General features: G+C 63.9%; 54 protein-coding genes and 2 tRNA genes (2 of these 56 running past the window's edge). 36 read left to right on the top strand and 20 right to left on the bottom strand.

All coding sequences use genetic code 11. The features are described from left to right. The 5 genes from dnaK to pyrF all read left to right on the top strand — a co-directional run. Window positions 1-607 carry the 3' portion of a molecular chaperone DnaK gene (gene dnaK / locus HT051_RS01050; RefSeq protein ID WP_174540316.1) on the top strand. It extends 1,313 nt beyond the left edge of the window, so only the last 607 of its 1,920 coding nucleotides appear in the window; its start codon lies beyond the left edge, outside the window; its stop codon occupies window positions 605-607. A 119-nt stretch (window positions 608-726) separates the two neighbouring features. Then, window positions 727-1,878 (top strand): molecular chaperone DnaJ, encoded by a 1,152-nt coding sequence (dnaJ, locus tag HT051_RS01055; RefSeq protein ID WP_174540317.1) that lies wholly within the window; start codon window positions 727-729, stop codon window positions 1,876-1,878. A gap of 84 nt (window positions 1,879-1,962) precedes the next feature. Beyond that, a complete protein-coding gene (locus HT051_RS01060; RefSeq protein WP_174540318.1) occupies window positions 1,963-3,045 on the top strand; it encodes an AI-2E family transporter in 1,083 nt (360 codons plus the stop codon). A 94-nt stretch (window positions 3,046-3,139) separates the two neighbouring features. Beyond that, window positions 3,140-3,709, top strand: coding sequence for an NADPH-dependent FMN reductase (locus HT051_RS01065; protein WP_174540319.1), 570 nt, complete (start codon window positions 3,140-3,142; stop codon window positions 3,707-3,709). Next, complete coding sequence (gene pyrF / locus HT051_RS01070) at window positions 3,709-4,425, top strand: orotidine-5'-phosphate decarboxylase (protein WP_174540320.1); 717 nt, start codon at window positions 3,709-3,711, stop codon at window positions 4,423-4,425. Before HT051_RS01065 ends, pyrF begins: the two co-directional genes overlap by 1 nt. Window positions 4,426-4,740: 315 nt before the next feature. Here the strand turns inward: pyrF and HT051_RS01075 are convergent, their stop codons facing one another. Continuing rightward, on the bottom strand, window positions 4,741-5,016 hold the full coding sequence (locus tag HT051_RS01075; RefSeq protein WP_174542801.1) for a DUF167 family protein: 276 nt from the start codon (window positions 5,014-5,016) through the stop codon (window positions 4,741-4,743). Between the two features lie 61 nt (window positions 5,017-5,077). Next, complete coding sequence (locus HT051_RS01080; protein WP_174540321.1) at window positions 5,078-5,374, bottom strand: YggT family protein; 297 nt, start codon at window positions 5,372-5,374, stop codon at window positions 5,078-5,080. A 196-nt stretch (window positions 5,375-5,570) separates the two neighbouring features. Here HT051_RS01080 and HT051_RS01085 point away from each other — a divergent pair. Beyond that, window positions 5,571-5,646 (top strand) — tRNA-Ala (locus HT051_RS01085). 371 nt (window positions 5,647-6,017) lie between these two features. Continuing rightward, window positions 6,018-6,620, top strand: coding sequence for an HAD-IA family hydrolase (locus HT051_RS01090; protein WP_174540322.1), 603 nt, complete (start codon window positions 6,018-6,020; stop codon window positions 6,618-6,620). A 6-nt stretch (window positions 6,621-6,626) separates the two neighbouring features. Here the strand turns inward: HT051_RS01090 and HT051_RS01095 are convergent, their stop codons facing one another. Then, on the bottom strand, window positions 6,627-6,971 hold the full coding sequence (locus HT051_RS01095) for a multidrug efflux SMR transporter (RefSeq protein WP_174540323.1): 345 nt from the start codon (window positions 6,969-6,971) through the stop codon (window positions 6,627-6,629). A gap of 71 nt (window positions 6,972-7,042) precedes the next feature. Then, a complete protein-coding gene (locus tag HT051_RS01100) occupies window positions 7,043-7,933 on the bottom strand; it encodes an SDR family oxidoreductase (protein WP_174540324.1) in 891 nt (296 codons plus the stop codon). 224 nt (window positions 7,934-8,157) lie between these two features. Here HT051_RS01100 and HT051_RS01105 point away from each other — a divergent pair, with 224 nt between their 5' ends. The 7 genes from HT051_RS01105 (at window position 8,158) to HT051_RS01135 (ending at window position 17,289) form a co-directional block, all read left to right on the top strand. Then, window positions 8,158-9,063: a hypothetical protein gene (locus tag HT051_RS01105; RefSeq protein ID WP_174540325.1), complete on the top strand. Its 906-nt coding sequence runs from the start codon at window positions 8,158-8,160 to the stop codon at window positions 9,061-9,063. 120 nt (window positions 9,064-9,183) lie between these two features. Further along, entirely contained in the window at window positions 9,184-10,077 is an 894-nt protein-coding gene (locus HT051_RS01110) for a Ku protein (RefSeq protein ID WP_174540326.1), read from the top strand. 3 nt (window positions 10,078-10,080) lie between these two features. Further along, on the top strand, window positions 10,081-12,639 hold the full coding sequence (gene ligD, locus HT051_RS01115) for a DNA ligase D (protein ID WP_174540327.1): 2,559 nt from the start codon (window positions 10,081-10,083) through the stop codon (window positions 12,637-12,639). A 106-nt stretch (window positions 12,640-12,745) separates the two neighbouring features. Next, window positions 12,746-13,486, top strand: coding sequence for an extensin family protein (locus HT051_RS01120; protein ID WP_174540328.1), 741 nt, complete (start codon window positions 12,746-12,748; stop codon window positions 13,484-13,486). A 168-nt stretch (window positions 13,487-13,654) separates the two neighbouring features. After that, a complete protein-coding gene (locus HT051_RS01125; protein WP_174540329.1) occupies window positions 13,655-14,992 on the top strand; it encodes an ImmA/IrrE family metallo-endopeptidase in 1,338 nt (445 codons plus the stop codon). An 81-nt stretch (window positions 14,993-15,073) separates the two neighbouring features. Continuing rightward, entirely contained in the window at window positions 15,074-16,624 is a 1,551-nt protein-coding gene (locus HT051_RS01130) for an adenylosuccinate synthetase (RefSeq protein WP_246810129.1), read from the top strand. Next, the gene (locus tag HT051_RS01135; RefSeq protein ID WP_174540330.1) at window positions 16,621-17,289 is read left to right on the top strand and encodes a hypothetical protein; all 669 of its coding nucleotides are present in this window, start codon (window positions 16,621-16,623) and stop codon (window positions 17,287-17,289) included. The genes HT051_RS01130 and HT051_RS01135 overlap by 4 nt, the downstream gene beginning before the upstream one ends. A gap of 96 nt (window positions 17,290-17,385) precedes the next feature. On the opposite strand, the gene HT051_RS01140 is transcribed toward HT051_RS01135, so the two are convergent. Next, window positions 17,386-17,461, bottom strand: a tRNA-Thr gene (locus HT051_RS01140). A 130-nt stretch (window positions 17,462-17,591) separates the two neighbouring features. Between HT051_RS01140 and HT051_RS01145 the strand changes: the two genes are divergently transcribed. After that, complete coding sequence (locus HT051_RS01145) at window positions 17,592-18,332, top strand: DUF4336 domain-containing protein (protein WP_174540331.1); 741 nt, start codon at window positions 17,592-17,594, stop codon at window positions 18,330-18,332. A 27-nt stretch (window positions 18,333-18,359) separates the two neighbouring features. On the opposite strand, the gene HT051_RS01150 is transcribed toward HT051_RS01145, so the two are convergent. The 4 genes from HT051_RS01150 to hemC are packed head-to-tail and all read right to left on the bottom strand — an operon-like array spanning window position 18,360 to window position 23,345. Next, window positions 18,360-20,225 carry a heme biosynthesis protein HemY gene (locus tag HT051_RS01150; RefSeq protein ID WP_174540332.1) on the bottom strand — a complete coding sequence of 622 codons (1,866 nt, stop codon included), beginning with the start codon at window positions 20,223-20,225 and terminating at the stop codon, window positions 18,360-18,362. A gap of 4 nt (window positions 20,226-20,229) precedes the next feature. Continuing rightward, window positions 20,230-21,666 carry a mitofilin family membrane protein gene (locus tag HT051_RS01155; protein WP_174540333.1) on the bottom strand — a complete coding sequence of 479 codons (1,437 nt, stop codon included), beginning with the start codon at window positions 21,664-21,666 and terminating at the stop codon, window positions 20,230-20,232. Between the two features lie 39 nt (window positions 21,667-21,705). Then, window positions 21,706-22,410 (bottom strand): uroporphyrinogen-III synthase, encoded by a 705-nt coding sequence (locus HT051_RS01160; protein ID WP_174540334.1) that lies wholly within the window; start codon window positions 22,408-22,410, stop codon window positions 21,706-21,708. Window positions 22,411-22,421: 11 nt separating this feature from the next. Next, window positions 22,422-23,345 carry a hydroxymethylbilane synthase gene (gene hemC / locus HT051_RS01165; RefSeq protein ID WP_174540335.1) on the bottom strand — a complete coding sequence of 308 codons (924 nt, stop codon included), beginning with the start codon at window positions 23,343-23,345 and terminating at the stop codon, window positions 22,422-22,424. Window positions 23,346-23,473: 128 nt separating this feature from the next. On the opposite strand from hemC, the gene tsaD reads away from it, so the two are divergent. From tsaD to acs, 6 genes are all read left to right on the top strand, one after another. Further along, window positions 23,474-24,556, top strand: a complete 1,083-nt coding sequence (gene tsaD, locus HT051_RS01170) for a tRNA (adenosine(37)-N6)-threonylcarbamoyltransferase complex transferase subunit TsaD (RefSeq protein ID WP_174542803.1) — start codon at window positions 23,474-23,476, stop codon at window positions 24,554-24,556. Between the two features lie 192 nt (window positions 24,557-24,748). Further along, window positions 24,749-25,750 carry an NAD(P)H-dependent glycerol-3-phosphate dehydrogenase gene (locus HT051_RS01175; RefSeq protein ID WP_174540336.1) on the top strand — a complete coding sequence of 334 codons (1,002 nt, stop codon included), beginning with the start codon at window positions 24,749-24,751 and terminating at the stop codon, window positions 25,748-25,750. A gap of 11 nt (window positions 25,751-25,761) precedes the next feature. Beyond that, the gene (locus HT051_RS01180; RefSeq protein ID WP_174540337.1) at window positions 25,762-26,052 is read left to right on the top strand and encodes a YciI family protein; all 291 of its coding nucleotides are present in this window, start codon (window positions 25,762-25,764) and stop codon (window positions 26,050-26,052) included. Between the two features lie 3 nt (window positions 26,053-26,055). Beyond that, window positions 26,056-26,487, top strand: coding sequence for an EVE domain-containing protein (locus HT051_RS01185; RefSeq protein WP_174540338.1), 432 nt, complete (start codon window positions 26,056-26,058; stop codon window positions 26,485-26,487). A 59-nt stretch (window positions 26,488-26,546) separates the two neighbouring features. Beyond that, window positions 26,547-26,939, top strand: a complete 393-nt coding sequence (locus tag HT051_RS01190; protein WP_174540339.1) for a DUF1761 domain-containing protein — start codon at window positions 26,547-26,549, stop codon at window positions 26,937-26,939. Window positions 26,940-27,018: 79 nt separating this feature from the next. Next, window positions 27,019-28,977: an acetate--CoA ligase gene (acs, locus tag HT051_RS01195; protein WP_174540340.1), complete on the top strand. Its 1,959-nt coding sequence runs from the start codon at window positions 27,019-27,021 to the stop codon at window positions 28,975-28,977. Window positions 28,978-28,998: 21 nt separating this feature from the next. On the opposite strand, the gene HT051_RS01200 is transcribed toward acs, so the two are convergent. Together HT051_RS01200 and HT051_RS01205 are read right to left on the bottom strand one after the other, a co-directional pair. Further along, window positions 28,999-29,406 (bottom strand): hypothetical protein, encoded by a 408-nt coding sequence (locus HT051_RS01200; RefSeq protein WP_174540341.1) that lies wholly within the window; start codon window positions 29,404-29,406, stop codon window positions 28,999-29,001. Window positions 29,407-29,408: 2 nt separating this feature from the next. Further along, the gene (locus tag HT051_RS01205) at window positions 29,409-31,052 is read right to left on the bottom strand and encodes a GMC oxidoreductase (RefSeq protein WP_174540342.1); all 1,644 of its coding nucleotides are present in this window, start codon (window positions 31,050-31,052) and stop codon (window positions 29,409-29,411) included. A gap of 251 nt (window positions 31,053-31,303) precedes the next feature. Here HT051_RS01205 and HT051_RS01210 point away from each other — a divergent pair, with 251 nt between their 5' ends. After that, entirely contained in the window at window positions 31,304-32,398 is a 1,095-nt protein-coding gene (locus tag HT051_RS01210; RefSeq protein WP_174540343.1) for an acyltransferase, read from the top strand. A 40-nt stretch (window positions 32,399-32,438) separates the two neighbouring features. Here HT051_RS01210 and HT051_RS01215 read toward each other — a convergent pair whose 3' ends face one another. After that, window positions 32,439-32,897 carry a globin domain-containing protein gene (locus HT051_RS01215; protein ID WP_174540344.1) on the bottom strand — a complete coding sequence of 153 codons (459 nt, stop codon included), beginning with the start codon at window positions 32,895-32,897 and terminating at the stop codon, window positions 32,439-32,441. A 228-nt stretch (window positions 32,898-33,125) separates the two neighbouring features. Between HT051_RS01215 and htpX the strand changes: the two genes are divergently transcribed. The 4 genes from htpX (at window position 33,126) to purH (ending at window position 39,225) form a co-directional block, all read left to right on the top strand. Continuing rightward, complete coding sequence (gene htpX, locus HT051_RS01220; protein WP_174540345.1) at window positions 33,126-34,100, top strand: zinc metalloprotease HtpX; 975 nt, start codon at window positions 33,126-33,128, stop codon at window positions 34,098-34,100. Between the two features lie 131 nt (window positions 34,101-34,231). Next, window positions 34,232-35,578, top strand: coding sequence for an RsmB/NOP family class I SAM-dependent RNA methyltransferase (locus tag HT051_RS01225; RefSeq protein WP_174540346.1), 1,347 nt, complete (start codon window positions 34,232-34,234; stop codon window positions 35,576-35,578). 249 nt (window positions 35,579-35,827) lie between these two features. After that, a complete protein-coding gene (locus HT051_RS01230; protein WP_174540347.1) occupies window positions 35,828-37,549 on the top strand; it encodes a heparinase II/III family protein in 1,722 nt (573 codons plus the stop codon). Window positions 37,550-37,632: 83 nt separating this feature from the next. After that, a complete protein-coding gene (gene purH, locus HT051_RS01235; RefSeq protein ID WP_371740618.1) occupies window positions 37,633-39,225 on the top strand; it encodes a bifunctional phosphoribosylaminoimidazolecarboxamide formyltransferase/IMP cyclohydrolase in 1,593 nt (530 codons plus the stop codon). 3 nt (window positions 39,226-39,228) lie between these two features. Here purH and HT051_RS01240 read toward each other — a convergent pair whose 3' ends face one another. From HT051_RS01240 to HT051_RS01260, 5 genes are all read right to left on the bottom strand, one after another. Next, a complete protein-coding gene (locus HT051_RS01240) occupies window positions 39,229-40,647 on the bottom strand; it encodes an MFS transporter (RefSeq protein ID WP_246810130.1) in 1,419 nt (472 codons plus the stop codon). After that, window positions 40,644-41,291, bottom strand: coding sequence for a TPM domain-containing protein (locus HT051_RS01245; RefSeq protein WP_174540349.1), 648 nt, complete (start codon window positions 41,289-41,291; stop codon window positions 40,644-40,646). The genes HT051_RS01240 and HT051_RS01245 overlap by 4 nt, the downstream gene beginning before the upstream one ends. Next, window positions 41,291-42,022, bottom strand: a complete 732-nt coding sequence (locus tag HT051_RS01250) for a YgcG family protein (protein WP_246810273.1) — start codon at window positions 42,020-42,022, stop codon at window positions 41,291-41,293. Before HT051_RS01250 ends, HT051_RS01245 begins: the two co-directional genes overlap by 1 nt. A 75-nt stretch (window positions 42,023-42,097) precedes the next feature. Further along, entirely contained in the window at window positions 42,098-42,739 is a 642-nt protein-coding gene (locus tag HT051_RS01255) for a LemA family protein (protein WP_174540351.1), read from the bottom strand. Between the two features lie 177 nt (window positions 42,740-42,916). Further along, a complete protein-coding gene (locus tag HT051_RS01260) occupies window positions 42,917-44,032 on the bottom strand; it encodes a mechanosensitive ion channel family protein (protein WP_174540352.1) in 1,116 nt (371 codons plus the stop codon). 158 nt (window positions 44,033-44,190) lie between these two features. Between HT051_RS01260 and HT051_RS01265 the strand changes: the two genes are divergently transcribed. Both HT051_RS01265 and HT051_RS01270 read left to right on the top strand, forming a co-directional pair. Beyond that, on the top strand, window positions 44,191-44,409 hold the full coding sequence (locus HT051_RS01265; RefSeq protein WP_174540353.1) for a hypothetical protein: 219 nt from the start codon (window positions 44,191-44,193) through the stop codon (window positions 44,407-44,409). 50 nt (window positions 44,410-44,459) lie between these two features. Continuing rightward, on the top strand, window positions 44,460-46,130 hold the full coding sequence (locus HT051_RS01270; RefSeq protein ID WP_174540354.1) for a L,D-transpeptidase family protein: 1,671 nt from the start codon (window positions 44,460-44,462) through the stop codon (window positions 46,128-46,130). Between the two features lie 56 nt (window positions 46,131-46,186). Here the strand turns inward: HT051_RS01270 and HT051_RS15065 are convergent, their stop codons facing one another. Further along, window positions 46,187-46,699: a TetR/AcrR family transcriptional regulator gene (locus tag HT051_RS15065; protein WP_246810131.1), complete on the bottom strand. Its 513-nt coding sequence runs from the start codon at window positions 46,697-46,699 to the stop codon at window positions 46,187-46,189. On the opposite strand from HT051_RS15065, the gene HT051_RS15070 reads away from it, so the two are divergent. From HT051_RS15070 to glnT (HT051_RS01285), 3 genes are all read left to right on the top strand, one after another. Then, the gene (locus HT051_RS15070; protein WP_246810132.1) at window positions 46,689-46,988 is read left to right on the top strand and encodes a hypothetical protein; all 300 of its coding nucleotides are present in this window, start codon (window positions 46,689-46,691) and stop codon (window positions 46,986-46,988) included. The genes HT051_RS15065 and HT051_RS15070 overlap by 11 nt on opposite strands. A gap of 328 nt (window positions 46,989-47,316) precedes the next feature. After that, a complete protein-coding gene (gene glnT, locus HT051_RS01280; protein ID WP_246810133.1) occupies window positions 47,317-48,669 on the top strand; it encodes a type III glutamate--ammonia ligase in 1,353 nt (450 codons plus the stop codon). Window positions 48,670-48,705: 36 nt separating this feature from the next. Beyond that, window positions 48,706-50,055 (top strand): type III glutamate--ammonia ligase, encoded by a 1,350-nt coding sequence (gene glnT / locus HT051_RS01285; protein WP_174540356.1) that lies wholly within the window; start codon window positions 48,706-48,708, stop codon window positions 50,053-50,055. Here glnT (HT051_RS01285) and HT051_RS01290 read toward each other — a convergent pair. Next, entirely contained in the window at window positions 50,052-51,287 is a 1,236-nt protein-coding gene (locus HT051_RS01290) for an MFS transporter (RefSeq protein ID WP_208454354.1), read from the bottom strand. The two genes, glnT (HT051_RS01285) and HT051_RS01290, sit on opposite strands and share 4 nt — an antisense overlap. A gap of 187 nt (window positions 51,288-51,474) precedes the next feature. Between HT051_RS01290 and HT051_RS01295 the strand changes: the two genes are divergently transcribed. The 5 genes from HT051_RS01295 (at window position 51,475) to HT051_RS01315 (ending at window position 56,393) form a co-directional block, all read left to right on the top strand. Then, complete coding sequence (locus HT051_RS01295; RefSeq protein WP_174540357.1) at window positions 51,475-52,083, top strand: sulfite oxidase-like oxidoreductase; 609 nt, start codon at window positions 51,475-51,477, stop codon at window positions 52,081-52,083. Beyond that, a complete protein-coding gene (locus HT051_RS01300) occupies window positions 52,080-52,832 on the top strand; it encodes an FAD-binding oxidoreductase (RefSeq protein ID WP_174540358.1) in 753 nt (250 codons plus the stop codon). The genes HT051_RS01295 and HT051_RS01300 overlap by 4 nt, the downstream gene beginning before the upstream one ends. A gap of 139 nt (window positions 52,833-52,971) precedes the next feature. Beyond that, window positions 52,972-53,847 (top strand): aldo/keto reductase, encoded by an 876-nt coding sequence (locus HT051_RS01305; RefSeq protein WP_174540359.1) that lies wholly within the window; start codon window positions 52,972-52,974, stop codon window positions 53,845-53,847. A 101-nt stretch (window positions 53,848-53,948) separates the two neighbouring features. Then, window positions 53,949-55,835, top strand: a complete 1,887-nt coding sequence (nhaA, locus tag HT051_RS01310; RefSeq protein ID WP_174540360.1) for a Na+/H+ antiporter NhaA — start codon at window positions 53,949-53,951, stop codon at window positions 55,833-55,835. 249 nt (window positions 55,836-56,084) lie between these two features. Next, window positions 56,085-56,393, top strand: coding sequence for a PGPGW domain-containing protein (locus tag HT051_RS01315; protein ID WP_174540361.1), 309 nt, complete (start codon window positions 56,085-56,087; stop codon window positions 56,391-56,393). 57 nt (window positions 56,394-56,450) lie between these two features. Here HT051_RS01315 and arsH read toward each other — a convergent pair whose 3' ends face one another. After that, window positions 56,451-56,463 carry the 3' portion of an arsenical resistance protein ArsH gene (gene arsH, locus HT051_RS01320; protein ID WP_174540362.1) on the bottom strand. Its footprint extends 731 nt past the window's final position, so only the last 13 of its 744 coding nucleotides appear in the window; its start codon lies off the right edge, out of view; it ends in the stop codon at window positions 56,451-56,453.

Raw genomic sequence — 56,463 nt, forward strand, 5'->3', positions numbered from 1 at the left:
CGAACGCGAGATGGCTGCGGACAACAAGATGCTGGGCCAGTTCGACCTGGTCGGTATTCCGCCCGCACCGCGCGGCGTGCCGCAGATCGAGGTTACCTTCGATATCGACGCCAACGGCATTGTCAACGTGTCGGCCGCCGACAAGGCCACCGGCAAGGAGCAGTCGATCCGCATCCAGGCCTCTGGGGGCTTGAGCGAGACCGACATCGAGAAGATGGTGCAGGAGGCCGAGAGCCACGCCGAGGAAGACAAGAAGCGGCGTGAGCTGGTCGAGATCAAGAACCAGGCCGAGGCTCTGGTCCATTCCACCGAGAAGACGCTCGCCGAGCATGGCGACAAGATCTCGGCCGAGGACAAGACCGCCGTCGAAACGGCGGTTGCAGAGCTGAAGACCGCGCTGGAAGGCGAAGATTCGGAGGCCATTTCGGCCAAGGTCGACGCCGTGGCGCAGGCTTCCATGAAGCTCGGCGAGGCGATGTACCAGGCCAATCAGGCCGCCGCCGGCGAAGAGGGGCAGGCCTCCTCCGAGCAGAACGGCAATGAGGACGTCGTCGATGTCGACTTCGAAGAGGTCAAGGACGACGACGACGACAAGAAGTCGGCGTAAGTCCAAAACCGAGATCACCGGCCGGGGGGTATCGCTTCCCGGCCGGAATCCAATAGAAGAGACTGCGCCAGGCAATCCAGCCTGAGGCTAAGCAGCATGGCGCAAAGTCCGGAGGGGCAATGGCAAAGCGTTGCTATTATGAAACTTTAGGCATTACCCGAAGTGCCGCCGACGGCGAAATCAAGAGCGCCTTCCGGCGCCTCGCCAAGGAATATCATCCCGACCGCAATAACGGCGATCCCGAATCGGAGCATCGCTTCAAGGAGGTCAACGAGGCCTATGAGGCGCTGAAAGATCCGCAGCGCCGGGCGGCCTATGACCGTTTCGGCCATGCGGCGTTCGAAAATGGCGGCATGGGCGGCGCGCGCGGCTTCAGCTCCGATTTCTCCGCCTCGATGTCTTCCATCTTCGAAGAGATGTTCGGCGACTTCATGGGCTCGCCCCGCGGGCGCACCCGGCCGGCGCGCGAGCGCGGCGCCGATCTCCGCTACAACATGGAGATCACGCTGGAAGAGGCCTATGAGGGCAAGACGGCGCAGATCCGGGTGCCGACCTCGGTTGTCTGCGAGACCTGCGAGGGAAGCGGCGCACGCGAGGGCTCATCCCCCGTCACCTGCTCCACCTGCGGCGGTATCGGCAAGGTGCGGGCCTCACAGGGCTTCTTCACCGTGGAACGGCTCTGCCCTGCCTGCGAAGGGCGCGGCGAGGTGATCGAGGATCCCTGCCCCGACTGCAACGGCGCGGGCCGGGTGATGCGCGAGCGCACCTTGTCGGTCGATATCCCGATCGGCGTCGAGGACGGCACGCGGATTCGCCTTGGCGGCGAGGGCGAGGCCGGGCTTCGCGGCGGACCGCCCGGCGATCTCTATATCTTCCTGTCCATCAAGCCGCATGAGTTCTTCCAGCGCGACGGGGCGGATCTGTTCTGCCGCGTGCCGATCGCCATGACGACGGCAGCGCTCGGCGGCGAGGTGGAGGTGCCGACCATCGACGGCGCCACCATGCGGGTGAAGGTGCCGGACGGCTCCCAGAGCGGCCGGCAGTTCCGCCTGAAGAACAAAGGCATGCCGATCTTGCGCTCGCGGCAGCAGGGCGACCTTTACATTCAGGTCGAGGTGGAAACGCCGAAAAACCTGTCGCGCAAGCAGAAGGATCTGCTGAAAGCCTTCCAAGAGGCGTCAAACGAGAAGACCAGCCCCGAATCCGCTGGCTTTTTTGCGCGGATGAAGGAATTCTTCGATAGCATCGGCGAGGGCTCGAAGGAGAGCTAGGCTTCTCGCCACTCATCTTCGGCGTCCTTGTGCTATCCGGCGCATCGCCGTAAGGGTTTTCGCGCTGGAATATCGAAGGGCTCGATGGCGACTTCCGCTTCGAAAGACAATACGCAGCTCGAGGAGGAACTCCGCGAGCGGCCGGTGATGCGCAGTGCCATGCTGGCGACGCTCGGCGTGTGCATCGTGCTAGCGCTGGCTTCCGTCGCCTGGTTCGCGCGGATTCCGATCCTGCTCGCCTTCGCCGGCATTCTGCTGGCCATCGTGCTGCATGGCGGCAGCCGGGCGATCTACGACCTGACCGGCGTCCCGCAGCTGGTTGCGCTGGCGGGGCTGATCATCGTGCTGTTCTTGTTTCTCGTCGCGGTGATCGTCGGTGCCGGGCCGACGCTGGTCACCCAGGCGACGGAGCTGGTGCGCGGGCTTGGATCCGGCCTCACCAATCTCTCCAGCCAGGTGTTCGACCTGCAAGAGGGTGAGACGCTCTTCAAGAACTTCAATCTGGTCGACTTCCTGTCCAACATGCAGCCTTGGGGCATCGCCTCGGGCGCCACCGTCTTCGCCAGCAACGTGATCGGCGTGCTGGCCAGCGGGATGATCGTGCTGTTCTTCGGCATCTATATCGCCGCCGATCCGGACACCCATATCAAGCTTGCCGTCAAGCTGGCGCCGCCCAAGGACCAGCCGGCGATGAAGAAGCTTCTGAAGGAGACCGGCAGCGTGCTGCGGCGCTGGCTGATCGGCCAGGGCATCTCGATGACGGTGATCGGCGTGCTCACCTATATCGGGCTGATGATCCTCGGCGTGCCGATCGCCTTCACCTTGGCGCTGTTCGCAGCGCTGGCCGGGTTCCTGCCGTATCTGGGTCCGATCATCGGCGCGGTGCCGATGGTTCTGGTGGCCGGCGGCACCAGCCTGGAACTCGCCTCCTACGTGCTCATCCTCTACGTGGTGGTGCAGAGCATCGAGAGCTATCTGCTGACGCCGCTGATCCAATCCAAGGCGGTCTACCTGCCGCCGGCGGTGGTGATCCTCAGCCAGCTGGTGATGGGCGCTGTGTTCGGCATTCTCGGCATTGCGCTGGCAACGCCGCTCGCCGCGGCGGTCTCGATCCCCTTGCGCCACTGGTTCGGGGGAGACGAGCCGGAAACGATTTCCGACAAATAGACTCCGCGTTGCGGCGCTCTGCTCCGCTTGCTACCACTCTGCCGCAAGGTTTTCGGCTCACCTTGCATCGCTCTCCAGGCAAAGGATTTATGGCATGCGGCTACTGTTTTTCGCCGGCTCGACCCGCGAGGGATCGTTCAACAAGAGAATGGCGCGGCTGGCTCAGCACATCGCCACGGCGAACGGGATCGAAGGGGTGTTCGTCGATCTCGCCGAGTACGAGATGCCGCTCTATAATGGCGATTTGGAGAAGCACGAGGGGCCGCCCAAGGCGGCGCTCGAATTCCGGGCGCTGATGGCGGAGTATGACGGTGTCTTTATCGCCTCCCCGGAATACAACTCCTCGATTACGCCGCTTCTGAAGAACACGCTGGACTGGGTCTCGCGGGTGCCGAAGGAACACGGCCCCGATGTCTACAAGACCCGGGTCTTCGCCATCGGCGCCGCCTCGCCCGGCTATTTCGGCGGCATGCGCAGCCTCCTCGCCTTGCGCCAAGTGCTGGAGGTTGGGCTCGGGGCCAATATGATCCCGCAGCAGGCCATCGTGCCGGGCGCAGCTTCCGCGTTCGAGGAGGATGGCAGCCTGAAGGACGAGATGCGGCAGAAATTCGTGGCCGATACGGTCGAGGCTCTGGCAGTCGCCGCACGGCGGTTCAAAGCCTGATGGGCGCCGCTCCGCAAATCCCGCAGGACCGGCTGATGGTCGCCCTCGACGTGCCGGATGTGGCCGCGGCCGAGGCGCTGATTTCCAAGATCGGCGATGCGGCCGGGGTGTATAAGATCGGGCTGGAGCTTCTGTTCTCCGGCGGCTTTGCCTTGGTGGAGCGGCTCGCCGGAGACGGCACCAAGATTTTCGTCGACGCCAAGCTCTTGGATATCGGCGCGACGGTGGAACGGGCGACGGCAGCGATTGCGCGGAGCGGAGCGGCCTTCCTCACCGTGCATGCCATCGACCGCAAGACCTTGGATGCGGCGGTGCGCGGCAAGGGGAAAAGCGAATTGCAGCTGCTCGGTGTCACTGTGCTGACCAATCTCGATCACACCGATCTGCAGGAGCAGGGAATCGACGCGCCGCCGCGCTCTGTCGTGCAGCAGCGCGCCGATATGGCGCTGGCCGCCGGGTTCGACGGGGTGGTCGCCTCGGGGCTGGAGGCCGCTGCGCTGCGCGAGCGCCTGCGCGAGCCATTCAAGATCGTTACGCCGGGGATCCGGCCGGCAGGAGCTAGCGCCGACGATCAGAGCCGTATCGTGACGCCGACGCGGGCTATCGAGGCGGGGGCGGATTATCTGGTGGTCGGCCGGCCGATCACCAGGGCCGAAGACCCGCGTGCCGCGGCGGAGGCAATCTGCGCCGAGATCGCCGAGGCGCTCGGGGCTTAAGCCGCTCGTTCCAGTTTCGCCGTTTGACCCCCACCCCAACCCTCCCCCTTGCAGGGGGAGGGAGCCAGGCATGTCGTATCTCCCCCCCTAAAAGGGGGGAGATTGAGGGGGGCTCTTAGCGGCGTTGCCGAACTTGAGATTTGGCCTTGCGAAGAACACTGCCGTCATGGCCGGGCTTGACCCGGCCATCCAGGGCAGCTCGCGCCTTGCCTTGCCGCCCTGGATCACCGGGTCTCGCGGCGTCAGCCGGCGCGCAACGCCGGGACGCCACGGCCCGGTGATGACGCATGTTTTATGATCAGCTTCAGTGAATCATTACGATGCGAGCAAGGCTTCGATCTTCGACGCGAGCTCTTCCGGATCGCCGTCGATCTTCACCTGTTTCAGGCGCGACTTGCCGCCTTGCGCGACGGAGACGCTGGAGCCGGGCACGCGCAGCCATTTGGCGATCAGCTTCTCCAGTGCCTTGTTGGCGGCACCCTCGGAGGGAAGCGCGCGGACCCGCGCCTTCAGATAGGTCTCCTCGCCATGCAACTCCGCCCCGTCGACGCCGTCACGCGAGGATTTCGGCGTGAGGCGGACGGCAAGCATCAGCCCATCGGATAGGACGCGATAGGGAGGCTTGGCTTCGGCAGGCAAAGCGCCGAACCGGCTACATCAGCAGCGCCGGCACGATCCAACCCAAGATCACCACATCGCGGATGAACAGAAGCAGCAGGATCAGGATCACCGGCGAGATATCGATGCCGCCGAGATTGGGAAGAATGGAGCGTATCGGCCTCAATGCCGGCTCTGTGAGCCGGTAGAGCGTCTCGGCAATGGCGAGAACGATCCGGTTGGACGTATTCACCACATTGAAGGCGATCAGCCAGCTCAAAATCGCGCTGGCGATAATGACCCAAATGTAGAGATCGATCAGAAGAACAATAAAATTGATCAATGGAACCATAGAGGCCTCCTCATGGCCGTTCATGTAACGGAGAGGAAAGGCCGAGGGCAAGAGCCTCTATGGGGTTCGCGCCATTAAGCCTCGGCAGCGTTGCTTCTCGGCTCGCTTGACATCGCGCCGGGCCGCTCCCTATATGGCCTCGATCTCGACAACGGATCGGCCCCGCGAATCGTGGGGCCATGCCGGATGTTCCTGTGGGGCCGTAGCTCAGTTGGGAGAGCGCAGCAATCGCACTGCTGAGGTCAGGGGTTCGACTCCCCTCGGCTCCACCATTTTTCTCTCTATTTGTCTCACGCCAATGCGCTTCGCGCATGGCTCCGACGGGCGCGCTGACCGCGCGACGGGCCGTCGCCCTTGCGAGCGCCAAAAGCGCTCGGATAGTCTTCCCGCTCGTGCCTCCGATGGGGCGGCCTTTCGGCCGGCGCCCGGTCGGGCGCTGAGACGCTCGATTTTTTGTCTCACGCCAGCGCGCTACGCGCGGGCGGGCGGTCGCCCTTGCGAGCGCCAAGAGGACGCTCGGATGGCCTTCCCGCTCGCGCCTCCGATGGGCGCTGCAAGCGCCAAGGCGCTCGACTCATTTCCCTCTCTTCGCCCGATGCCTTAGGTTCGGCCCAGGTTTTGGTGCTTTCTGGAACAACACTTCATGCAGCGCTGTCTGATGCTGGATGTCGACGGGGTCGTGGTCAACGGGCGCCCGGAGGACGGCAAGTCTTGGGCCACCGATATCGAGCGTGATCTCGGCATCGCGCCGGATCGGCTGCGTGAGATCTTCTTCGAGCCCCATTGGCCGGACATCGTGATCGGCCGGACGCCGCTGCTCGAGGCGCTTGAGGCCTGCCTGCCGGCGCTTTCCGCTTCGGTCACCGCGCAAGATTTCATCGCCTATTGGTTTGCGAAGGATTCCGCTCTGGATGACGCCGTTCTGGCGGACTGCGCCGAACTGCGAGCGCGCGGCATGCGCATCTTCCTCGCCACCAACCAGGAGCATCTGCGAGCGCGCCATCTTATGGAGCAGCTCGGCCTCCGCGATCATGTCGACGGCATGATCTATTCGGCGGCGGTCGCGGCGCGGAAGCCTAGCCGCGCGTTTTTCGACGCCGCCGCAGCACATAGCGGCGCGGCGCCGGAAAACATTGTTCTCATCGACGATACCAAGGCCAATGTCGATGCCGCCCGCGAAACGGGCTGGCAGGCGGCACATTGGTCGCCAGGCGCCAGCCTGCTGGCGCTTCTTGAGACGCGCTAACGCCGCTTAGTGCACCGAGGATTTGGAGAAGGCGTGGACCAGGATCACGCCGGCGATGATCAGGGTGATGCCGAGGATCGCCGGCAGGTCCAGCTTCTGGCCGAAGACCACGAAGCCGATGAGCGAGATCAGGATGATGCCGGCGCCGCCCCAAGTGGCATAGGCGATGCCGACGGGAATGGCGCTCAGGGCGATGGAGAGGAAATACAGGCCGGTGATATAGCTCGCGACCATCAGCACGGTCGGATAGAGGCGGGTGAATTGCTCTGAAGCCTGCAGGGCGGAGGTGCCGACGACCTCCAGGATGATGGCAAGAGCGAGCGAGCCATAGATGACCAGGTTGGAAGACATTGATAATTCTTTCGGGCGGGTGCCTGGGGTGAAATAGGTTTCGGGCGGGTTTCGTTCTTAGACCCTGGTTCCTATTTTGGCTTGGAAACCGTTTCTTTCTCAAGCTCTTCGCGCGTCGGCAGGGGCCCGGGGGGCAGCGCAGCGCCGCTCTCGTCGAGAATCCGAAACAGCAGCCCCATCACCGGCAGCAGCAGCACGGTGGGGGTGAGCTTGGAAAGAAGGATCAGGATCCGGTTGACCAGGCCGGGGATGATCACGCTGGAACGCTTCATAAAGCGGCGATATCCGATCGCAGCCACCTGCTCCGGCGTCATCGACGGTATCACGTAAAGATAGCGCGAAGTGGTGGCGCCGGCCTTCTCGTGAATATCGGTGGTGACGACGCCCGGCGCCAGCAGCGACACATTGACCCCGGTCCACATGGTCTCGTAGTTCAGCGCGCGGCTGAACTGGATCAGGAAGCCCTTGCTGGCTGCGTAGGTGGCCTCGTAGGGCGTCGGCATGAAGCCAGTCATGGAGCTGACATTCAAAATGCCGCCCTTGCCGCGCGCCAGCATGCCGATAAGCAGGCGGCGGGTCAGGTCCACCGTGGCGCGGATATTGAGATCGAGAAGGGTGCGGAGCCGGTCCGGGTCCGCATCCTGAAAGAAGCCGCCATAGGCGAGGCCGGCATTGTTGACCAGATACTCGGCATAGAGCCCTTCCCGTGCCAGCGCCTGCTCCACGCCCTCGCAGCCGCCTTCGGTGGCGAGGTCCTGGGCGGTATAGGCGCAGCGCACGCCGAACTCGGCTTCGATCTTGCGCGCCGCCTCCGCCAGCTTTTCCGCATTGCGGGCGACCAGCAGCAGATTGTGACCGCCCTTGGCGAATTCGCGGGCCAGCGCCAGGCCGATACCGTCATTGCCACCGGTCACGACAGCCGCCGGAATGCGGGCCGGGGCTTTGTTGCTGTCATCGGTCATGGCGGTTCCTCGGTCTTCTGGCCAATTCTTCATAAGATGCGGAGTTGATTTAGAGCTTCGGAACGGAATGGGCTAGGCTTGTCAGATTGCTGTGAAAGATATTCTGCGCTGGGAGGTCATTTATGAGGTCCGTTGGTGCTCGTCGCGGCCGGTTTTCCCGATTTTCGTATGTTTTTCTCGCTCTTGGCATCGTTCCGGCCCCGTTCTTAGTGCCCCAAGCGGCTTTGGCCAAGCCGAGCCTGGTTCAGGCGGTGCAAAAACTCGACAAACGCTATCTCAAGGCGCCGGAGGTCGACGGGGTCGACCGCAGCGCGCAGATGGAGGCTGGCGGCCAGGACGTCAGCGCCAAGACGAAGCCGCAGGATCTCGCCAAGGGCGATGTCAGCGTGCGGGTGAGCTATGCCGATACGAACGATGCGGACGGTCCGGCCACCTCGTCGGTGGTGACGGTGTTCGATAGCGGCCAGCAAACCGCGCAGCTCACGGTCGATCCTTACGAGACCCATTTCCCGTTCACGGTGCAGATCGCCGATGTCGATCCGGTCAACGATACACCGGAGGTGGTGGTCTCGTCTTATTCCGGCGGCGCGCATTGCTGCGGCGTGATCAAGGTGATCACCAAGCTCAAGGACAGCGCCGATTGGACGATCGTGGATGTGGGGAGCTTCGACGGCGGACCGGTGCCGGCGAAAGACTATAACGGCGACGGGCTGTACGAATTCATCGCCCGCGATCCCGCCTTCCTCTACGCCTTCGGCTGCTACGCCTGCTCCACCGCGCCGCTGATGGTGCTGACGGTGAAAGATGCCAAGACGGAGACTGTCAGCGCCGATCCGGCCTTCCGCAAATTGCAGGCCGGCTATCTCGGCGGCCTCGTGCGCGCCGCCAATAGCGACAATCCGAATGCCTATCTGGCCGGCTATGTGGCGCAGAAGAGCCTGCTCGGCGAAGGGCAGGCGGCCTGGAAGCTGATGCTGAACTATTACGACAAGTCCGACGATTGGGGCCTGCAGATTTGCCCCGAGCCGGTGAAGCCGGGCGGAGACTGCCCGGTGAAGGAGATCACCGTCACCTACCCCAAGGCACTCAAACGGGTTCTTAGGGAAAACGGCTATAAACTGGGCAAATAGGCGCGCGCCAAGGGGCTTCACCCCGGTCTGGCGCGGGAACCCCCGGTTTCGCGCGTTCGTTGGTCCTTTTTGCCCGGCACATGCGCGCAAACGGCGATCACAGTCTTAGGAGTCCGCGTCATGGCGCTGCCCCGCCCCTATTGGACCGGCCGGCTTCGGCTTTCCCTGGTGACCATCCCCGTGCGGCTTTTTCCGGCGACCACCACGGAGCGGAAGATCGCCCTGCATCAGATCTACGAGCCGACCGGCGAGCGCATCCGCTATCAGAAAGTGGCGCCGAGCGTCGGCCCGGTCGACACCGACGAGATCATCAAGGGCTACGAATATGAGAAGGGCAAATATGTGCTGCTCGATCCAGAGGAGATCGACGCGCTGAAGCTGGAGAGCAAGCAGACCATCGAGCTGATCCGCTTCGTCGATCAATCGGAGATCGATGCCCGCTACTACGAACGGCCCTATTACCTGCTGCCCGACGGCGAGGACGCAGACGAGGGCTATGCGGTGCTGCAGCAGGCGCTGGAAAAATCCGGCAAGGTCGGGATCGGCCAATTCGTGATGCGCGGCCACAGCTCGATTGCGGCGATCAAGGCCTGCGGGCGCGGGCTGATCCTGGAGATCTTGCGCCATGCCGACGAGGTGCGTTCGGCGGACAAGTTCTTCGACGAGATTCCCGACGTGAAGGTGGACAAGGAGGCGCTGGAACTCGGCCAGGAGCTGATCGCGCGCAAATCAGGCCCGTTCGAGCCGGAAAAGCTGAAGGACGATTACGAACAGGCGGTGTGGGAGCTGATCAACGCCAAGATCGAGAAGCGCGAGCCGGAGGCGATCTCCGAGGCACCGCAGACGGCCAAGGTGATCAACATCATGGACGCGCTGAAGAAAAGCGTCGCCAGCCAGGACAATAAGAAGAGCGCGGGCAAGACGCGGACCGGCGGAAGCGCCAAATCCCGGAGCGCCAAGTCTCGGACCGCAAAGACTCAACCGACCAAGACGGCACGGCGGAAATCCGCTTAGGCCATGACCGAGGCGAGCGGTAAGGCAAGCGATCTTCTCGCCGAATACCGGGCCAAGCGCGATTTCGGCAAGACGCCGGAGCCCGGACCGGAACGCAAAGCCGACTCCGGCAATAGCTACGTCATCCAGAAACACGCCGCGACCCGCACCCATTTCGATTTCCGCCTGGAGCATGACGGGGTGCTGAAGAGCTGGGCGGTGACCCGCGGACCCAGCACCGATCCTTCGCAGAAGCGCCTGGCGGTCCGCACCGAAGACCACCCGCTCGCCTATGGCGGCTTCGAAGGGGTGATCCCTAAGGGCGAATATGGCGGCGGCCCTGTGATGCTTTGGGATCGCGGCAGCTGGGAGCCGATCGGCGATGTCGATAAGGGGCTGAAGAAGGGCCATCTCGACTTCGTGCTGCATGGCAAGCGCCTGAAGGGCGAGTGGCATCTGGTGCGGATGAAGCCGGATAAGCGCGGGCAGAAGCGCGAGAACTGGCTGCTGATCAAGGGCTCCGACGATGCGGCGGAGACAGGCGGCGAGCCGACGGAGCGCTTTGACACGAGCGTCGCCAGCGGCCGCACGATGGACGAGATCAAGAACGGCGAGAGCGCGGTGTGGAGCTCCGATCCGTCGAAAACGCCGGGCAAGACTAAGAATAGCGGCGGGAAGAGCGGCGCGAAGAATGGCGGCGAAAAAGCGCCCAGCCAACGCGCGAGCGCTCCGGATTTCGTCGAACCTCAGCTCGCCACGCTGGTGGACAAGGTGCCCCCCGGCAAAGGCTGGATCCATGAGGTGAAGTTCGACGGCTACCGCATCGAGGCACGCAAAGACGGCGATCGGGTCACCCTCTATAGCCGCAGCGGCCTGGACTGGACGGCGCGCTTCCCGGCCATCGCCAAGGCGTTTTCCAAGCTTTCCTGCAAATCGGCGCTGATCGATGGCGAGGCGGCTTTCGTGCTGCCTTCAGGGCTGACCAGCTTCAAGGCGCTGCAGGAGCATATCGACACCGACAATCCGGCGATCCGCTATTACGCCTTCGACCTTCTGGCGCTGGACGGCAAGGATCTCCGCAACGAGCCGCTTTCGAAACGCAAGGCGGCGCTGAAGCAGCTGTTCGCCAAGAAACTGCCGGAGCGGCTGGTCTATTCCGACGATATCGAAGGCGAGGGCGATGTGTTCTTCGCCAAGGCCTGCGCGGTGGGGCTGGAAGGCATCATGTGCAAGCGGGCCAGTGCGCCGTACCGCTCCGGCCGCTCCAAGAGCTGGCTGAAGGTGAAGTGCAGCCATGAGGAAGAGTTCGTCATCGGCGGCTATGCCAAATCCAGCGCGCGGGGGCGGCCCTTCGCTTCGCTGCTGCTCGGCACCTATGACGGCGATAGGCTGATCTTCGCCGGCAAGGTGGGCACCGGATTCGATACCAAGACGCTGAAAGCGCTGGCGGCGAAGTTCAAGCCGCTGGAGCGCAAGACCGCGCCTTTCGAAGAGGTGCCGACCGCCGACAGGCGCGATGCGGTGTGGCTCTCCCCGAAGCTGGTCGGCGCGGTTCGCTTCACCGAATGGACACCGGAGGGGCGCCTGCGCCATCCGAGCTTTCAGGGCTTGCGCGAGGACAAGCCGGCGAAAGAGGTGTTCCGCGACATGGCGGCCAAGGCGTCAGAGGAGAGCGGCAAGATGGCGAAGGATCCGCGTTTCGACGGGATCGAACTCTCAAGCCCCGACCGGGTGCTCTATCCGGAGATCGGTCTCACCAAGCTGGGCCTCGCCGAATATTACGACAAGGTTCGGGACGCGATGCTGCCCTATCTGGTCGACCGGCCGATCAGCCTGGTGCGCTGCCCAGAGGGGCACACGGAAGAGTGCTTCTTCCAGCGCCACGCCATGAAGGGGATGAGCGCTGCGATAAAGCAAATCGCCATTCCCGGCGGCGAGACGAAGGAGAAGTATCTCTATATCGAGAACGCCGAAGGCCTGTTCGCCCTGGTGCAGATCGGGGTGCTGGAGATCCACGATTGGGGCGTCTCGACAAAGGCGCTGGATAAGCCGGACCGGCTGGTCTTCGATCTCGATCCGGATGAAGGTCTCTCGCTCGAGACGCTGAAAGCGGCCACCATCGAGGTGCGGGATTTCCTCGCCGATCTGGGGCTGAAAAGCTTCCTGAAATCCACCGGCGGCAAGGGTTTTCACGTGGTGGCGCCGCTCACCCCGAAGGCCGGATGGGACGAGGTGAAGGCATTCTGCAAGGCTGTGGCCGATGCGCTGGTGACCGCGCGCGGCGACCGCTACACCGCCACGCTTTCCAAGAGCGCCCGCGAGGGCAAGATCTTCGTCGATTACCTGCGCAATCAGCGCGGCAGCTCGGCCATCGTCAATTTCTCCACCCGGGCGCGGGCGGGCGCGCCGGTCGCTACGCCGCTGCGCTGGGACGAGCTCAGCGGCCTCAGCCAAGCGGCCGCCTATACGGTTTCGACCCTGCCGCGGCGGCTGGCCAGCCTGAAAAGCGACCCTTGGGAGGGATTTTTCCAGACGCGGCAGTCGATTAGCAAAAAGGCGCGATCCACGCTCGGCCTCGAATAGCCTCGTTTCGCCCACATTTGATTGAAAATTTATTCATCAGTTCCGCCCCATTTTAGCGGGCATGACAGGGTGTTCTGCGTACCGGGCCGCTTGGGCGGCATTTGCCTTGCTGGCCTTCGGCGTTGCGGCAACGATTGCCGGCTGCTCGATGAGTCCGTTCGGCGCCAGCCGCGGCGAGTGGCGCAGCAAGGGCGAAGCCCAATGCATGGCGAGCGGCCTGGCCAAGCAAGCCCCCTATATCGTCGAAACCAAAAGCCCCAAGGGCGGCGGCGCCTGCGGCATGGATCATGCGCTGCGCGTCTCGGCGCTGATGGGCGGACGCGTCAAGGTCAGCCCGGCGGCGACCGTCAACTGCCCGATCACCGCGGCGGTGAACAACTGGGTGCAGAAGTCGGTGCAGCCGGCGGCGATGCGGCGCTTCGGCCAGCCGGTGGTCGAGATCAAGCAGATGGCCGCCTATTCCTGCCGCACGCGGAACAGCGCCGGCGGCAAGGCCTCCGAGCACGCTTTCGGCAATGCCCTCGATATCGGCGGCTTCCGCCTCGCCGACGGCCACGAGATCGTGGTCAAGAAGCATTGGTCGCGGGGAACGGCCTCGGAGCAGGCCTTCCTGCGCGAGGTCTATAACGGCGCTTGCCAGACCTTCTATACGGTGCTGGGGCCAGGCGGCGACCGCCATCACGGCGATCACATCCATGTCGACCTGCTGGTCTCCAATACCGGCAAGAGCGGCAATTACTGCCGCCCGCGCATGCAGCGCATCCCCAACGCGCCGGTCGCCCGCCGGCAGCCGATGGTGATGCAGGCGCCGCGAAGCGCGGCGAGCTATTCCTTCTCCGGAAATTAGCTAAGAAGACGCTTGCGGCGTCGAATGAATGGGAAAGTGGCCACCGGTCTTTCCGGCACTTGCTGCTCGCCGAGCTGTCGACCTTCCGCAATGGAACGCAATTCGGTGGCTAGTTGTAACTCGTGATCGGTCCTATAGTTGTCCCTTACGTGTGTCGCTCGAAGACTTATGCAGAACGCTCCGGCAATCAACTGGACAAATGAATCAGTGAAGGCGTTCGCAAAGAACGCAGACCCGCTTGAAGCAATTGAACGGGCCGCCCGTGCGCTTGTTCTGAAGGCGAGGGAGAGCGGGTGGGAAGGACCTCCCTTCAATCCGCTCCGCATCGCCGAAATGTTAGACGTGCAAATTGAGGCGAACTCTAGCATCGCTGACGCTCGCCTAGTCGCAACTGAGAGCGGACCGAAGATCGAGTTCAATCCCCAACAACCACGCGAGCGTGTCCGATTTTCGATCGCTCACGAAGTAGCGCACATGCTCTTTCCAGATTGGCACGACCAAATTCGGAATCGCGGCGGGCAGAAAGAGATTGCGGACGACTGGCAGCTCGAAATGCTCTGCAATCTGGCAGCGTCCGAGTTCGTCCTGCCCATCGGTAGCTTGTCATCGGCATCAACGGTACCCTCGATTGAAGACCTGATGCGCCAGCGTCGCGAATACGATGTTTCGGCGGAGGCATTTCTTATTCGACTTGCCAAGATCTCCACACAGCCTATCGGCGTGTTCTTCGCGTCACCGCATCAATCAGGCAAGGCCGAGCGCCGCTATACGGTTAACTATTTTGTTGGTTCTCCCACTGCCCCAAAGGCTCAGATATCTGGGACGGATGTTCCAGCCAGCAGTGTCATTCATAGCTGTACGGCTATTGGATACACGGATCGTTCGGTAGAGAGCTGGGTAATCGGTTCACCGACGCAGATCGAATGCGTTGGAATTCCCGCCTACCCCGGTAACGTCTATCCGCGCGTCGCCGGACTAGTCAGGTTTGACCGAGCGCAAGTAGACCTGAAGCCAATAAGAATTCTCCACGGCAATATCCTTGAGCCTCGAAACGGCGGGCAGAAAATCATCTGTCAACTGGTGAACGACAAGGCTGGTACGTGGGGGGGCGGTGTGGCGCGGAAGATGGCCGGCCGCTTCCCAGATGCTGAGGTCCAATTTAGGGAACAAATTGTTCATCTTCCCCGCAGCGAACGGCTTGGCCGAGCGATATTCTCGCAGGCGAGTGACGAAATCACTATTGCGAGCTTAATCGCGCAGGAAGGACATGGGCCGTCCCTCTTTCCACGAATCCGTTACTCTGCCCTGAAGAACTGTCTTGAAGCAGTAACACAGCGAGCCAAGGAAACCGGGGCGACTGTCCATATGCCACGAATAGGTACGGGATCTGCCGGTGGTGATTGGGGGACAGTTGAAGAGATGCTTGACGACATAATGGTGCGAGCAGGAGTGTTCGTTACGGTCTACGATCCACCGCCCAGACGACCTCAACTAGAGTTATTTTGATTGGCGAACCGACACGCTGCTCTCCGGATTGTTTTAGTGTCTGGCCCGATTTGCTCTGGCAAATCGGCGCTTGTCCGACAATTGACCGAAAAGCACCATGCCGAAATCATCAAAACAAAAGAATTGATACTGAAGAAAGCTCCGAAAACGAAACCCGCGCGCCGGGCATTGCAGTTGGCAGGGCAGCGACTCGACAATGCCGACGGCGGTGCTTGGGTGGGAGAAGCACTTCAGAGGGTCGTGGACATTTCTTCAAAGGGACAGACGCCCAAAGGCTTGTACGTTGTAGATTCAGTCCGCATTCCCGGCCAGATAGCGGCAATTCGGAAGGCATATGGCGCGGAAGTCCATCACATCCATCTCACGGCGACTCCCAAGGAACTTCGCAGGCGTTATGGGTGCCGCCAGCGAGAAGAAGACGAGACCGTCGGTTACGATGCATTAAAGCGGAACCGCACTGAGCGAGAGATAGAAAAGCTCGCGGATATTGCGGATGTCGTCGTTGCTACGGACAAGTGCAGTGAAGAAGCGGTTCTTGTTCGCGCTACCGCGCTTCTGAACCTTTATCCGCGTTCGAATGACGCACTCGTCGATGTGCTGATTGGCGGTCAGTACGGCAGTGAAGGGAAGGGAAATATCGTTGGGCACATTGCACCCGAGTACGATCTGTTAATCCGGGTGGGCGGACCAAACGCGGGCCACCAAGTCTATGCCGAACCGGATCCAGAAAAATACTATCATCTTCCTTCTGGCACGCGACGCGCCCCCAACGCGCAACTGTTGTTGGGTCCAGGTGCGGTCATCTTTCCTCCGAAGCTCCTGGAAGAGATTGCGGCTCATAAGATTTCTACGGATCGCCTAACCATCGACGCTCAAGCCATGATCATTACCGATGATGACCAGAAAGAGGAGGAGAAACGCTTCAAGAGCATAAGTTCGACCGCCCAAGGCGTTGGCATCGCATCGGCCCGAAAGATGACTGGTCGGTCTGCGTATAAAGAGAAGAAAGCACAGTTCCTAGCCAAGGATTGTCCCGACCTGAAACCGTATATCGGAAACGCCCGGAAGGTGATTGCTGATGCAATTGTGGAGGGGAAACGGATACTGCTTGAGGGTACTCAGGGTACGTCGCTGAGCCTGCACCATGGACAGTACCCCCATGTGACGACCCGCGATACTACGGTTTCTGGATGTCTTGCTGATGCAGGGATCGCTCCCTCGAACGTGCGTAAAGTTATCATGGTCTGTCGCACGTACCCAATCAGAGTCGGGGGGCCATCAGGGGAGATGGCGTACGAATTGACGATGGAAGACATTCATAAGCGAAGCGGTATCCCCTTGGACCAGCTTAAGCGAACGGAAACGACGACCACAACCAACCGCGAGCGCCGAATTGCCGAGTTTGATTGGGTTCAATTCAAAGATTCAGTACAGCTAAATGGGCCGACGGATATCGCTCTCACCTTCGTCGACTATTTTGATTTTAAGAATCGGGAAGCGTACCGATTCGAGCAGTTGACCCCTGAAACGATCAGCTTCGTCGAAGAAATCGAACGGGTCTCCGGGAGGCCGGTTTCGCTACTGTCGACCGATTTCAACTGGCGGAACATTATCGACCGGAGAGCGTGGTGACCGAAGAGGAACTTGAAGAGCTGATCGCCGATTGTCCAACGCTCTATCACATGGCCGAGCGAGGATCATGGGCATCCATTAAGGAGCGAGGCTTACTTAGCACGTCGGCACTTTTGGACCTTTACGCTGTTCAAGAACCTCTACGAAGCGGGATCGAGAGGCAGCACCGCCCATGTGGCGTTGGACTTCAGGCGAGTGGGTTGCCGCGTGCTGTTGTGCGCGATCAGATTCCGATGAGCGATGCGGGGCTCAAGCGGTGCCTGCCAGGGCATCTAACCCCGGCGGACTGGTACGGGTTGTTGAACGCAAAAGCCTTCTTTTGGTTGACGGAAGGCCGATTGCACAAGTTAACCGGCGCCAAGGCGTACCGGGACCGAGAGCACGACGTACTTGAGGTAGACACGCGTTCGCTGATCGAAGCTCACCGGGACGCCATATGGCTTTGTCCGATGAACAGTGGCTGCACAAAACCTATGCCGCATCCCAGAGATGAGTCGACCTTCGCTCGGATTTCGGACTATCCGTACGAATACTGGCGCGGGAAGCGATCCAAGGGCGAACGTACGGTCGAGCTTGCTGTAGATTACTCTGTGCCGGATATCCGCGATCACGTCAGGCGAGTGGTCGTCAAACAGGGCGACGTTGTCGTTAGTGTCATCGAGTAGCAGACGCCACTAACATATTATGAGGTTGGCGACGGCTCTCGGATCGTATGGACCACCGGTCATCTGCGCACTTTGACTTCCTCGGGCTGGGAAAAGTGGTGCCGCTTGCGTGACTCGAACACGCGACCCCATCATTACGAATGATGTGCTCTACCAACTGAGCTAAAGCGGCTTTGAGACCTAAGGTCTTCCGGGCAATCCCTCGGGGAGGCCTCGGTGCGCTCGTGATTACTGCCAATGGCGGGCGGATGCAAGCGGGCCGAACAGGCCGGAACGCGACTTATAAACGAACGAGTCTATTCATGGATGCGATTTACCAGGGCTACGCGCCGCTCAATGTGCCCAAGCCGGTGGCCGACGACATCTGGATCGTCGACGGGCCGGAGATCAAATTCAACTATCTCGGCCTGCATATGCCGTTTCCGACGCGGATGACGGCGATCCGGCTGAAGGACGGCTCGCTCTGGCTGCATTCGCCGATCGCGCTGGACGAGGATCTGATCGCGGCGCTGGAGGCGCTCGGGCCGATTCGCTTCCTGATCGCGCCCAACACGCTGCATTATTGGTATGTGCCGGAGTGGAAGGCACGGTTTCCGGAGGCTGCCGTCTATGGCGCGCCAGGGCTGGCACGCGCGGCGAAGCGGCCCTTGGCGCTGGACCATATCCTCGGCGGCGAGGCGCCGGAGGCTTGGGCCGGCGAGATCGACCAAGTGCTGGTGCCGGGCAATCTTCTGACCGAGGTGGATTTCTTTCATCGCGCCTCGTCCACGCTGATTCTCACCGACCTGATCGAGAATTTCGAGCTCGACCGCATGCATTCGCGTTTCTACAAGCTGGCGATGCGCTGGGCCGGGACCGCCGACCCGGACGGCAGGACGCCGATCGACATGCAGTTCAGCTTTCTGGGCTATCGCGACAAGGTGCGCAAAGCGGTGCAGCAGATGATCGCCTGGGCGCCGGAGCGAATCATCCTCGCCCATGGCCGCTGGTACGAAAAAGACGGGGTCGCGGAGCTGAAGCGGGCGTTCCGCTGGGTGCTCTAGCGCTCAGCGCACAAATCTAACGCACGCCTAGCGGACATGGGCGCTGCGCAGGCGCTCCAGATCGGATTCGCTTTCCTCATAATCCTCCGAGCCGACGCCCGGATCGTCCGGCGGGCGGGAGGGGATATAGGATTGCTCGGCCGATGCTTCGGTGCGGGGCGCCGGCGCGGGCTCTGTAGGGGGCTCGGCATCGAGCTTAGCACCCGGTTTGGGCTCTTCGGCGGCAGGCGCCGCCGCCTCTTCCCGGATGGGCTCGTAGCGGGGCGGCTTCTGCGCTTTCGCCGTCTCCTCAGAGACGGGCTTATCGAGCGGCGGCATTTCCCGCGGCAGCTCGTCCTTCGCGCCCTGCTCTTCCTCCGTCTCGCCGGCCCAGCTGGCGGTGATGGCGGGCGGCTCTTCGGAGGTTTCTTGCGATGTCTCTTGCGGCTTTTGTTCCGATGTCTCTTGCGCCGGCATCACCTCGACCGGCGTGGCGCTGGCCTCGATCTCGCGCGGCGGCGAGACGTCTTCGGCGGCCGGTTGATGCTCCACATCGCTGGGGAGCACTTTGGGCTCCTCCGCCTCCTCGCCGGCCGGCTCCTCGATGATCAGGCTGTCGTCGCCGCGGCCAATGGCATCGACCGGTGCTTTCCATTCGAAGGCATCGAGCTTGCCGGTGACGGGCGAGGCCGGCAGCCAGCGGTCGGAGATATAGCCGTCGGCAATCCAGGCCCGGTCGCGCGGGGCGCGTACGGCGCGGGCCAGCCATTCGCGCTCGCGGCCGCGATCGCCGAACTCGCCCGCCTCGATACGGGCCATCAAGGCGCAGATGCGAGCCGAGGGGCGATCGGCGATATAGGGGGCGAGCGCCAAGCGCGCCTCCTCCCATTCATGGGCCTCGATGGCGGCATTGGCGACGGCGATATGCCCTTCGATCTCATCCGGCGTGGTGCCGGCGAGATATTTCACCCGCTTCAGCCGCTCCTTGGGGGATTCGCCGGGCTTGGCGTGGCCGTAGACCAGGGCAAGATCGGGATGGGGCGCCTTTTTCCAGGTCTTGGCGAGGAGACGGGAGGCGCGGCGGGTGTCGCCCTTGGAGGCGAGAATGCGGCCGGCGATCTCCGCCGCCGGGATCAGCTCCGGTGCGATGCGGTGGGCTTCGCTGGCAAGCTCCAGCGCCTTGTCGGGATTGAGCCGCTCCAGCTCGGTCGCCTCGGCGGTCAGCAGCACGGCGCGGTCGCGCAGCGCAGTCTTGCCGTCGATATGATCGTATTGGCGGGCGGTGCTGAGGGTCTTCAGCGCATCTTCCCAATCGTTGGCGCGGGCCTGCAGGTCGAGCAGCGCATTGACGCTCCAGCCGAGATTGGGATTCTTCTCCACCGTCTGCTCGGCGAATTGGCGGGCCGCTTCCGCGTCGCCCCGGCGCTTGGCCTCCAGGAAGAGACCGCGCAGGCCCAAGAGCTCCGTCTTCGGATTGTCGAGCATCGCCTCGAAGGCGCGGCGGGCGCCTTCGCGGTCGTCCTTGAGCTGGAAGGCTTGCGCCTTGAGCAGCGCGGTGAGCGGCTCGTGGGGCAACATGCGGCGCGCGGCGGAGGCGCTCTGCTGGGCCTGGGCGCGGTCGCCGACCCCGATGGCGAGGAAGCCGCGGGTCAGCGCCTCGAAGCCATGGCGGCGGCGGCGCTCCTTCACGCTGGAGGCGATGGCGCCGGGCCGGGTAAGCAGGAAGCGGAAGAAGGACCACAGAAACAGCACGGCGGCGGCCAGCAGGGCGACCGCCACGGCGCCGACGAAGGCCGAGGTCTCGATCTGATAGCCGAACCACTCAACCTGGATCGAGCCGGGCTGATCGGCGAGCCAGGCAAAGCCGAACGCGATGAGCCCGATCGCGACGATGAAGGTGAGGATACGGATCATCGGATTACAATCCCGGTTGGGCGGGGCTTTCTGCAGTGGAGGGTTGCGCGGCAGGCTCAGACGAAACGTCCTGGCCGGCGAGGCGTTTCAGGGCGGTCTCGGCGGCAAGGCGCGATTTGGCGAGGCTGAGCCAATCGGCCATGGCCTTGGCGGGCGGGCCAGTCAGGGTCTCGACCTCGCTGACGGCGCCGCTGACATTGCCGGCATCCAGCGCGTTGCGGGCCCGGACCAGGACCGCATCGGCGCTATCGCCTTCGCCTTTGCTGTCGAGGCGGCGGATCTTCACCATGGAGCTGGCGCTGGACATCAGCGTGCCGAGCAGCGTGTCGTCGGCGGGCGTTACCTCCGCGGCGAGGGCCTTGGTCTCCGCCGCGTCGAAGCGGGCCTGAAGCTGGGTCAGCGTCGGCAGGCCCTGGCGCGCACTGGCGACAAGCGCACCGGTCTCCTCGCTCTTGCCGAGGGCGGTGAAGGCGGAAAGCTCCGTCGCGTAAGGTGCGCCGCTCAAAATCGTAGCGCGAAGATCGGCGAGGGCCGCGGCGCGGGCGGCGGATTGCGCCTCGGTGCGGGTTTGCGCGACGCTGGAGGAGAGGTCCGGGATCTCGCCCTCCAGCTTGGCGATGCGCGCGCGCATATCGCTCAAGGCCTGCTGATCGGAGGCGCTTAAGCCCGTCTCGGTCGATTGGGTCCGGCCGAGTTCGGCGATTTGCGATTTCAGCGCGGCAATCTCGGCGACTTGCGATTTCAACCCATCCACCTCGCCGGTGAGGGTATCGAGCGCTTGCGAGCCGGCTCCGGTCTGTGCGGCGGCGAGCTTCTTGTCGATCTCGGCCTCGAGACGCTTCTCGGCCTCGGCGATCTGCTGGCTGGTGGCGGCGGCATCGGCGACCGAGCCGCCCTTCTCGGCCTGGGCGGCCAGGGATTTCATGGTGTCCTCGAGCCGGGTCACGCGATCCTTCAACGCGGCGACCTCGGTCTCAGAGACGGCGGGTTTGGGCGCGGGCTTGGCCTCGAGCGCGGCAATGCGGGTCTCCAGATCGGTCTTGAATGGCGCCACGCCGGCGGGGAGAAACGGCAACGCGAAGGCAAAGGCGCCGGCGCCGATCAGCCCGCCAAGCAGGGCGGCGAAGAGATAGCCGAAAAAGCCGCCGCCGGACTTTGTCGAGGGCGGGGCGGCCGCAGCCGGCTGCTCGGAAACGGGCTCTTCCTCGGCAGGCTTATCTGCCGCCTCGTCTTCGGCAGATTCCTGCTCGGCTGTCTCTTCGGACGGCGTCTCTGCGGTATCGCTCTGCGCAGCCTGTTCGGGTTCGGATACGGAGCTGCCGGAAGACTCTTCGGCGGAACGATCGGCGCCCTCGACAGAGACCTCCTCAGCAGTGCCTTCGATAGTGCGACCGGGCCGCTTATCCGCGTTGTCGTTGCTGTCGCCGAACGATCCGGCCATGGCACCTCGCTCTTTCGTCTCTAGGCGATTTCGTCTGTCTCAGGAGGATGGCGCGCCCGGCGGGAGGAGCGCAAGGAGTTCTTCCTCATCGGGCTTGGCTGCGACGGCGATCTTGCAGCCTAAATCTTCCAGATTCCTTGCCACGTTCACAGAAATGCAGAAGGCCTGCAGCCGATCCGTCGCGATCCCCGCATTCTTCGCAAGACGGGCGAAAGTCTCCGCACCGCGCGGCGACATCAGCAGCACGCCATCGATATCCTGGGCGGAGAAATGTGCCAGTGCCGCATCGCTAAAGCGCGCGATCGGTTCGGCGCGATAAACCACCGGAACTTCCACGGTGAAGCCATCTCCTTCCAGGGCATATTGCAGATTATGGGCGAGATCTGCGCCAGCAAGATGAATGAGGCTGCCGCGGCGCGGATCGAGCCGTTCGCGGATCAGCGCGGCCAGCTGCTTTCCGGTTCCCGGACCTTGGATCACCTCCGTGAAGCCGAGTTGGCGGGCCATGGAGGCCGTGGCCGGTCCCACGGCGAAGAGCGGGAATTTCCGCAATGCCTCGGCTTGCGGCATCGTTTCGATGGCACGGAGCGCGTTGCGGCTGGTGACGGCGAGCGCCTGGGCCCGGTGCAGGGCGAGGGGCGGGCCGAGGAAGACGATCTTGGACAGCGGCGAGAGAACCGGCACGTGACCGAGGCGGCGCAGCTTTTCGGCTTGCGCCTCGGCGTCGGGCTCCGGTCTCGTCACCAGCAGCCGCATCAGACGATATTGGCCAGAAAGTCTGGGCCGGCGCGGGCGAGGAGATCTTTGGCGGCCGCATCGCCAATCTCGGCGGCCTCGGTGGCGGCGCCGAAACGCTCGGTCTCGAAATAGCGGCTGCCGTCGGTCGCCAGGATCATGCCGCGGAAGCGAAGCGTCTCCCCGTCCAGTTCGGCCAGGCCGGCGATGGGCGTGCGGCAGGAGCCGTCGAGCCGAGCGAGATAGGCGCGTTCGCAGGCAATCGCAGTGGCGGTCTCCTCGTCGTGCAGACGCCCGAGCGCTTGGCGCAATTCCATATCCTCCTCGCGGCAGGCGATGCCAAGGGCACCCTGGCCGACGGCGGGCAACATCTCCTCAACGGAAATGACCGAGGCGGCGTGCCGGGTCAGCTTCAGCCGCTCCAGCCCGGCATAGGCAAGCAGTGTAGCATCGGCGAGGCCGTCTTCCAGCTTGCGCAGCCTGGTCTGCACATTGCCGCGGAAGGTTTCGACCTTCAGATCGGGGCGGAGGCGCAGCACTTGCGCCTGACGGCGCAGGGAGGCGGTGCCGACCACGGCGCCTTCCGGCAGATCCATCAGCGCGTAAGATTTGCGGCTGATGAAGGCATCGCGCACATCGCCCCGCTTGGGGATGGCGGCGAGATGGGTGCCGGCGGGAAGCTCGGTCGGCAGATCCTTCATGGAATGGACGGCGAGATCGATGAGGCCGTCGAGCAGCGCCTGGTCGATTTCCTTGGTGAACAGCCCCTTGCCGCCGAATTCCCGCAAAGGGCGGTCCTGGATACGGTCGCCGGCGGTGGAGAACACCTCCACCTCGATTTCCTCCGGAAAGCCGCTGTCCTTGAGGAGGTCCCGCACATGCTCGGCCTGCCAAAGCGCCAGCGGGCTGCCGCGGGTGCCGATGCGTAGCTTGCGATCTTGCACTGAAAACCCTTGCCTTCTCTGCCTTTGCCCCGATATCCGGCTTTTGCACGGCGGGGGCGCGAATTGTCCCTCCCCTTCAATCCGACCCGATGGCCGGTGTAAAGAGGCGCATGATCAAAACCATGGCAATGGATAAGCCGCAACTGACGGTGCTCGGTATCGAGACGAGCTGCGACGAGACCGCGGCGTCGGTCGTAGTGCGCGACGAAGAAGGCCGCGGCCATGTGCTCTCCAATATCGTGCGCAGCCAGCTCGATCTGCACCGGCGATATGGCGGGGTGGTGCCGGAGATCGCCGCGCGCGCCCATGTCGAGCTGCTGGATGCGGCGATCGCACAAGCGCTTGAGGAGGCGGGCGTGAGCCTTTCCGATCTCGACGGCATCGCGGTGACGGCCGGGCCGGGGCTGATCGGCGGGCTGATCGTCGGGCTCACCACAGGCAAAGCGCTGGCGCTGGCGAGCAGGCTTCCGTTCATCGCGGTGAACCATCTGGAGGCTCATGCCCTCACCGCGCGGCTGACCGACGGGGTTCCGTTTCCCTATCTCCTGCTGCTGGTCTCCGGCGGCCATACCCAGCTTTTGGTCGCTGAAGGGGTCGGGCGTTATTCCCGGCTCGGCACCACGCTGGACGATGCGCTGGGCGAGGCCTTCGACAAGGCGGCGAAGCTGCTCGGGCTCGATTATCCGGGCGGGCCGGAGGTGGAGAAGCTCGCCGCGCAAGGCACCGACAGCATTCCCCTGCCCCGACCGATGCTGGGCCGGACGGAGCCGCATTTCTCCCTGGCCGGGCTGAAGACCGCGGTCCGCCATGCTGCGCTGCAGCGCGAGCCGCTGGATGCGCAGACCGCCGCCGATCTTTGCGCCAGCTTCCAGGAGGCGGTGGCGGAGGTCGTGCAGGACCGGACCCGCCGCGCCATGGGGCTTTATCTCGACCGGGTCGGGGAGGACGCCCCGCGCAATCTGGTGGTGGCCGGCGGCGTGGCAGCCAATCAGCGCCTCCGCTCGGCGCTGCAGACGCTGTGCGATGCGGAAGGGTTTGGCCTGTTCACCCCGCCGCTTGCGCTTTGCTCCGACAATGGGGCGATGATCGCCTGGGCCGGGCTGGAGCGGCTTGCCGCCGGGCTGACCGACGATATGCACGCGCCGGCCCGGGCTCGCTGGCCGCTCGATCCGGAGGCAACGCCGGCGCTCGGGGCCGGCGTGAAAGCCTAGCCGCCCGGCCGGCTGCAACTTCCCGTTCAAAACGCGACCGATTGAACGCGGCACTTGCCGCCAAGGGGCGATTGCGCCGATAAAGGCCTCCGAAGGAAAGGTTAGACGGTTCGAAGCCCGTTCCGAAAACGGCCTGTTCAAAGGCCGGCGGAAAGGGACTTACGGGGGGAAACGCGTGGCGAGGAGACTGGGATGACGCTCCAACGTGTCGGCATTGTCGGCGCGGGTGCCTGGGGCACGGCGCTGGCCATCAGCGCCCACCGGGCCGGGCTTGAACCCCGGATCTGGGGCTTTGAGGCCGCAGTGGTCGAAGAGATCAATTCCGGTCACGAGAACGCCAGCTATCTTCCCGGCATCCCGCTCGATCCGGCGATCCGCGCCACGGCGAGCCTGAAGGAGATTGCCGAGCAGGACATCGTCCTGTTGGCGCCGCCGGCGCAGTTCTTGCGCCCCATCGCCACCGAGCTCGCCTTCCATTTGCGGCCGCGGCAGCAGCTGATCATCTGTTCCAAGGGCATCGAGCAGGCCACGGGCACGCTTTTGTCCGGGGTGCTGGCGGAGGTCGCGCCCAAAGCCGAGGTCGGCGTGTTGTCGGGACCGGGTTTCGCCGACGAGGTGGCCAAGGGACTGCCGGCAGCCGTCACCCTGGCGGTCGGGCCGGAGGCGGACGGCGAGGCTTTGGCGGAGGCGCTGAGCCATCCGAGCTTCCGCTGCTATTTGAGCGACGACGTGATCGGCGCCCAGGTCGGCGGGGCGGTGAAGAACGTGCTGGCCATCGCCGCGGGCATCGTAGTCGGCAAGGCGCTGGGGGCGAGTGCCAGCGCGGCGCTGGTCAGCCGCGGCTTTGCCGAGATGACCCGGTTCGGCATCGCGCTCGGCGCCAAGCGGGAGACCATGGCCGGGCTTTCCGGGCTCGGCGATCTGATCCTCACCTGCGGCAGCGTCCATTCGCGCAATATGTCGCTCGGCGTGGCGCTTGGCGAAGGCCGCCGGCTGGAGGATGTTCTAGAGAGCCGGAATTCGGTGACCGAGGGCATCTACACCGCGGGCGCCGTGGTGGAGATTGCCGCCGCCAAGGGGATCGACATGCCGATCTGCCATGCGGTGCATGGCGTGATCTCCGGACTTCACACCGTGGATGAGGCGATCGAAGCGTTGTTGTCGCGGCCGCTCCGCACCGAGGCGGAACGATAGAAGGAGCTTTTATGTATTACGCGCTGATTTGCACCGACAAGCCGGGAAGCCTGGCGCTCCGCAAGGAGAAGCGCCCCGAGCATGCCGCCCATCTGCAAAGCCTCGGCGACACGCTGATCTTCGCCGGCCCGTTCACCGAAGAGGACGGCGAGAGCATGAATGGCAGCCTGGTGGTGGTCGAGGCGGCTTCGATGGAAGAGGCCAAGGCGCTTTCGGAGCAGGATCCTTTCTTCAAATACGGCGTGTTCGAGACCATCGAGATTCGCCCGTGGAAATGGACCATGAAGAAGCCGGGGGCGTAAGGCATGGCGTATTGGCTCTTCAAATCCGAGCCGCATGACTGGTCCTGGGACCAGCAGAAGGCCAAGGGCGAGGCCGGCGAGGAGTGGGACCACGTCCGCAACTACCAAGCTCGCAACAATATGCGGCAGATGAAGATCGGCGAGCTCGGCTTTTTCTACCACTCGGTGGGGCCGCGCGAGGTCGTCGGCATCGTCAAGGTGGTGGCGGAAGCGCATCCCGATTCCACCGACGATACCGGGAAATGGGAATGCGTCGACGTGGCGGCGGTCGAAGACATGCCGAAGCCGGTGACGCTGGACGACGTCAAGGCGGAGCCGAAGCTGCAGGATATGGTGCTGGTCAACAATTCTAGACTTTCCGTTCAGCCCGTGACCCTGCAAGAATGGGATATCATTTGCCGGATGGGCGGCCTGAAGAAGCCGCCCCGGCCCTAAGCTTTTGCGGGCACGCATTCTTGCGGGACACGCCGCAGGAGCTTCGGAGGAGGAAACGAATGGCGACGAATTTTCCGGCCGTGCTGGCTGCCGCCGCGGCCGGCTTTCTGGTCGGGTGGATCTGGTATTCGATTTTCGGCGGGGCTTGGCGCGCCGGTCTCGGACCGTCCGCGCCGCGCAGCACGCCGATCCTGCTGGTGCTGGCGGCAATCGCCAATCTGGTGATGGCGGCGATGCTGTCGGGTGTGCTGTTTCATACCGGGCTTTGGACCTGGCATGGCGGTATGATCAGCGGCGCGCTGCTGTGGACCGGCTTCGTGCTCACGACGGTTGGGGTGAGCGAAAGCTTCCAGAATCGACCGCCCTCGGTGATCGCCATCGATGTCGGCCATTGGCTTTTCGTGCTGCTGGCGATGGGCACCATCCTGGGCACGTTCGGCCAGCCAGGCTAATTGAGTTTTCGAGGCGCCGAAGGCGGTACCAATACCGCCGGCGCATGTTCCGCGTAGGCGATCTGTGGGAGGACGCCCAATGACAACAGCAAATAAGATTTACGAGGTTCCGGAAGAGTGGAAGAGGCGCGCCTTTGTGGACCGGCACGCCTATCAGGTGATGTATGACGAGAGCATCGCCGATCCGGAGAAATTCTGGGGCGAGCACGGCAAGCGGCTGCACTGGATCAAGCCCTACTCCATCGTCAAGAACACCAGCTACGCCTACCCGGACGTGTCGATCAAATGGTTCGAGGACGGCACGCTGAACGTCTCGGCCAATTGCATCGACCGCCATCTCGACACGATCGGCGATAAGACGGCGATCATCTGGGAACCCGACGATCCGCGGGCCGAGGCGCGCCACATCTCCTATAAGGAGCTCCACGAGGAGGTTTGCCGCTTCGCCAATGTGCTGCTGGCGCAGGGCGTCAAGCGCGGCGACACGGTCACCATCTACCTGCCGATGATCCCGGAAGCGGCCTACGCCATGCTGGCCTGCGCCCGCATCGGTGCGGTGCATTCGGTGGTGTTCGGCGGCTTCTCGGCGGAGAGCCTGGCGGGGCGCATCATGGATTGCGGCTCCAAGGTGGTGATCACCGCCGATGAGGGCCTGCGCGGCGGCCGCAAGGTGCCGCTGAAGGCCAATGTCGATCACGCGCTAGACCACGCCCCGATCGTGGAGAAGATCATCGTGGTGCGCCATACCGGCGGGCTCGGCGAGACTATGATCTCCGATCCCGATCGCGACGTCGATTACGACAAGGCGCGGGCCGAGGTGCCGGCAACCTGCACGCCGGAGGAGATGGGCGCGGAGGATCCGCTGTTCATCCTCTACACCTCCGGCTCGACGGGGAAGCCGAAGGGCGTGCTGCACACCTCGGGCGGCTATCTGGTCTATGCCTCGATGACGCATCAATACGTCTTCGATTATCACGACGAAGATGTCTTCTGGTGCTCCGCCGATGTCGGCTGGATCACCGGCCACAGCTATATCGTCTACGGGCCGCTCGCCAACGGGGCGACGACGGTGATGTTCGAAGGCGTGCCGAGCTATCCGGACGCCGCACGCTTCTGGCAGGTGGTCGACAAGCATAAGGTCAGCATCTTCTACACCGCGCCGACCGCGATCCGGGCGCTGATGGGGGCCGGCGACGAGTTCGTCAAAGGCACCTCGCGCAAATCCTTGCGGCTTCTGGGCTCGGTCGGCGAGCCGATCAATCCGGAGGCCTGGGAGTGGTATCACGAGGTGGTCGGCGAGGCGCGCTGCCCCATCGTCGACACCTGGTGGCAGACCGAGACCGGCGGCGTCTTGATCGCGCCGCTGCCGGGCGCGACCCCGCTGAAGGCCGGCTCGGCGACGCTTCCCTTCTTCGGGGTGCAGCCGGCGCTGATGGATGCGGACGGCAAGACCCAGGACGGGCCGGCGACGGGCAATCTGGTGATCCTGGATTCCTGGCCGGGCCAGATGCGCACCATTTATGGCGATCACGCGCGCTTCGTGGATACGTATTTCTCCGCCTATAAGGGCATGTATTTCACCAGCGACGGCTGCCGCCGGGACCATGACGGCTATTACTGGATCACCGGCCGGGTGGACGATGTGATCAACGTCTCCGGCCACCGCATGGGCACCGCCGAGGTGGAATCGGCGCTGGTCGCCCATCCGAAGGTCTCCGAGGCGGCCGTGGTGGGCTATCCCCACGACATCAAGGGCCAGGGCATCTATTGCTACGTCACCCTGATGGAGGGCGAGGACGGCTCGGAGGAGCTGCGGCTCGAGCTGCGCAAATGGGTGCGCGAGGAGATCGGGCCGATCGCGTCGCCGGATCTGATCCAGTTCGCGCCGGGCCTGCCGAAGACCCGCTCGGGCAAGATCATGCGCCGAATCTTACGCAAGATCGCCGAGGACGATTTCTCCAATCTCGGAGATACCTCGACGCTGGCCGAGCCGGCGGTGGTGGACGATCTGGTGGAGAACCGGCTGAACGGGCGCTAGCCGCCGGATACGCCGAATGGCTTAGGCGTATTTCGCGGCCATGCCGCAGAGGCGAAGCTCGGTCTCGGACATCACCCAGCCGTCCAGCACGCGGGCTTCGCCGGCGGCGAAATCCGCACCGCATTGATCCTGCACCAGCCGGCGGCGGGTATCGGGACAGCTGACGGTTGCGGCCTCCGCGAGACGCGGCCGGGCGGCCAGAAAGCTCTTCAGCGCGCGGTCTTCGACCAATTCCGGATATTCGGCGAGCACCCGGCGACCGACCTCCTGCGCGGCTTGGCGCAGGGGCTCGTCGTCGAGGCCGGCGAAGAAATCCGGATTGTGCCTGGGCACGCCGCGGCAGGCCAGCATTGCGCCGCCATAGCCGACGACCGCCACGGTCGCGACGCCGGCAAGGCCGATAAAGGCGCGTCTGGTGACTTTGCTCATGGCTATCGGTCTCCTCCCGCCTGGTTCTGACCGGCATCGTTTCGACCCACATGGCGCTGCCCGTCACCGGCCTCCCTGCCGAGATGATCGGCGAGGCGAATGGCGAGCGCGGTGATGGTCAGGGTCGGATTTGCGGTGCCTTCGGTGGTGAACACCGAGCTTCCCGCTATGTAGAGATTCTTGGTCGAATGCACTCGGCAATCGGCATCGACCACGCCCTGCTTCGGGTCGTCATGCATCCTGGTGGTGCCGATATGGTGATAGCCGGTGTAGATATCGTCGTCGTTCGGCGGCAGGCCGAGCCCGAGCTTGACGCGGCCGAGCCCCGCCTCGCCGATGGCGACGCCGATCAGCTCGTGGGTCTTGCGCAAGGATAAGAGATCGTCCTCGGTGATGCGCCAATCGAGCACGGCGCGCTTCATGCCGAACCGGTCGGTGGCGTCTTCGAGGGTGACGCGGCTATCGGGATTTGGCGCCTGCTCGGCATCCTGCTTGAAGAACACGCTTTGAAGCTCGCCATGGGGGACGACCTCGCGCATCAGATGGCGGCTGATGCCCACGGCGACGCTGGAGGGCTGATCGAGGATGGTGCAGAGCTTGGACGGAAACTGATCCGGCGGATTGCCGTGCGCCAGCGACTTGGCGATGGAGGAAAACGCGAGCCAGGAATGGTCGCGGAACTCGTCGTTGTGGCTCTCGCTCTGCCAGACCGGCTCGAGCAGAAGCGCGTTGTTGCGCAAGCCCTGTTTCTCGATGACCTCGGCGGGAAGCCGCAAATTCACCCGCAGCGGGGTGCCGTCGACGATCTGAGCCAGATAGCGGCTCAGGTTGATCGCCGGATCGGCCGGCAGGAAGGTGCCGAGCTTGCAGTTCATGTGATCCATGAAATAGCGGCCGACGAGATCGTGCTGATTGCCGATGCCTGCCGGGCGCTGCTTGGTGAAATTGAGCAGCAGCCTGGCATTCTCGATGCCGCCGGCAGCGATCACGAAACGGTCGGCGCTGACGCTCATGGTCTTGCCGCCGAAGGTTTGGACCTCCGCGCCGGTGATTTGGCCGGCCTCGTCGATAACGAGGTCGGTCAGATTGGCGTGGTAGTAGCACTGGATGGTCTTCGAGGTTTCGATGGGCGCCCGGTAGGTCTCGCCGAAACGCGTCGGCGGGCTGTATTGGAAGATGCCGAACGCCACCTTTTCGGGGTTCAGCGGAAGCTTCGGGCCTTCGAGGTTCCAGTCGGAGGGCGCATAGGCGAAGGGGCCGAGCTGCAGATAGGGCTGCGCCCGCTCATAGAACGGATCGAGATCGGCGCGCGTGATCGGCCAGCCGCTATAGGGCAAGGCTTCGCGCTTCTCGAAGTCGATCGGATCGAGGGGAAGGCATTGCCCGGTCCAGTGGCCGGTGGTGCCGCCGAATTCGCGTAGGCGCGAATAGGCGATGTCGGTGTTCTGATCGCCGATCACCTCGCCTTTGTAGATGTTCTGCGATTCCTCCTGGAAGGTGAGGCCACCGCCCTCCAGAAGCAGACAAGGGATGTTCTGCTTTTCCAGCTCGAGCGCCAGGGTGATCCCGGCGGCACCGGCACCGAAGATACAAATCGGCGCCTTGAGAGACGCGCCGTCGTCCAGCGTTTGAAGATCGGTCAGCATGAGCCCTCGCGGCCTGCGCCGTGGCCTGTCAGATAGAGCCTTCGCGCGGGCGGCGACATTAGGGGCCGCGTCTGAAGAGTTGCTTAAACCAATACTCTAAACTCGGGGTCGGGCGGATATTTTGCGCCGGACGGGCGGTCCTTGTGCGGTCCTTGTGCGGTCCTTGCTCATCGGCGCAGGCATGGGCGCGGCTCTTAAGATTAACGAGGGGTTTCCGCCTTGCGTGGCACGGAATTCGCTTTATTTGGGACATGCGAACCTTCCTGTCGATCCACTATTTGCGCGGTATCGCGGCCCTCGGCGTCCTGCTGTTTCACGCCGAAGGGTTTCTCGAAGGCTATGGCAGCCAGCAGCTTCCGCACGACCTGACGACCATCGGCAAGGCGGGCGTCGACATCTTCTTCGTGATCAGCGGTTTCATCCTGACCTTGGTGATGGGCTCCTCGCGAGGGCAGACGGAGTTCATGCTGGGACGGCTTGCCCGGGTGGGTGTACCATATTGGTGCGTGACCCTGGTGCTGGTGGCGGCGACCCTTGCGCTGCCGAGCGCGTTCCGCAGCTTCGATTGGAGCGGGACGGACCTGCTGCTGTCTCTCAGCTTCATTCCGTCGGTGGCGCGGGAAAGTTCGATCTCGCCGATTCTGGAGCCGGGCTGGACGCTTTGCCTGGAGATGCTGTTCTACATCCTGCTGGCAGCAAGCTTGAGCCTGGCGCCGTCCTTCCGCTCGGCGGCGGTTTCGGCGGCGCTCTGCGCGCTGGTGGGGATCGGGCTGATGCTGCAGCTGCCGCAAGGCGGCGGGGTGGTCTGGTTCTTCACCCAAGCGGTGCTGGTGGAGTTCTGCTTCGGCATCGTCATCGCCCAGCTCTTCTTGAAAGGCTGGCGCACCGGCAAGGGACCGGCGCTGGCGCTGATCGGCCTCGCGCTCGCAGGCTTTGCCGTGGCGGTGATGTTCCCGCCGGGCTCCTATACCGCGATGCGTCCGGTGACTTATGGCATTCCGGCCGCGCTGCTGGTGGCCGGCACGGTGCTGCTCGAAGGCGCAGGCGGCTGGTTCGAAAACCGGGTGCTGGCGTTTCTCGGCACCATCTCCTACTCGCTCTACCTCACCCATGTGCTGGCCCTCGCCGTCACGGCGAAGATCCTTTCAGGCCATGTGAGCGGTCTTGGCGGGGATTTGGTGATGCTGGTCGCGGCGATCGGCGCAGCACTGGCTGGGGGGTATATCTTCTACCAGCTGGTGGAGCGGCCAGCGCTGTGGCTCGCCGCAGTCGTGAAGAAGAGGATGCGGGACGCAGGTTCCAGTGCGCCCCAAAGCGGCGATCTCATCGCGCAAAACCGCGTCTGAGATCTGCCGCATTCAACCTTGGCCATCGGGCCGGGGCCGCCTACTGACCGGCGAAAGCCTTCGACATATTGGTCAGGAAAACCGCCCAGGCGCGCTTGTCGGCAGCGCCGAACTCGCCCTGCAGCGATTTCTCCAGGGTCCAGAGCATCGCCTCGGCCATGGTGATATAGGCACTGGAGTCCAGCCCCTTGTCGCGATAGCGCGCCCCGATCAGCCGCAAGGTCGGCTCGAAATTCTCCGGCGTGTTGATCGACAGCACGGCAAGCTTCATCACCGCCATCATGCGGCGGGCTTGCGGCTTGATCGCCCCGCCGAACTGATCGCGCAGCGACGGATCGATATCGAACAGGCGCAGGAAAAACAGCGTGCCGACCAGCTCCGAGGCCGGGGACAGGCGGTTGAAGGTGTCGCGGATGCGAGCCTTCTGCTTCTTGCTCAAAGAGGTGTCGCCGTACTCGAAGATCTCTTCGGGCGGGGCGGTAAAGGCGAGTGCCGACATAACGATGCTCCAACAAAGTTTCAGCCCCTAGCATCGCCCCATGGGATTGACGGATCGTTAAGGTAACCAACTCAGTAACCATCGTTTTTGCCGCCGGGCACCATCTTGAGAAGCGGGTGCGCGCACCCCATCATATTAACGGTGTCGAAAAAGCCCGGTTTTGCGGGCTTCGGTTGTAGAGTTTGCTTGTCAGTCTTGTTGTCGGACTTGCCTGGAGGTTTCGCGGTGATGGGATATTTGAGGACGGCCATTTTGCTGGCGGCGCTGACGGCGCTGTTCATGGGCGTCGGATTCCTGATCGGCGGCCAGACCGGCATGATCATCGCGCTTCTGGTGGCAGGCGGGATGAACCTGTTCGCCTACTGGAATTCGGACAAGATGGTCCTTTCCATGTATGGCGCGCGGGAAGTGGACCAGCGCAACGCGCCGGAGCTTTACGGGCTGGTGCAGCAGCTGGCGGATGCCGCCGGGCTACCGCATCCCAAAGTCTACATCATGGAAAATCCGCAGCCGAACGCCTTCGCCACCGGGCGCAATCCGCAGAATGCCGCCGTGGCGGTGACCACCGGCATCATGCAGACCCTGTCGCGGGAGGAGCTGGCCGGGGTGATCGCCCACGAGCTGGCCCATATCAAACATCACGACACGCTGGTGATGACGATCACCGCGACCATCGCCGGCGCCATCTCCATGCTGGCGAATTTCGGCCTGTTCTTCGGCGGGCGCGACAATAACGGCGGCATGGGGCTGATCGGCAGTTTGGCGATGATCATCCTGGCGCCGATGGCGGCGGCCATCGTGCAGATGGCGATCAGCCGGAGCCGGGAATACGAGGCGGACCGCATGGGCGCGGAGATCTGCCGCGCGCCGCTTTGGCTGGCCAGCGCCCTCGGCAAAATCGCGGGCGCCGCGCACCGCATTCCGAACCCGACCGCCGAGCGCAACCCGGCCTCGGCTTCGCTGTTCATCGTCAATCCGCTCTCGGGCGCGCGGATGGACAATCTGTTTTCCACCCATCCCAATGTTGAGAACCGCATCGCGCGGCTGCAGGCTTATGCGCGGGAATGGGGCCAGACCGACAGGCCCGACGATATCCGCCCCGACCCCAACCCTGGCCGGCCGGCAGCGCGCGGACCGTGGGGCGCGCGATCGGGTGGGCCGACTCGCGGCCAAAACAGCGGTCATGGCGGGCCTTGGGGCTAGCTTGGGGCTAGGCCTCGGGGAAGAGCGCAAAGCATCGACAAGGCGTCAACACGGCATCGGGACTGGATTCCGCGTCCCCCGGCGCTACCTTTGGGCACTGATTCGTCTCCTTTAGGATGCCCGCAAGCACTATGACCGCAGCAGATAAATCGGCGCGTGAGGCGCAACAGGGGCTCGCAGCGCGCAAGGCCGCCGCGCTGGTGCTGGATGCGGTGCTGATCAAACATCAGGCACTGGACCAGGTGCTGGGCAAATCGCTTTCCACCGGCTGGATGGCGAACCTGCCGGCGCGGGACCGGGCCCTGACGCGGGCGATCATCGGCCAGAGCCTCCGCCGCAAGGGGCAGATCGACAAGCTACTCGAGAGCTTCCTGGAGAAGGGCCTGCCGCAGAAATCCGGGCTGCTCTACCCGATCCTGCTATCGGGGGCGGCGCAGCTTCTGTTTCTCAGCATCCCGCCCCATGCCGCACTCGATCTTGCGGTGCGGCTGGCCCAATCGGACGGGCGCACAAGACGCTTCGACAAGCTGGTGAACGCGGTGCTGCGGCGGGTGACGCGCGAGGGCGAAGCGCTGATCGCGGGCCAAGATGCGCCGCGGCTCAATACCCCCGATTGGCTGTGGGATCGCTGGTGCGGCACCTATGGCGAAGAGCGCGCCCGCGAGATGGCCGAGATCCATCTCACCGAGGCGCCGCTCGACCTGACCGTGAAGGCCGGTCCCGATAGCTGGGCGCGGGAGCTCGGCGGGCGCGAGCTGCCGGGCGGGACCGTGCGGCTGATCCCCAAGGGCCGCATCGAGCAGATCGAAGGCTATGACGACGGCGCCTGGTGGGTGCAGGATTTCGCCGCCTCGCTGCCGGCGCGGCTGCTCGGCGATCTTGAGGGAAAACGCGTGCTCGATCTTTGCGCGGCGCCGGGCGGCAAGACGGCCCAGCTGGTGCTGGCGGGCGGCGATGTGCTGGCCCTCGATATCTCCGAAGCGCGGCTGAAAACCCTGAAACAGAACCTCGCGCGGCTCGGTTTGCCGGCCACATGCGGGCTCGGCGACGCCGCCACATGGGTCAGCGAAGAGCGTTTCGATGCGATTTTGCTGGATGCGCCCTGTTCATCCACAGGAACGATCCGCCGCCATCCGGACATTCCCTACCTGAAAACGGCCGCCGATATCGAGGTGATGGCCACGCTGCAGTCGCGGCTGCTGGACAATGCGGTGCGGCTGCTGAAGCCCGGCGGGACGCTGGTCTATGCCACCTGCTCGCTGGAGCCGGAGGAGGGCGAGGCCCAGATTGCGGCGCTTTTGGCCCGGAATTCTGCGGTTTCTCTGGTGCCGATCGCGCCGAGCGAGGTTTTCGGCCATGACGACTGGCTGACCGCGGCGGGAACCCTGCGCACCCTCCCCTCGAGCTTCCAAATGGAAGGCGAGGGCTGGAGCGGCATGGATGGCTTTTTTGCCGCAAGGTTGCGGCAATCCGCATAATTTCCACAGCTTATACAAGCGCTATTACCAGGCTTATCCACAGGCTATACCTGTGGCGTTCTTCTGGCAGAGCCCAGGAAACCACGCGGATCGCCCCGCGTTAGCCCTTGGTGTCACAATATTTCTTGATTGTTGTCATGGCAGCGTCGACAATTAGGCAAGCTTCGGAGCCCCTAGGGGTAGCGGGTGTACCGGGCGTAGAGGGCAAGTGTTATGGGGGCTGAGCAACTCTCTGTGCAGCGGCGCGCAGTGAGCCTTCCGACAAGTTATTCAAGTCCGAGTCCGCTGCGCCGGCTGATGCTGGCGAGCATGGCGCGGCTGCGCTATCCGGGCAGCGAGGCGGCACAGCTCCTGCTGGCGCCGCAAGAGCTTCGGACCGCCGATCCCAGCTTCGCGACGGAAATCTATAACGGGCATTTCGGGCTTGCCGGCACCCATGCGATGCTCGGCTCGCAGAGCCCGTTCGACATCCGCCCGCCGTCCAATGCCTGGGCCAAGGCGCTCTATGGCTTCGACTGGCTGCGCCATCTGCGTGCCGCAGAGAGCGAGCTGGCCCATGAGCAGGCGAAAGCCCTGTTCGGCGATTGGGTGCGGCTCAGCCGCTCGGCCACCACCAATGTCGCATGGCGCCCCGATGTGGTGGGGCGGCGGGTGATCTCCTGGCTGGCCAATTCCGTGGTGGTGCTGGACACCCAGGATGCCCGTTCCTACCAGACCTTCCTGCGCACGCTCACTGCGGAGCTGCGCTATCTCTCGGCGAGCTACAGCAATGCGCCCGATGGCGTGCCGCGGCTGGTGGCGATCATGGCGCTGGTCTATGCCGGGCTCTGCATCGCCGATCAGCAGGCGGTGGTGAAGCGCTATGTGCGGCCGCTCTCCCGCGAGCTGGACCGGCAGATCCTGCCCGATGGCGGGCATATCTCCCGCAATCCCATGGCGCTGGTGGAGCTGCTGCTCGATCTTCTGCCGTTGCGGCAATGTTTCGTGGCGCGAGACCGGGCGGCGCCGGAAGCCCTCACCCGTGCGATCGACCGGGCCATCACCTGCTTGCGCTTCTTCCGCAACCGCGTCGGCGAGCTGGCCCGCTTCAACGGCACCGGGGCGACGCCCACGGACGCGCTCGCCTCGGTTTTCGCTTATGACGATCTGGAAGGCACGCCTCTGATCAACGCGCCGCATTCGGCCTATGGACGGCTGGAGCGGGAGCAGACGCGGATCGTCTGCGATCTCGGCGCGGCACCGGCGCTCTCCTTGAGCAGCGATGCCTGCGCGGGCTGTCTCTCCTTCGAGATGGACTCGGGCAGCATCCCGGTGATCGTCAATTGCGGCAGCCCGAGCGCCGATCATCCCGAGTGGCGGGAATTTGCCCGCTCCACCGCGGCGCATTCGACACTGACCCTGGACGATCTCTCCTCGGCAGAGTTCATCGGCTATGGCAATGCCGTCTCGCTGGAGGCGGAGGCGGAGCTTTCCGGCCCGGCCAATGCCAAGGGCGAGGTGATCGATACCGGCGATGCGGTCGAGATGCACGGTGCCCATGACGGCTACCGGCAGCATTTCGGCTTGCGTCACAGCCGCAGCATGGTGCTGGCGCCGACCGGCTTGCTGGTCAGCGGCAAGGATGTGCTCTCGCCGGTGAAGGGCGATATCGGCACCGATCCGGCGCCGGTCTATGCCATCCGCTTCCATCTTCACCCCGATATCCGGGCGGGCCTGGAAGATGCGGAAGGTAGCGTGAAGCTGTTCTTGCCCAATGGCGAGATCTGGCGCCTCAGCAGCAATGCGCAAATGCTGGATATCGCCGAGAGCATCTATTTCGGCGACGAGCGCGGGCCGCGACAGAGCCGCCAGATCGTGCTGACCGGCGAGACCCGCAGCCAGGGCGATACCCGTATCGTCTGGACCCTGGAGCGAATCGGCGAGGGGCCAGAAGAGGCGGTTTCCACCGACCGGAAGCCCAGAACGCGCTGATCCGGCGGCGGGCTCGCCGAATAGGCCGTTTCCGCCTCAACGGATATGTGCTACCCGGCAGGCTCCATTCCGCTAGATATCGAATTCCCATGACCAAGCGAAAGATTGGCCGCGCGCTCCTCTCGGTCAGCGACAAGACCGGAATTGCCGAATTCGCGCGCGCGCTTCACAACCACGGCATCGTGCTGGTTTCCACCGGCGGTACGGCGAAGCTGCTGAAAGAGGCGGCATTGCCGGTGCATGACGTTTCCGACCTCACCGGATTTCCGGAGATGATGGACGGGCGGGTGAAGACGCTGCATCCGGGCGTGCATGGCGGGCTGCTGGCGGTGCGCGGCAATGAGGAGCACGAGGCTTCGATGGCGGCGCACGACATCGCGCCGATCGACCTGTTGGTGGTCAATCTCTACCCCTTCGTGAAGACGGTGGAGTCGGGCGCCGATTTCGACAGCTGCATCGAGAATATCGATATTGGCGGGCCGGCGATGATCCGCGCCGCGGCGAAGAACCATGACGGTGTCGCCGTAGTGGTGGAGCCCTCCGACTATGCCCGCATCCTGGAAGAGCTGGATGCGCATGAGGGCGAGACGACGCTGGCGCTTCGCAAAGAACTTGCGGCCCGCGCCTTCGCCCATACCGCCGCTTATGACGGGGCCATCGCCCGCTGGTTCGCCGGCGCGCTCGGCGACGAGATGCCCGAGACCCGCAGCCTGACCGGCAAACTGGCGCAAGCTTTGCGCTATGGCGAGAACCCGCATCAGCAGGCGGGGTTCTATCGCGGCGGCGAGGCCCGCCCCGGTGTCGCCACGGCGGTGACGGTGCAGGGCAAGGAACTCTCCTACAACAATCTCAACGACACGGACGCGGCTTACGAGCTGGTGGCGGAGTTCGATCCGGACGAGGCGGCGGCGGTCGCCATCATCAAGCACGCCAATCCGTGCGGCGTGGCGCAAGGCTCGAGCCTGGCGGATGCCTATAAGCAAGCCCTGCTCTGCGATCCGGTCAGCGCCTTCGGCGGCATCATCGCGCTGAACCAGACGCTGGATGCGGAAGCGGCCGAAGAGATCATCAAGATCTTCACCGAGGTGATCATCGCCCCCGACGCCACGGACGAGGCCAAGGCGATCATCGCGCAGAAGAAGAATTTGCGCCTGCTGCTGGCCGGTGGGCTGCCCGATCCGCGCGCCGAAGGCCTGACCTTCCGCTCTTTGGCCGGCGGCTTCCTGGTGCAGTCGCGGGACAATCAGGTGACCGCGCCGGAAGGCTTGAAGGTGGTGACCAAGACCCAGCCGAGCGAAGACCAGCTCGCCGATATGCTGTTCGCCTTCACCGTGGCCAAGCATGTGAAGTCCAACGCCATCGTGTTTGCCAAGGATCTGGCGACGGTGGGGATCGGCGCGGGGCAGATGAGCCGGGTGGATGCGGCCCGCATGGCGTCCTGGAAGGGCGATGCGGCGGCCGACGCCGCGGGGCTCGAAGCCGGGCTCACTATGGAGTCGGTGGCGGCGTCGGATGCCTTCTTCCCCTTCCCCGACGGGCTGGAGGCGATTGCCGCGGCGGGCGCCAAGGCGGTGATTCAGCCAGGCGGCTCGATGCGGGACGAAGAGGTGATCGCGGCGGCGGACGATTTCGGTCTCGCCATGGTGTTCACCGGCATGCGCCATTTCCGGCACTAGGCTTTAAGGCTTAGCGCTCCGCTCCATACGCACAAACTGCAGCAGAACGAGACCGCCGATCAGGAAAACAAGCGCGGTGGAGATGCCGATGCGCTGGCTTCCGGCGAGCGCGGTGACGGCGCCGATCATCAGCGGCGCGGCGAAGGCGGAGGCCTTTCCGGAAAACGCGAAGAAGCCGAAGAACTCGGTGGTCTTCTCCGGCGGCGTGAGATGGGCGAGAAGCGTGCGGCTCGCCGCCTGCACCGGGCCGGAGGCAAAGCCGATCATCGCGGCGAAGAGCAGATAGACCCGCTCTCCGGTGGAGCTCAGCGCAGGGCTATCGGGAATGCGCTCTGCGACCGGGACGAAGAACAGGATCTCGTCCTGGTCGACGGAGAGGACGCCGATAGCGCCGATAATCAGCACAATCAGCATCAAGACGATCACCGGCTTGGAGCCGAGCGCATCGTCCATCAGCCCGCCGAGCCCCGCCCCGATGGCGGCGGTGATGGCGAGGATGATGCCGAACAGGCCGAGCTCGGTCGGGCCCCAGCCAAAGATGGTGCCGGCATAGATGCCGCCAAAGGCGAAGATGGCGCCGAGCCCGTCGGCATAGAGCATGCGGGCGGCGAGGAAGAGAAACACCTGGCGGTGCTCGGCATAGAGCCGCTTCAGGCCGCGGACCAGCCCGCCGAGCCCCTTGCCCGCGGGCGTGATCGACGCGTCGGCCGGCAAATCCGGCGTGAACAGGAAGAGCGGCAGGGCAAAGACGAGATACCAAACGGCGGAGAACGGACCGACCAGCCGGTCGCCTTCGCGGCTCGCCACATCCAGCGGAAAGAGCGGCTCCAGCCCCAGCAAGGTCTTGCCGGTATCGGCGTCGGAGACCAGGAGCCCCGCGACCAAAGCCAGGCTGAAGATGCCACCGACATAGCCGATGGCCCAGCCGGTGCCGGACAGCGTTCCGAGGCGGCGGGTGCCGATCAGCCCCGGCATCATCGCGTTGGTGAAGACGGTGGCGAGCTCGGTGCCGATCAGCGCCAAGCCGAAAGAGACCAGCACCAGCGGTGCGTATTGCGTCTGCATCGGATAGGCGAACCACAGCCCGCACAGGCCGAGCATCAGCAGCACCGAGAAGCCGGCGATCCAGGGCTTGCGGCGATGGCCAAGCGCATCGGACCTGGCGCCGAGAATGGGCGCCAGCAGCGCGGCGATCAGCTGGGCGATGCCGGTGGCATAGCCCCAGAGGGCGGCCCCCAGGATCGGCTCGTGCATGAAGCCGTTCACGAAATACGGGGCGAAGATGAAGGTGACGACAAGGGTATAGACCGGCTGGGTCGCCCAATCGAACATCACCCAGCCGAACAGGCCGGCGCGCGATGTCTTGGGACGCGATGTCTTGGGAGATGTCTTGGAAAGTTCGGGTGTTCCGGCGGCGCTCACGGCCGCGACCCGTCGAGCACGATCAGATGGTTGGGCAGCTCATTATGGTCGATGGCGCCGGGTGGAAAATGCTCGGCCAGCACGGCGCCGCTCTTCTCGATCGCCTCGAGGAAGGCTTCGCGCGGATGGCCGCGCCCCAAATGTCCGGTGAGGCGCGCGACGATCTCGTCCCACACCGCCTCGTCGACCTTCGCGTAGATGCCCTCATCGGCGATCACCTCGGCAATATGCTCGGCGAAGGAGACATAGATCAGGATGCCGGTGCGTCCGTCGGTGGTGTGAAGGTTCTGGGCCAGAAACTGCTCGGAGGCGGCGCGGTGCACCACCTCGCGCCTGATGAAAGGCGGCACCAGCCGGTAGCGGACGGCCGGGATCTGGCTGATCGCTGCGAGCACGAAGAAGGCGACGAGCTCGGCAACATAGACCTGGTCCAAAGACCAGCCGGTGAAATAGATCAGCGGCAGCGGCACCGCCAGCGCGACCAGCGCCGACCAGAGAAGCCCGAAGGAGCGGTAGCCGTCGGAGGCCGCCGAAGCGACGACGACGATCTCGCCGGAGGTGGTCTGCTCGGCCTCGGCGATGGCACGCGCGATGGCGGCGCGATCCTCATCCGAAAATCCCAGGGCTTTGGATATATCCGTCATTACCAGCTCCCCGACGATCCGCCGCCACCGAAACTGCCGCCACCGCCGGAGAAGCCGCCGCCTCCGCCGCCACGGGAGCCGCCGCCAAAACCGCCCGGGAAAATCACCGGACCGCCGCGGCGCGACTTGCCGCCGCCTCCGCCGCCGGAAAGCCCATAAATCACCCAAAGCAGGATCATCGCCCAGACCACGATGGTGATCCAATCCACCCCGTCACCGGAATCGGTGCGCCGCGCCTTGGCACGCTCGGCCACCTCCTCGGCATTGCCGGTGAGGCTCAACACGATATCGCGCACCCCGTCCTTGATGCCGCCGGGATAATCGCCGGCGCGGAAGCGGGGCAGGATGGCGTTCTCGATGATGATGCGGGTAAGCGCGTCGGTGAGGATCGGCTCCAGCCCGTAGCCCACCTCGATGCGCACTTTGCGCTCGTTGGGCGCAACGATCAGAAGCACGCCGTTATCCAGCTTCTTAGTGCCGATGCCCCAATGGCGGCCGAGCTGATAGCCGTAGGTCTCGATGGGGTAGCCCTGTAGCGAGGGCAGCGTGACGACGACGAGCTGATCGGAGCTTTTCTCCTCCAGGGCTTTTAGCTCGGCGGTGAGTGCGGCCTTGTCTTCAGGGGTGAGCAGCCCGGCATCGTCGACCACGCGCCCGGTCAGGGCCGGAAAGCTGGGCTCGGCAGCACGCGATGCGGGCGCCGCGGCGCAGACCGCAGCGACACCAAGCATCACGATAAGGAACGCTGCCCATATCGGGCGATATCGCATTTTCGCCCCCGCTTTTCTGGGCACCTGAAAGATCGCCTAGAACTTCACGCTCGGCGCCTTGCTGGTCTCCTCGGAGACGGAGAAGTTCTCCATCGGCTGCAGGTCGGAATACAGAAGCGCGTGCCACCAGCGCCCCGGAATGGTGCGCAGCTCGGTGTTATAGGCGCGCACCGCCTCGATATAATCGCGCCTTGCGATGGCGATGCGGTTCTCGGTGCCTTCAAGCTGCGACTGCAGAGCCAGGAAGTTCTGGTTGGCCTTCAGGTCCGGATAGTTCTCCACCACGGCCAGCAGCCGGGCCAACGCGCCGGACAGATCGCCCTGCACCTTCTGGAATTGCTGGAAGGCTTCCGGGTTGGTGAGAATGTCGTCGGGCACCGTCATCTGGGTGGCCTTGGCGCGGGCCTCGACCACATCGGTCAGCACCTCCTTCTCATGGGAGGCATAGCCCTTCACCGTCTCCACCAGATTGGGGATCAGATCGGCGCGGCGCTGATACTGGTTGGCAACCTCGCTCCAAGCGGCCTTGGCCTGCTCGTCCAAGGTGGGGATGGTGTTGATGCCGCAACCGCCGAGCAGGCTGGCCAGAAGCATCACGCCGATAACCCGGAACAGAGCGCGATTGCCCCTCCCGGAAGCGGCGATGGCGCCGCCCTGCCGCAGTGTCGTTTCCAGCATGGCTCCAGTCCTCTTTGCTGTGTCAAACGATCTCGCCAGGCGCGCCGGGCTGAGGATCGGCTCCCGATCCCCTACCAACCGCCGCCTTTCGGTGTATTGGCGCGGTTTTGCCGAGGCAAGAATTTTGGCGAGAAATTTTGGCAAGAAATTTTGACAGGGATCTTGCGGTGGCCGCCGCTAGCTTTCCGCCCCGCCTTGGCGCGCAATAGTGAGCGGAAGCGTACCGCCCCGGCGCAGGGCCCCGGCGAAGGGCTCCAGATGCAACGTCTGGGTGGGGAAGGCGAACTCGATATCGTGCTCGGCGAAGGTCCGGTAGATGGCGAAATTGATCGCCTGATGCACGTCCATATAGACGTTGTAATCCTCGCTGAGCACGAAATAGACCACCTCGAAATTCAGCGAAAAATCGCCATAAGTGGCGAAATGGGCGCGGTCGAAACGGGTCCGCTCGGTGCCCTCGATGGCTTGCTTCAGCAGCTCCGGAATATGCTCCAGAAGGTCGGGGGGCGTGCCGTAGGCGACGCCGATCTGGAACAGAACGCGCCGCTCGGCCATGCGCTTGTAATTGTGGATGCGGGTGGTGATGAGATCGGAATTGGCGCAGACGATCTGCTCGCCCGACAGGGAGCGGATGCGGGTCGTCTTGATGCCGATCCGCTCCACGGTACCGGACTTCTCGCCGAAGACGATGAAATCGCCGACCTCGAAGGGACGGTCCAGCACGATGGCAAGCGAGGAGAACAGATCGCCCAGCACATTCTGGGCGGCGAGCGCGACAGCCACACCGCCGATGCCGAGACCGGCGATCAGCGCGGTGACGTCGAAGCCGACATTGTCGAGGATCAGCAGCAGCGCCAGGGTCCAGATGCCGACCCGGAGCAGGAACTGCATCAGGGAGATGGCGTTCCGGATCGGCGTCTTGCTGCGCTGGGCGGCGAATTTCCAGATCAGCGAAGCGGTGATGAGCCGGTCGGCCCAAAGCGCCGCTTGCAGGAAAAGCGCAATGATGAAGGCCGACCTGATCGCAGCTTCGGCGGGACCGCCGAGGTTGACGGCGCGGCTGCCGGCGAACAGCGCGGCAATGACGATGACGATGGGCGAGAGCCGGTCGACCAGTTCGCGGAAGATCTCCGGCCAGGTCATCTCGGTCTGCGGATTGCCTTGGGGCAGCCGGCGGACCAGCACGTAGCGCAGGCCAAGTCCCAATCCGATAACCAGCATGATGACGAGGAAAGCGATCACCCAGGCGGTGATGATGTTGCCGTAGACCTCGGTCTCCATGAATTGGAGCATGGTTCCCCTACCGGTTTGCCTCTCGCTCGCGAGCCGGCCGCGCGCCGAGCCAGCCTCTTGTCTACACGCCATTGTCTACACGCGATGGCGCCGCGCCGGCCAGCGCCGCTGCGACGAGGGCGGGGCCCAAGTCTGTCCGACCCGGAACTGTTGCGCCTATGAAACAGCTGGTAATTATTTTTCGGCTGAATTTGGCCGATATTCAGGTCTCGTTCACACGCTTATGCGACACTTCTCCACGCTGGAAGGCTGAGATGGTCAACATTTTCCTCCGCTTACGCCGCGCCAAGCAGCCGGGCTCCGGCCAGCGACAGGCTGCGGCGAGCGAAGACGGTGTGAAGACCTATTACTGTCTTCATCTTGAAGCAATGAGCTAAGAGTTTATCTCTCTCGCGTATTGCGCGAGTCTAGGAGGGGAATCGACGTGGTGGCAGAACCGGTATTCAAGGCACAGATCAAGATGATCGGGCGATCGCTCGCCTTAGCGCTCCTGCTGTCGTCCACGGCGCTGACCCTTCCGGCGCTGGCGGAGACGCAAGACGCCAAGCTGCAAGCCGCGGACGAGGCGGCGGAAGCCGCGGCCCAGGAGCCGATGACGCTCATCGTCTCGCTCCGCGATCAGACCGTGGACATCTATCGCGGCACCAATCTGATCACCACCTCGAAGGTCTCCTCCGGCAAGCCCGGCTACACCACCAAGAGCGGCGTCTTCACCATTCTGGAGAAGAAGCGGCGTCACTACTCCAATCTCTATAACGGGGCGCCGATGCCCTATATGCAGCGGCTGACCTGGTCGGGTACAGCGCTGCATGCCGGCGTGGTCCCGAACTATCCCGCCTCGCATGGCTGCATCCGGCTGCCCAGTGGCTTCGCGCCGAAGCTGTTCGGCATGACCGGTGTCGGCGAGCATGTGGTGGTCACGCGGGATCATCCGAAGCCGCAGATCATCGAGCACGCCAATCTGTTCCAGCCCATGCCGATGCCGACCCCGCCGGTGCTGGCCAAGGACGACCGCGAGCAGCATGCCGAGCTGGGTACGGGCGGCAATGCGCAAAAGAAGATGGCCGAGGCTGCGAGCCCGCTGCTGCTGGCCAAGGTCGATGTTTCGAGCGAAGACGCGGACGCTGCCGCTGCGGAAAACGATACGATTGCCGCCGCCAAGGATGCGCCGCATGCGGTGGAGCCGGATGAAGCGATGCCGGCGCCCCACGCCGTCGGTGCGGGCGATAGCTCTTACGATCACGCCATCGACGTCGGCGGCAAGGACGGCGCCAAGGTGCATGCCGCGGTGCTGGACGACGATGCGGCGGAGGCTCATCCGGTCAAGGTGGACCGGCCGCCTTCGGAAGCGGCCAAGGCGATCAGTGCCGGTGGCGACGAGACGGCGGTGGCGGCCGCCGAGCCGCGCAATGACGAGCCCTTGCGCATCCTGATCACCAAAGCCACGCAGCGCGACAAGATCCGCGGCGTGCAGTTCCAGCTTTCCGATCTCGGCTATCTGGAGCCGCAGATGTTCGACGGCACGTTCGGCCGGCTGACCATCGATGCCATCAAGTCGTTCCAGGCAGATCACGACATGCCGCAGACCGGCGCCGTGACCGACGACGTGGTGGCCGCCATCTACGAGGAAAACGGCAAAGAGGTGCCGCCCTCCTCGCATCTGTTCGTGCGCCGCAAGTTCGACCGACTCTACGATGCCCCGGTTGCGCTGAAGAACCCGGAAGAGCCGATCGGCACGCATGTGTTCACGGCGATGGATTTCTCCGACGGCGACGACAAGGCGCGCTGGATGGCCGTCAGCACCAATGGCGGCGACCCTTACGCGGCGCTGGACCGGATCGAGGTGCCGGAAAATGTGCGCCGTTGGATCTCGGAGCGTCTGACGCCCGGCTCCTCGCTGATCATCGCCGATACGGCGATCAATACGGCGGCTCTGCCGAAGGGCGCGGATTTCGTGGTGCTGGCCAACGATCCCGGCAAGCCGGCGGTGCGGCGGGTCTCCAACCCGGTGCCGCAGGTACGCGAGCGCCGCCGCTATGTGGAGCCGGACCGCAGGCGCGAACGCCGCCGCAACCGGCCCTTCTGGTTCCGCTACTAGCTGCAAACGCGGCCGCTGGGCCGTCTCTCCGCAGACGGCCCGCTTCTGACCTATCGCTACGCGCCGTCGTGCTTCAGATGGCTGAGTACGAATTCCCGCAAGCCGTGCACGGCCTCAACCATGTCGAGCTTGGGAAAGATGATGGAGCGTGCCATCACCCCATCCAGGAAGGTGGACACGAAGGTGCTGAGCTGCTCCACATCGACATCGCGGAAGCTGCCGTCCTTTATGCCGGCGCGCATCGCATCGACAAGAATCTGGTGCTCGTCGTCGTAGAAGCGCCGAATCGCATTGTCGATGCGGGCGACCCGCTTGCCGGAATTGGCATAGTCCGTGCTGATCTTCAGGAATTTTCGGATCAGATCGGCCTGCTCGATATGGATCTCCAGCCAATTGACGATGATCGCCTCGGGCTCGCGATGATCGCCGCGGCGCGCCTCGAAGGCGGCGATGGCGCGATTGACCGCGACCTCGACGGTCTGCTGGAACAGGGTCTCCTTGTCGCGGAAGTAATAGTAGATCATCGCCGTGTTGAGGCCGGTAGCCTGGCCGATATCCTTGATCGTCACGGCGGAAAAACTGCTTTTGGCGAAAAGGTTTAGCGCAACATTCTGGATGCGCGCGGCATTATCGTTGGCGCGCGCGGTGCGGGCCGAGGCCTTGCCGTCGGCTTTGCTTCGCGCCTTCGCGGCCGTCTTGTTTACAGCCGTTTTGGCAGCATTCTTGGCGACCTTCTTGCCTGCGGGTTTTCGCTTCGCCGCGATCTTCCGTTTCGCAGCGGATCGTTTGGCGTCGGATGCCCGCAAAGGAATGCTATCGCCGCCCGCGCTATCGGGCCCGGTCATCGACATCGGCTGAGTTCCTCTCCCCTTATGTTTCTCGTTATCGTTGTAGTCACCAGTCACGGTGATGCATCCCTCAAATCAGACCCTAGCCGGGCTGCCGCAATTTTCCAGCCCCTTTGCCGCCTTCAGCCTAGGCATTTTGTGGCGAATCTTTGGGCAAAATCCGGTGTTGTCAAAACTAATTAATGAATTAATTAAAGAGGGTCAACGCTGGCATGGCTATTGCTACTGCCGGTAGTGCTGCGAATAGAGGGACGTTCTGCCTGACCGACGCTGCACCGCCGCAGCCGGAATAATCCTTGCAGCATCCGATTGTCCTATTGCTTAGGGAGTACCCGATTTTGCCTCCTGTCTTGCCGAAAGGCGCAACCAAAGCCGAGCTGGAAGCCGCCGGCGTCAAGTTCCTGGCGGCGAGCTTCGTCGACATGCACGGGGTCTCGAAGGCCAAGATGGTTCCGGTCGCCCATTACGACCACATGATGGAGGGCTCGGAGCTGTTCACCGGTGCCGCTCTCGACGGCGTTCCGCAAGAGGTGAGCGACGAGGAGGTGGCTGCGGTGCCGGATCCCGCCTCGGTCAAGGTGATGCCATGGAAACCGGAGGTTGCATGGTTCGCCTCCGATCTCCGCTGCGAGGGCAAGCCGTTCGAGCCGGGCAGCCGCAATATCCTGAAGCGCGTGCTGGCCGCGGCAGAGGAGAAAGGCTTTGGCCTCAATATGGGGATGGAGGCGGAGTTCTTCGTGCTCGAGGATCGCGAGGACGCCTTCGCCCCGGTGTCAAAGCGGCCGCATCTGGAGAAGCCGGCCTACGATCTTTCGCGCCTCCTGGACAACAAGCCGTGGTTCGCCGATCTGGCCGGCGCCATGGATGCGCTCGACTGGGGGCTCTACTCCTTCGATCATGAGGACGGCATCGGCCAGGTCGAGTTCGACTTCAAATATTTCCCGGTGCTGGAGATGGCGGACAATTTCGTCTTCTTCCGCATGATGGCGAACGAGATCGCCCGGAGCCACGGCGCCTTCGCCACCTTCATGCCCAAGCCCTATGGCGACCGGGCCGGATCGGGGGCGCATTTCAACATGTCGCTTTACGATCTTGAATCGGGCGCAAACCTTTTCGCGTCCGACGACGATCCGCGGGGCAATCACCTCTCGCCGCTGGGGTATCAGTTCGTCGCCGGGATGCTGCGCCATCTGCCGGCGATCTGTGCGGTCGTTGCACCGACGGTGAACAGCTACAAGCGGCTGATCAAGCAGGGCTCGATGTCGGGCTTCACCTGGGCGCCGATCTTCCGTTGCTACGGCAACAACAATCGGACCAATACGGTGCGCATTCCGCTGGAAGGAAAGCGGGTGGAGCTACGCGCCGCGGACAGCGCCTGCAATCCCTATCTCGGCGCGGCGCTGGTCTTGGCTGCAGGGCTCGAGGGCATCGCCGAAGAGCTCGATCCGGGCGATCCGCATACCGAGAATATGTATCTGAAGAGTCCGGCCGAGCTGGACGAGATCGGCGTGGAGATGCTGCCGAAGACGCTGGATGAGGCGCTCGATGCGTTCGAGACCGATCCGCTGGCCAAGTCGGTGTTCGGCGATGCCATGTTCGACTCCTGGCTCTCCTTCAAGCGCCAGGAATGGCTCGACTACATGAACCACGTCTCCGACTGGGAGACGGCCCGCTATCTCAAATTCTTCTAAGCAAACCGATCCGACGATCTGCAGGAGTGAAGGTCCGTGAGCGATAAGTCCTACCCGACAAAGACCGATCTCGAAGCTGCCGGCGTGAAGTTTCTCGCCGCCGCCTTCTCCGACATGCATGGCGTGTCGAAAGCCAAGATGGTGCCGATCCACCATTACGAGCGCATGATGGAAGGCTCTGAGCTGTTCACCGGCGCGGCGCTGGACGGCGTACCGCAAGAGGTGAGCGACGAGGAGGTGGCCGCGGTGCCGGACCCGGCTTCGGCGAAGATCCTGCCCTGGGATCCGGAGGTGGCGTGGTTCGCCTCCGACCTTCGCTGCGAGGGCAAGCCGTTCGAGGCCGGCAGCCGCAATATCCTGAAGCGGGTGCTGGCCAACGCCGCGGATCGGGGCCTCGGCATGAATCTCGGCATCGAGGCGGAGTTCTTCGTGTTCGAAGACAAGGAAGGCGGCGGCTTCGGTCCGATCGTGAAGCGCCCCCATCTGGACAAGCCCTGCTACGACCTCTCGCGGCTTCTGGACAATTTCGGCTGGCTGGAAGAGCTGGTCGAAGCCATGGAAAAGCTGGATTGGGGACTCTACTCCTTCGACCACGAGGACGGCATCGGCCAGGTGGAGCTCGACTTCTCCTATTTCCCGGTGCTGGAGATGGCGGATAATTTCGTGTTCTTGCGCATGATGGCGAACGAGATCGCGCGCAAGCACGGCGCCTTCGCCACTTTCATGCCGAAGCCGTTCTCCGAGCGCACCGGCTCGGGCGCCCATTACAACATGTCGCTTTACGATCTGGAGTCCGGCGCCAATCTGTTTGCCGCCGATGACGATCCGCGCGGCAACAATCTCTCCACGCTTGGCTATCAATTCACCGCCGGTGTGCTGCGCCATCTGCCGGCGATCATCGCCGTCGTGGCGCCGACGGTGAACAGCTATAAGCGGCTGGTGAAGCAGGGCTCGATGTCGGGCTTCACCTGGGCGCCGGTCTTCGCCTGCTACGGCAACAACAACCGCACAAATGCCTTGCGCATTCCGCTGGGCGGCAAGCGGGTGGAGCTACGCGCCGCGGACAGCGCCTGCAATCCTTATCTCGGCGGCGCGATGGTGCTGGCGGCGGGGCTGGAGGGGATCGCCGAAGGGCTCGATCCAGGCGAGCCGAACACCGACAATATGTACCTGAAATCCCAAGCCGAACTCGATGCGCTGGGCATCACCACCCTGCCGAAGACGCTGGAAGAAGCGCTGGATGCGTTCGAGGCCGACCCGCTGTCCAAGGCCGTGTTCGGCGATGAGATGTTCGCCTCCTGGCTCTCCTTCAAGCGCCAGGAGTGGCTCGACTATATGAACCACGTCTCCGACTGGGAGAAGAAGCGCTATCTGAAGATGTTCTAGCCGCGCTTCTCCTCGCTGCGACCCATCTCGCCGCTCATGCCGCCCTCGCGCGGCAGAAGGACCAGCGCCACGATGGCGAGCAGCGCGGCAAGGCCGGAGAACACCTCGCCGGACAACGCCAGGCCGAGCGGCGCGATGGATGCGCCGAAGCCCACGATGGGGATGCAGATGGCGATATAGGCGATGATGAAGAAGGCCGACATGGTTTCGGCGCGGCAATAGGGCGGCGTCACTTCGGTGAGCCCCTGAATGCCGGCGCGGAACACCACGCCATGGCCGGTGCCGTTGACGATGGCGCCGGCAACCAGAAGTGTCAGGGACTCAAGCTGGATGGCAACGCCGATCATCGCCGCGCCCAGCGCCAGCACGATGCAGCCCAGCGGAAAGCGGTAATTGGGCGCGATCTTCGACTGCAGCACCTGGCCCATAGTGGAGCAGAAGAACAGCAGGAACATGATGCCGCCGAAGGCGACGTGATTTGAGAAGCCGAACACCTCGTGCAGCAAGGCCGGGGCCGCGGCGCCGAACACGCCGAGCACCGAGAAGCCGGCGAAACAGGCGATGGCCGCCGGAATGAAGACCGGACGAACCTCCGGCACAATCATCGGCTTTTGCATATGGAGCCGTACGCCAGGCTCACGCGGCCGGGTCTCGGGGATCGCCCAGATGCAGAGCAACGCTAGCCCCAGAAGTCCCAGCTCGACGATGTAGGAGAGCCGCAAGGGATAGGGCGCGTACTCGGCGAGGATGCCGGCGAGCAGCGGGCCGGAGCCGAGGCCCAGCATGTTGGATGCGGTGGCAAGAAGCGGGGCATGGCCGCGCCAGCGCTCCGGCGCCAGCTCGACGATGGTCACGGTTGCGGTGCCGGTGAAGACGCCGGCGGAGAAGCCGACCACGACGCGGCCGATGAGCAGTCCCCACAGACCTTGCGCAGAAGCGAGGATGATGGTGCCAACAATGGCAGCGGCAATGCCGGCGAAAAGCATGGGACGGCGGCCGATCAGATCGGACCAGCCGCCCGCGACCACCAGTACCGTCATGACGCCGATGGCATAGATCGCGAAGATCACCGTGATGGTCAGCTCCGAAAGGCCGAACGCCTCGCGGTAGATCGGATAAAGCGGTGTCGGCAGCGTCGTGCCCGGCATGACCACGAAGAAGGCGAAGGCGACCGCGAACATGGCCCATATGGCAGGCGCGGGCGAGGCGGCAGGTTTTTTGGTCGAAGCCATGAGTGGGAAGAAATCCAAGAACGTTCGAGCAAGAAGGGTCGAGATTGTGCGGTAGCCATGCGCCCGTTCGATGCTCAGGCGCAAGCTATTCACTGGTAGCAATGCGCATGTAGGCAGAACTCGCGATATAGTTCCCAAAAGACGGCGCGCGGCGCGGATTTGCCTCATCGGCAGCGAGGAGAGTTTTATGGCGACACGTGGCTTTGAGGGCAGGCGGCAGGCGCCGGAGATCGCGGAGCGGATTCCGCCCGGCCAGTACCTCACCCAGGATTTTCCGGTGCTCTCGGCAGGACCGACACCGACGGTCGCGCCGGAGGATTGGTCGTTCACCCTGAAGGTCGGCCCGAAGCCAGTGGCGAAATGGAGCTGGGCGGAGTTCAACGCACTCCCGCTCTCCAAGATGACCCGGGACATCCATTGCGTCACCAAATGGTCGAAGCTGAATACCGCCTGGGAAGGGGTGCTGATCGACGACATTCTCGCCGAGGCCGGGCTCGCGCCGCCGACCGCGTTTCTTCTCGCCCATTCTTTCGACGGCTATTCCACCAATGTGCCGGCGGAGGACCTGCTGACCGGCAAGGCGATGGTGGCACTCCGCTATGACGGCAAGCCGATCCCGCCCGACCATGGCGGGCCGGCGCGGCTTTTGGTGCCGCATCTCTATTTCTGGAAATCGGCGAAGTGGCTTTCGGGGCTGCAATTCACCCAGCAGGATACGCTCGGCTTCTGGGAGCTGCGCGGCTATCACGCTTATGGCGATCCCTGGCGGGAACAGCGCTATGCGGGCGATGCATGAGCGCTGAAACGCCGTCCTTGCCACCACTCGCCTGGGAAGACGCGGTGATCGAGGAGATCGTCCCGCTCACCCCGCATATCAAGAGCTTCTTCTTCCGCGCGCCGCTCGCACCGCATAAGGCCGGGCAGCATGTCGATCTCAAGCTGACTGCGCCGGACGGCTATACGGCGGAGCGGAGCTATTCCATCGCCTCGGCGCCGGGCGCGCCGCTGATCGAGCTGGCTATTGAGCGGCTGGATGACGGCGAAGTCTCCAGCTTCTTCCACGAGGTGGCCGAGCCCGGCGACACCATTGCCTTGCGCGGCCCCATCGGCGGGCATTTCGTCTGGGAGAAGACGCTCGGCGGACCGCTGCTTCTGGTGGCGGGCGGATCGGGCATCGCGCCGCTGATCGCCATGCTGCGGCACCGGGCGCAAGCGAGCCCGGAGGTGCCGGCGCTGCTGCTCTATTCTGGGCGGACCATAGAGGAGATGGCCTATTTGCCGGAGCTGCTGGAGATGGAGAAGTCCGATGCCAATTTCCAGCTTGTGCTGGCGATCACGCGGGGGGAACGGCTGCGGCCAGACGATCTTCAGATGCGGTTCGATCAGATGGCGGTCACCGACAGCCTGACGGCTTGGGGCTTTCAGCCTCGCATCACCTATGTCTGCGGCTCGAACGGCTTCGTGGGGGCGATGGCCAATGCGCTGGTCGGGCACGGTGTTGCGCCGGAAGGCATCCGCACCGAGCGGTTCGGCGGCGCGCCTTAGCTGGGCCCTCTTCCGCCCGTGTCAATACGGCGCGGGATCCATACCCTATCCATAAGGATTGTTGCGGCAGCTTACCTCGCTTCTTACCTTCGCCTTCGGGGCGTCTAGCTTTGTCTAATTTCAGTTTTAGGAGAACGCCATGTCGACGACAATTTCGGCAGCCGCTTCCGGTCAATTCAAGATCGGCGACATCACCGTCAATCGCCTCGGCTTCGGCGCCATGCGGATCACCGGCGAGGGGATCTGGGGCGAGCCGAAAGACCCGGCGGAGGCGCGCGCCACGCTGCGCCGGCTGCCCGAGCTCGATATCAACTTCATCGACACGGCGGATAGCTACGGCCCGTTCGTCAGCGAGGATCTGATCCGCGAGGTGCTCTACCCTTACGAGGGCATGCTGATCGCCACCAAGGCCGGCCTCACCCGTCACGGGCCGGCGATTTGGCGTCCGCTGGGGCGGCCGGAATATCTTCGCCAATGCGTGCTGATGAGCCTCCGGCGTCTCGGCCTGGAGCAGATCGATCTCTGGCAGCTGCACCGCATCGATCCGGCCGTACCGCAGGAGGAGCAGTTCGAATGCATCGCCGAGATGCAGAAGGAAGGACTGATCCGCCATGTCGGCCTGAGCGAGGTCTCGGTGGAGGAGATCGAAGCGGCACAGCAGCACTTCCCGGTGGTCACGGTCCAGAACCTCTACAATCTGGTCAATCGCGGCAGCGAGGACGTGCTGGACTTCTGCGAGAAACAAGGCATCGGCTTCATCCCCTGGTACCCGCTGGCGGCGGGCGATCTCGCCAAGCCCGGTTCGGTGCTCGACGGGGTGGCCAAGAAGCTAAACGCCAGCCCGAGCCAGGTGGCGCTTGCCTGGATCCTGAAGCGGAGCCCGGTGATGCTGCCGATCCCCGGTACCGGCAAGGTGAAGCATCTGGAGGAGAACGTAGCAGCTGCCTCGCTGACCCTCTCGGATGAGGATTTCGCCGCCCTGGACGAGCAGGGGCGCGCGGCGGCAGCGGCCTAACGGTCTCCTGGCCAGATCGGGCGTATTGAGTCAGGATTGCGCCGGGGATACGGGCATTCGAGCGCTTCCCCGGCGCAGAACGGCATCGGGGATCGCAGGATATGGAAGCGCAGGGGCTGAAGGGGCGCCTTGATCGCCCGGTCGATCTTTCGCGCGATCATCTGCTCGGGCCCGCCAATGCGCCCATCACACTGGTCGAATATGGCAGCTATGCCTGCCCCTATTGTCGCGCCGCCAACGACCGGATCGCCGAGGTGCGCGACGAGCTCGGCGACCGGCTCCGTTACGTCTTCCGCCATCGCCCGCTGACGGGAAGCGATATCGCCCAGCGCGCCGCCGAGCTTGCCGAACGCGCAGCCTATCCCGAACAATTCTGGCAGGTGCATCTCCTGCTCATGACTCGGTCCGAGACGCTGACCGAGGACGACCTCCTTGCGGCGGAGGCGTTGCTGGACGCAGACGATGCGGTTGAACCGCCAAGGGACGCTGCAGCCGCCAAGGCGCGGGTGGAAGAGGACGAACGCAGCGCCAAGGCAAGCGGCGTTCTGCTCACGCCGAGCTTCTTCATCAATAGTCGCCGCTATGACGGGCCTTGGGACGAAAGCTCCTTCACCGAAGCGATGCTCGGCACGCTCGGCCATCGCGTTCGCATGGCGGCTTTCGATTTTGCAAGCTGGGGCTCGTCCGCCGGCCTGCTTCTGCTGCTGGCAACGCTGATTGCCGTGCTGCTCAGCAATTCACCGCTCGCCTCCAGCTTCGCGGCACTCTGGGAAATTCCCTTCGGGCTGACGCTGGGCGATCTCGGCCTGACAATGTCGCTGCACCATTGGATCAATGACGGGCTGCTCACCCTGTTCTTCCTGGTGGTGGGGCTGGAGATAAAACGCGAATTCACTGTCGGCCATCTGGCCAAGTGGCGCTCGGCGGCGCTGCCCGTCGCCGCGGCCATCGGCGGTATGGTGGCGCCAGCCGCGATCTATGGGCTGATGCTCCCGCCGGAAAGCGACTGGAGCCATGGCTGGGGTATCCCGATGGCGACCGATACGGCCTTCGCCTTGGCGGTGATCGCAGCTTTAGGCCGGCGCGTGCCGGTGGAGCTACGCATCTTTCTCACCGCCGCAGCCATCGTCGACGATATCGGCGCGATCCTCGTGGTCGCGGTGTACTACTCGGGCGAGCTCCATGGCGGCTACCTGCTTGCCGCGCTCGCCGCCACGGTCGGCCTCGCGGCGCTGAACAGATCGCGTGTCTACGGGCTCGCCCCCTATGTTCTTCTCGGTCTCGCGCTCTGGGCATTTCTGCTGTTCGGCGGACTGCACGCGACATTGGCCGGCGTGGTCCTCGCCCTGTTCATCCCGACAAGACCGCCAGCCAACCTGAAGTCGCTGATGACCCAAGCGAAGGTCGTGGTCGCTGCAGAAGCCAAGCGCGACGGCGAGGTGCTGCATCAGGGCCCCTCCGCACCCGCCATCAAGGCTCTCGACACCATATTCGACCGGCTCGAATCGCCGGCCGACCGCCTGTTGCGACACATGGGTGCCCGCTCGAGCTATGTCGTTCTGCCTCTCTTTGCCCTGTCCAATGCCGGGCTCACCTTCAGCGGCGAAATGATGACCGGGCATAACCTCCTGATGATCGCCATCATCGCCGGTCTACTGATCGGAAAACCCCTCGGCATGATCGCGGCGTCGGCGCTGGCCGTTTTCTTAGGACTGGCGGTCAAGCCGCAATCTTACAGCTGGCTGCAGCTCGCCGGGGTCGGCGCGCTAGCCGGCATCGGCTTCACCATGTCCCTGTTCATTGCCGGCCAGGCATTCGGGGAAAGCCCCGATTTCGCCGCAGCGAAACTTGCCGTCTTCATCGCTTCGGTGCTGGCAGCCAGTCTCGGCACAGCCTTGCTTCTTGCCGCAGGGAAGGCGCCCGAACCGGAAGGGCCCGATTTCAGCCAGGGAACCCGGGTCTCGGCCGGGGGGACGGACGCGGCATAAATTGCGGCAGCGCGGAGGCGCCGGGCCCCGATACGTACCCGCCCGGCGCCGACACTCGGCTTTGGTCCGCACCCTGGACCCGTTATGCTGAAACGTAGTGGGACGGTCGTTTACCGTTAAACAAGCAACGCCGCGATATGGTCATACTTGAACGGGAAAGTCGGCGGTGTCTCAACGGTGGTAAACCTTCCGCTTCGGTTGAGAGTTTCTGCGGCTAAGCTTTGGCTTCGCTATGGGGAATTGTTGCGTATGACGGGTTCGGAAACGCCTTCACCGTCCTATGTCCGGTTTGGAAAACGCCGTGTGCGCGTGCCGCGTCATAAATCGACGCGGGTGGCGCTCGGTATGTTCTGCGTGATCGGCGGTATCCTGCCGACCCCGCCGGGGCCGCTTTTCATCCCCATCGGGCTCTCCATCCTGTCGATCGACTTCCCTCGGCTCCGCCGCTTCCGGCGCAAGGCCGTGGTGCGGGTCGGCCGCCGCATCGGCAAAAAGCGCGGCGGCGGCATCACGCCGGCGGCCCGGACTGGGCCGGCTCTGGCCGCGCCGAAAGCCTAAGGTGCCGTTTCCAGGCGACCGGCGCTCACCTCTCCACCTTGTTCTGAAAACCTTAGCCTATTCGGCGGAT

This window comes from Methyloligella sp. GL2, assembly GCF_013341275.1.
GTDB lineage: Bacteria > Pseudomonadota > Alphaproteobacteria > Rhizobiales > Methyloligellaceae > Methyloligella.

Excerpts from the sequence above, each read along its gene's own strand:
- dnaJ (WP_174540317.1), top strand. The coding sequence starts at position 727 with ATGGCAAAGCGTTGCTATTATGAAACTTTAGGCATTACCCGAAGTGCC.
- HT051_RS01060 (WP_174540318.1), top strand. The coding sequence starts at position 1,963 with ATGGCGACTTCCGCTTCGAAAGACAATACGCAGCTCGAGGAGGAACTC.
- HT051_RS01065 (WP_174540319.1), top strand. The coding sequence starts at position 3,140 with ATGCGGCTACTGTTTTTCGCCGGCTCGACCCGCGAGGGATCGTTCAAC.
- pyrF (WP_174540320.1), top strand. The coding sequence starts at position 3,709 with ATGGGCGCCGCTCCGCAAATCCCGCAGGACCGGCTGATGGTCGCCCTC.
- HT051_RS01075 (WP_174542801.1), bottom strand. The coding sequence starts at position 5,016 with ATGCTTGCCGTCCGCCTCACGCCGAAATCCTCGCGTGACGGCGTCGAC.
- HT051_RS01080 (WP_174540321.1), bottom strand. The coding sequence starts at position 5,374 with ATGGTTCCATTGATCAATTTTATTGTTCTTCTGATCGATCTCTACATT.
- HT051_RS01090 (WP_174540322.1), top strand. The coding sequence starts at position 6,018 with ATGCAGCGCTGTCTGATGCTGGATGTCGACGGGGTCGTGGTCAACGGG.
- HT051_RS01095 (WP_174540323.1), bottom strand. The coding sequence starts at position 6,971 with ATGTCTTCCAACCTGGTCATCTATGGCTCGCTCGCTCTTGCCATCATC.
- HT051_RS01100 (WP_174540324.1), bottom strand. The coding sequence starts at position 7,933 with ATGACCGATGACAGCAACAAAGCCCCGGCCCGCATTCCGGCGGCTGTC.
- HT051_RS01110 (WP_174540326.1), top strand. The coding sequence starts at position 9,184 with ATGGCGCTGCCCCGCCCCTATTGGACCGGCCGGCTTCGGCTTTCCCTG.
- ligD (WP_174540327.1), top strand. The coding sequence starts at position 10,081 with ATGACCGAGGCGAGCGGTAAGGCAAGCGATCTTCTCGCCGAATACCGG.
- HT051_RS01125 (WP_174540329.1), top strand. The coding sequence starts at position 13,655 with ATGCAGAACGCTCCGGCAATCAACTGGACAAATGAATCAGTGAAGGCG.
- HT051_RS01145 (WP_174540331.1), top strand. The coding sequence starts at position 17,592 with ATGGATGCGATTTACCAGGGCTACGCGCCGCTCAATGTGCCCAAGCCG.
- HT051_RS01150 (WP_174540332.1), bottom strand. The coding sequence starts at position 20,225 with ATGATCCGTATCCTCACCTTCATCGTCGCGATCGGGCTCATCGCGTTC.
- HT051_RS01155 (WP_174540333.1), bottom strand. The coding sequence starts at position 21,666 with ATGGCCGGATCGTTCGGCGACAGCAACGACAACGCGGATAAGCGGCCC.
- tsaD (WP_174542803.1), top strand. The coding sequence starts at position 23,474 with ATGGATAAGCCGCAACTGACGGTGCTCGGTATCGAGACGAGCTGCGAC.
- HT051_RS01175 (WP_174540336.1), top strand. The coding sequence starts at position 24,749 with ATGACGCTCCAACGTGTCGGCATTGTCGGCGCGGGTGCCTGGGGCACG.
- HT051_RS01180 (WP_174540337.1), top strand. The coding sequence starts at position 25,762 with ATGTATTACGCGCTGATTTGCACCGACAAGCCGGGAAGCCTGGCGCTC.
- HT051_RS01185 (WP_174540338.1), top strand. The coding sequence starts at position 26,056 with ATGGCGTATTGGCTCTTCAAATCCGAGCCGCATGACTGGTCCTGGGAC.
- HT051_RS01190 (WP_174540339.1), top strand. The coding sequence starts at position 26,547 with ATGGCGACGAATTTTCCGGCCGTGCTGGCTGCCGCCGCGGCCGGCTTT.
- acs (WP_174540340.1), top strand. The coding sequence starts at position 27,019 with ATGACAACAGCAAATAAGATTTACGAGGTTCCGGAAGAGTGGAAGAGG.
- HT051_RS01200 (WP_174540341.1), bottom strand. The coding sequence starts at position 29,406 with ATGAGCAAAGTCACCAGACGCGCCTTTATCGGCCTTGCCGGCGTCGCG.
- HT051_RS01205 (WP_174540342.1), bottom strand. The coding sequence starts at position 31,052 with ATGCTGACCGATCTTCAAACGCTGGACGACGGCGCGTCTCTCAAGGCG.
- HT051_RS01210 (WP_174540343.1), top strand. The coding sequence starts at position 31,304 with ATGCGAACCTTCCTGTCGATCCACTATTTGCGCGGTATCGCGGCCCTC.
- HT051_RS01215 (WP_174540344.1), bottom strand. The coding sequence starts at position 32,897 with ATGTCGGCACTCGCCTTTACCGCCCCGCCCGAAGAGATCTTCGAGTAC.
- htpX (WP_174540345.1), top strand. The coding sequence starts at position 33,126 with ATGGGATATTTGAGGACGGCCATTTTGCTGGCGGCGCTGACGGCGCTG.
- HT051_RS01225 (WP_174540346.1), top strand. The coding sequence starts at position 34,232 with ATGACCGCAGCAGATAAATCGGCGCGTGAGGCGCAACAGGGGCTCGCA.
- HT051_RS01245 (WP_174540349.1), bottom strand. The coding sequence starts at position 41,291 with ATGACGGATATATCCAAAGCCCTGGGATTTTCGGATGAGGATCGCGCC.
- HT051_RS01250 (WP_246810273.1), bottom strand. The coding sequence starts at position 42,022 with ATGCTTGGTGTCGCTGCGGTCTGCGCCGCGGCGCCCGCATCGCGTGCT.
- HT051_RS01255 (WP_174540351.1), bottom strand. The coding sequence starts at position 42,739 with ATGCTGGAAACGACACTGCGGCAGGGCGGCGCCATCGCCGCTTCCGGG.
- HT051_RS01260 (WP_174540352.1), bottom strand. The coding sequence starts at position 44,032 with ATGCTCCAATTCATGGAGACCGAGGTCTACGGCAACATCATCACCGCC.
- HT051_RS01265 (WP_174540353.1), top strand. The coding sequence starts at position 44,191 with ATGAAACAGCTGGTAATTATTTTTCGGCTGAATTTGGCCGATATTCAG.
- HT051_RS01290 (WP_208454354.1), bottom strand. The coding sequence starts at position 51,287 with ATGGCTTCGACCAAAAAACCTGCCGCCTCGCCCGCGCCTGCCATATGG.
- HT051_RS01295 (WP_174540357.1), top strand. The coding sequence starts at position 51,475 with ATGGCGACACGTGGCTTTGAGGGCAGGCGGCAGGCGCCGGAGATCGCG.
- HT051_RS01300 (WP_174540358.1), top strand. The coding sequence starts at position 52,080 with ATGAGCGCTGAAACGCCGTCCTTGCCACCACTCGCCTGGGAAGACGCG.
- HT051_RS01305 (WP_174540359.1), top strand. The coding sequence starts at position 52,972 with ATGTCGACGACAATTTCGGCAGCCGCTTCCGGTCAATTCAAGATCGGC.
- nhaA (WP_174540360.1), top strand. The coding sequence starts at position 53,949 with ATGGAAGCGCAGGGGCTGAAGGGGCGCCTTGATCGCCCGGTCGATCTT.
- HT051_RS01315 (WP_174540361.1), top strand. The coding sequence starts at position 56,085 with ATGACGGGTTCGGAAACGCCTTCACCGTCCTATGTCCGGTTTGGAAAA.